We start from the raw sequence: 51673 nt of genomic DNA, 5'->3' as shown, positions 1-51673 counted from the left end.
GGGTCATGGTGTGGTTGTCTTACCAGAAAACAAATTTCTGGCATCACATTGTTCAAACAAACACGCTATTGGATTCTCAAACCACAAACACACACCCAACCATCACACGAACCATCATCCGCGTGATCAACCAGGGGCATCCACAGGTTGTCCGCTCTCACTATCTCAACCATTATTGTGATCCACCGCATCAAACTATTGTTTGTGCTGGTCACACCCGGTAGAAACACCCTTTGATCGTGGTGTTCCCGGTGAGGCGAACGAGATATAACTCTAGACCACCCCAGCGGGTGCGGGCAAGCCGTTGGCCCGGATTCGGGCTGTGACAACCGTCACCGCTGAAAACACGCGGGATCCAGGGGCCTCAGCGAGGGGGTCAGTCGTCTGCTGTCGCACTCGTCGTCGTGAAGTAGGCGTAGCCGAGGCCGCGGGACGACCAGTCGAGCGAACCACAGGTCGAGACGCGGGAATCCGGGATCGCAGGGCAACCGGGCAGCCCGCCGGCCCCACGCTACGGTGGCCCCATGAGCGATCCTGCTGAACCACTGGCCCACTCTCCCATTGCGGTCATCGCCGGCGCATCCGGGTTCGTCGGCCGCTCGCTCCTCGGTCCGCTCGAGGAATGGGGCTACCGGGTGCGCACGATCGGGCGCGGTGCGTCAGCGGACGCCTCCTGGGAGGACCCTGTTGGCATCGCCGCAGCGGTCGATGGGGCCGATCTCCTCATCAATCTCGCCGGCCGCAGCGTCGGATGTCGGTACAACGACCGCAACCGGCAGGAGATCTGGAACTCCCGCATCCTCACGACCCGAGCACTCCACGACGCAGTCACTGCCGCCTCGGCGCCGCCGCGACTGTGGATCAACGCGAGCACGGCGACGATCTACCGGCACGCCACCGACCGCCCGCAGACCGAATCGAACGGCGAGATCGGAGCGGGCTTCTCCGTCGACGTCGCGACCGGCTGGGAGGCTGAGTTCTTCCGCGGCGATCTGCCCCACACTCGGCGCGCGGCCGCGCGGATGGCGATCGTCCTCGGTGACGGCTCGGCGCTGACCATGCTCGCGAGGGCCGCGCGGTTCGGTGCGGGCGGACCTCAGCTCGAGGGCCGCTGGTTCGGGCATCGGCGCTATCGGGGAATCGGCCCGACCCCGTCGGGCCCGACGGTCTGGCGGGGACACGAGCCGACCCATGGTCATCAGCGCTTCAGCTGGATTCACATCGACGACCTCATCGCCGCAATCCGGTTCATCGATTCGCACCCGGAGCTCTCGGGCCCGATCAACCTCGCGAGCCCCGGCGTCTCGGACAACACGGCACTCATGGCAGCGCTGCGGCGGGCCGTGCGGATGCCGATCGGGATTCCCGCGCCGCGGTGGCTGCTCGAAACCGGGATGCTCGTCCTCCAGCAGGAGTCCGAACTCGTCCTCAAGAGCCGGTGGGTGCTGCCCGAGAAGCTCGAAGCCGCCGGCTTCGACTTCCGCTGGACCGACGTCGGTGCCGCGGTGAAGGGTCTGCTGCGCTGATGGCGGGGTGAGGCGATAGCGCCCGACTCACGGGCGAGCTCCCCATTCCGACGGTTCACTGAGGAGGATCTCCCCGAGGGTGCCGCGCAGCTCGGCGACGACCTCGGCGCCGATCCGGTCGTCGAGCCACGCATCGAACCGGTCGATGACCCGCCCGGCGATCTCGACACCTGTCCACCCCGCCTCGGTCAAGCGCACGAGCCGCGCCCGCCCGTCGTTCGGGTCGGGCACCACCTCGACATAGCCGAGCCGCTCGAGGTGGCGGACCTGCTCCCCCATCGCCTGCTTCGTCATCCGCGCCCGCTGCGCGAGCACCGAGGCCCGGGTCCCCTCGGGGTCGATGACGAGGAACAGCGGGGCGTGCGCGGATCGGATTCCCGTCAGGCCCGCCTCGGCGAGGGCGTCGTCCAACCCAGCGAGCAGATGCTGCGCGGTCGCGGCGAGCAGGGAGCCGAGCGGCAGCGGCCGATCCCGCAATGGATTAGTAAGGGTCTTGACCATCTCAGCGAGACCTCCTATCGTGATAACAGTCAAGCACCTTACCATCTCGGCTGGCATCGGAAGAGGACTGCACATGGAATCGATGGATCGCCCGCGCCTCATCGGCGGCTTGATCTGGACTGCGCTCGGGCTCGGAGCCCTCGTCTGGGGGCTGGTCCTCGGGACGTCACCGGGACCCGTCGTCATCGCACTCACGGCATTGACCGTCATCGCCGCCGTGACCGCGCTGACCGGGAATGGGTGGGCACGGTGGCTCACCGGCCGGCTCCTCGGTGTCGCACTCGGCCTCGAGCTCGTCCTCTCGGTCGCCGATCGCTTCGGAGCTCTCGGCGCGCCTGGTGAGCCGGGCGTCTCATGGGGAAGCTGGGGCGACTTCACGACGTACACCGGGATCCTTCTGCCGTGGGCACCGGACATCCTCGTCACCGCCGCGGCCGTCATGGCGACTCTCGCCGAGGTCGGCCTCGGCGTCATGCTCATCCTCGGCCCGCAGTGGCGCTGGGCCGGCAAACTCACCGCCGGAATGCTTCTGTGCTACCTGGTCGCGATGCTCGCCACCGTCGGCTTCGGTGAGGTCGCTCGCTACGGAGTCGTCATCCAGATCGGGGCCGCACTGCTCGTCTCGGCCCGCGGGGCGCGCCCGCGGTCAGCCGATCGCAGTCAGCCGGCGGCCGCCTCGGCGGGGTAGGGCGCGGCCACGCACTCGGGGCAGCGGGGCTGACGACCGGCCGCGGTGCACTCCGCACACCGCAGATACTGCCGGCGGCAGGCGAGGTCGGCGCAGTTGACGAACTCCGGAGTCGCCTCCCCACACGCGACGCAGCGGCCGATCGATTCGGCGCCGGCACCGAACTCGACGTGCATGCGCTTGTCGAAGACGTAGAGCGAACCGTCCCAGTACCCCGAGTTGCCGAACGTCTCGCCGTAGCGGACGATTCCGCCGTCGAGCTGGTAGACCTCGCTGAACCCGCGGTTCCTCATGAGCACGGACAGCACCTCGCAGCGGATGCCGCCGGTGCAGTAGGTGACGACGGGCTTGTCCTTGAGGTCGTCGTACTTGCCGGATTCGATCTCGGCGATGAAGTCCCGCGTCGTCTCCGTGTCGGGCACGATCGCGTCCCGGAACTTCCCGATCTGCGCCTCCATCGCATTGCGCCCATCGAAGAAGACGACCTCGTCGCCGCGCTCGTCCATGAGCTTGTGCAGAGCTCCGGGCTTGAGATGGGTTCCCCCGCCTTGGACGCCGTCGGCGGTGACGGTGATCTCGTCGTCGGTGCCGAACGTCACGAGTTCGGGGCGGACCTTGACGCTCAGCCGCGGGAAGTCATCGCCCTGCCCGTTCGACCATTTGATGTCGGCGCCCCGGAACGGCTCGTACGACTTCGTCGCCCGCACATAGGCCTTGACCTCCCCGATGTCACCGCCGAGCGTCGCGTTGATCCCGTGCTCCGAGATGATCACGCGCCCCTTGAGGCCGAGGCTCTCGGCGAGGGTGTGCTGCCACAGCCGGACGGCCTCGGGGTCGGGCAGCGGCGTGAAGACATAGAAGAGCACGATTTTGGGAGTGGCCATGATCCCCATTCTATTTCTCGGCCCGGTTCCCCTGCCACAGCGGTTGCCGGCGGACGTCAGCGCGACCGTCTTCGCCGAGGTGACGCACCGTGAGAGCGTCACCGGCGCGTGCGTCGACGCCCTCGCCGAGGCGGCCCCTCCCCCGGGCGGGCGCGCGGGAGCAACCCGGCCCGGATAAGATGGACCCTGAGCTCCGTGTCGTACGAAAGGGCCACTCAGAGGACATGTCTGAAAACCTCATCTCCGCGAATCCCGAGTCTGCTCGCGCGGACGATGCCCAGGAGGTCGATCAGACCTCGAAGAAGGTCAAGGAGACGGTCGAGTTCGCCACCACGAACCCCGACGTCGACCAGCCGTTCGCCGAACTCGGCCTCAAAGCCGACGAATACGCCCGGATCAGGGAGATCCTCGGCCGTCGCCCCACCTCGGCGGAACTGGCGATGTACTCCGTCATGTGGTCCGAGCACTGCTCGTACAAGTCCTCGAAGGTCCACCTGTCGAAGTTCGGTGACTACGTCACCGACGACATGAAGAAGCACCTGCTCGTGGGCATCGGCGAGAACGCCGGCGTCGTCGACATCGGCGACGGCTGGGCGGTGACCTTCAAGGTCGAGTCGCACAACCACCCGAGCTACGTCGAACCCCACCAGGGCGCGGCCACCGGCGTCGGCGGCATCGTCCGCGACATCATCTCGATGGGCGCCCGCCCCGTGGCCGTGATGGATCAGCTGCGCTTCGGTGCGATCGACCACCCCGACACCTCCCGCCTCGTCCACGGCGTCGTCGCCGGCATCAGCCAATACGGCAACTCCCTCGGCCTGCCCAACATCGGCGGCGAGACCGTCTTCGACTCCGTCTACCAGGGCAATCCCCTCGTCAACGCCCTGGCCGTCGGCGTTCTCCGGCATGAGGACATCCGCCTGGCCAACGCCTCCGGCAAGGGCAACAAGGTCGTCCTCTTCGGCGCCCGCACCGGCGGCGACGGCATCGGCGGAGCCTCGATCCTCGCCTCCGAATCGTTCGACGACACGAAGCCCTCGAAGCGGCCCGCCGTCCAGGTGGGCGACCCCTTCGCGGAGAAGGTGCTCATCGAATGCTGCCTCGAGCTCTTCCGCGCCGGCGTCGTCGAGGGCATCCAGGACCTCGGCGCCGCGGGCATCAGCTGCGCGACCTCCGAACTCGCCTCGAACGGCGACGGCGGCATGCACATCGCCCTCGACGACGTGCTGCTGCGCGATGACACCCTCACGCCCGAAGAGATCCTCATGTCCGAGTCGCAGGAGCGGATGATGGCCGTCGTCCGGCCCGACCGCCTCGACGACTTCATGGAGATCGTTGAGAAGTGGGACGTCGAGACCTCCGTCCTCGGCGAGGTCACCGACACCGGCCGCCTCATCATCGAATGGCACGGCGACGTCATCGTCGACGTGCCCCCGCGCTCGGTCGCCCACGACGGACCCGTCTACAACCGTCCGATGACCGAGCCCTCCTGGACCGCCGAGGTGGCCGCGAACTCCGTCGAGGCCGCCGGCCTGGTCGCGCCCACCACCGATGACGAGCTGCGGGCGACCGTGCTCGAGCTCGCAGCCGCCCCGAACCTCGCGTCGAAGGAGTGGATCACCACCCAGTACGACCGTTACGTCCAGGGCAACACCGCGCAGGCCTTCCCCGACGACGCCGGTGTCATCCGCGTCGACGAGGAGTCCGGCCTCGGAGTCGCGATCGCGACGGACGCCAACGGCCGCTACGGCTACCTCGACCCGGCCCGCGGCGCCCAGCTCGCGCTGGCCGAGGCCTACCGCAACGTCGCCACCGCAGGGGCCATCCCCCGCGCGGTCACCGACTGCCTCAACTTCGGCTCTCCCGAGGACCCGGAGATCATGTGGCAGTTCGCCGCCGCAGTCGAAGGCCTCGCCGAGGCGTGCCAGGACCTGGGCATCCCCGTGACCGGCGGCAACGTGTCCCTCTACAACCAGACCGGCGGCGTCGCCATCCACCCGACCCCGGTCGTCGGTGTGCTCGGCGTCTTCGACGACGTCGCCCGTCGCACCCCGAGCGGCTGGAGTGAGCCGGGTCAGACGATCTACCTGCTCGGCACCACGGCAGCCGAACTCGACGGTTCAGCATGGGCCGACGTCACGGCCGGCCACCTCGGCGGGGTTCCCCCGCAGTACAAGCCCGAGGCCGAACGCGAACTCGGTGAGATCCTCATCAACTCCTCGCGCGACGGCATGGTCGATGCCGCCCACGACCTCTCCGAGGGCGGCCTGTCCCAGGCCCTCGTCGAGGCGAGCCTGCGGTTCGACACCGGGGCGCGCATCTGGCTCGACGAACTCTGCGAACGCGACGGCATCGACGTCTTCACCGCCCTGTTCTCCGAATCCACGGCACGGGCGATCGTCGCCGTGCCGCGGTCGGAGGAGGTCCGGTTCAAGGACATGTGCACCGCACGCGGCTTCCCGTTCATCCGCATCGGCATGACCGACACTGGCGACGGCGAGCCGCAGCTCGAACTCGTCGATCACTTCTCGATCGGCCTGAACGAACTCCGCGACGCTCACGAGAAGACCCTGCCTGAGCATTTCGGCTGAGGTGAGATCGGCAGGGTTCGGCCTGCTGGGCTGAGCAGGGTGCGGCCTCTGCGTTGAGCAGCGGTCGGCCTCTGTACTGAGCAATGAAGGAGCCGCGTGGTCATCCACGCGGCTCCTTCGTGTCTGTCTGGGACCCATCCGGGCTCAGCGGCGCCTGTCGTTCAGTGCCGCGGGCGACGCGGCGGGTCGCCGGCTCCGTGCCGGCCGTCGTAGGGCTGGCCGCCGTATGGCTGGCCGTCGTAGGGCTGGCCGGCAGTCCACTGGCCGCCGAAACCCTGGGTGGAATCGGAGCGCTGGGTGGAATCGTGTCGGCCGTAACCGTACGGCTGATCCGCTGAGTTCGGGCCGGACGCCTGCGGGGAGCCGTGGGCTTCGTGCGCGCCCGTTGCCTGCCCGCTCGACTGCCCTGTCCCCGGGTGCTGCGCGAACGGGTTCCGGGCGTAGGGATGCTGTGCGTCCGGAGAGGGTGCTCCCGAATACTGCGCGTCCTCGCCGGGAGCATACGGATACTGGGCGCCTTGGTATTGGGCACCGTGGTGCTGGGCGCCCGGGTATGGGGCACCCGAATGCTGACCGCCGTAGTTCGGGGCTCCCGGGTGCTGACCGCCCGAGAACTGGTCACCCCAGCACTGCGCTCCCGGATACTGCGTTCCCGAATACTGACCGCCCGCCGCCGGTCCCGGCTGCAGCCGTCGACGCTCTCCGAGGGCCGGCTGCGCGACGACGGGCACCGACCCGCCGCGCAGGCGACCGCAGACGTGGAGCAGACCGAGCGCGGCGAAGAACAGGAGCAGCGAGAGCACCTGCGAGATAAGTCCCGCAACTGCGGGATCCGCTGCCTGGAGGGTGGTGACGTACTGGACGACGGCGACGACAACGGCGGAGACAGCAGCGAGGCCCGCGGCGACGAGATGGACCCACCACGACCGGTTGCGCACGATGTTCCAGGCGATGAGCAGAGCGGCGACCACGATCGTCGAGAAGACGGCGAAGACGATCGGGAACAGCGAGTACTCCGCGTTCATCCGGTAGACGAACTCCGTGAGCAGCCGTGTCATCACCGGCGGGACCGCCACACTGAGGATGCCGGCGACAAGATAGATGCCGCCGCCGACCATCCGTCGCAGCCAACTCGTGTTGCGCACGAGGAGGAACGCGAGGACGCCGACGAGGCAGGCGATGATGCCGGCGATGAGCACCACCGCAGAGTAGAGCGCGGCGAGATCCGGGAGCCCGTCGGCGATCGACGTCGAATAGATGAACGGCAGCAGGATGATCGCCGGCAGTCGATCGATGAGGATCGACACCCAGAGCGCGATGCGTGCGAACCATCCGGGGTCGACGGCAGCAGACGCCGCTGCCGAGTGTTGCCTGCTCTCGGACCACCGGCCACCGGGACCGGATCCTGGCTGGTGCTCCGGCACATGGCCGGGGACTCCGGCATTGCGCACATACGGCTGACCGGGGTTCTCCGGCGGCTTCGGGCCGGGCCACTGCTCACTCATGCGGCCACTCTATGCGCACATGGGGTTCCCGAGCGGCAGATCATCGGTGAACTCTAGGCCCCGGTGCCGAGCTCCTCGTCGAGGCAGTCGGTGAGGGTGGGCTGCGCGAACTGGTACCCGGTCTCCTCGAGCTTCGTCGGCATGACCTTCTGGTCGGCGAGTGCCAGCTCCCTGGCGCCGTCACGTCCGAGGACGAGTTCGGTGACGAATCCCGGCGTCGGGATCACCGCGGGGCGGTGCAGATGGGCGGCGAGCGCCTCGGCGAACTCCTTCTGCGTGACGAGGTGCGGGGCCACCGCGTTGACCGGGCCCCGCACATAGTCCGTCAGCGCCGCATGGACGTAGGACCGTGCGAGGTCATCGAGCGAGACCCACGCGAGCCCCTGATCACCGCTGCCCAGCCGCCCTCCGGCCCCGGCGAGGTAGAGCGGCGCCTGCACCTTGAGGAACCCGCCGAGGGTGGTCAGCGCGATGCCCGACCGGATCGAGACCCAGCGGATGCCCGCCTCCTCGACGCTCGCCGCCGCAGCCTCCCAGTCCCGGCACAGGTCGGCGAGGAACCCCTCACCGAAGGGCGCGGACTCATCGACCGGGCGCTGCGCCTCGGCGCCGTAGGCCCCGACGGCCGACGCACAGACGAAGACCTCCGGTCGCTTCGCCTCCGGCAGCGCCTTCATCGTCTCCGCGAGCAGCATCGTCGAATCGAGACGGGAGGAGCGGATCTCCTCTTTGGCCTTCTTCGTGAACCGGGTCGCGATCGACTTCCCGCCGAGGTGGACGACGGTATCGGCCCACGCGAGGTCGCGGGGGTTGATGATCCCGAGCTCGGGATCCCAGTGCACTTCGTACTCGAATTTCGGGGTCCGACGGACGAGGAGGCGGACGAAGTGGCCGGCGGTCGAGAACAGCGCCGCAACCTGCCGACCGACGAGCCCGCTGCCGCCGCCGATGAGGATGTGCTTGGGCGTGCTCGACCGCAGCAGCGGCGCGTTCATCCGCTCGAGGAACGCGAAGTCCATGAGGAGCCGGCGCTGCCGGGCCTCGAACGTCGCCTGCAGATAGTGGCTCATCGCGCGGTCGATCGTCTCGAATCCCTGCGGCGTCATCGAGAACTCGATGGTGTCGGAGATCTGCGATCCGCCGGCCTCCGAGGTGAACTCGTGGGTGTGCTTCCACTGGCTCAGCGGACCCTTCATGAGCTCGTCGACGAAGGAGAAGCGGGAGGGCCCCTCGGAGTGCACGGCGGTGAACGGGCGCCGCACGAGTCCGTAGCTGCCGGGCAGGCTCGCCTTGATCTGGGCGACCGACCCCGGCGCGAGCGGAGGATAGCCCTCCTCGACGATCTCCTGCGCCCAGTGCGGTGAGACGCGGGTCAGCGCTCCGGGTCGTGCGTGCCAGTCGTACGTGGTCTCGGCGGCGAGCGGGACTTCCGAGGTCCACTCGAACTTGGTCATGGCTTCCCTCCTGTTCTCTCCGATGATGCCACCCCAAGCTCAAAGTGTGATCCACAACGCGCGGAATGGTCAGTGAATGGGAAGCGGCCGGCCGCCTCCTGGCCCAGGCGACGCCGCCACCGGCCGCAGCCTCCCCTACTCGGCGGGGATCTTCCCGTAGCGGAACGCCGACCAGAAGTCCCCGCGCACGTACCCGGTCTCGATCTGCGGGTCGAAGTCCCAGTGCCGGACACGGCCGATCCGCAGCGCATCGGCGACGAGCTGCCGGTTCCGCTGGGACCCGAGCACGTGCTCTTCGACCTGGATGAGGTCATAGCGCGCGGCGATCTCCGCCCGCAGCTGCGCGCAGACCTCCGCGTAGGCGGGATCGGCGGCACGGCTGTCGAGTTCGTCGGGGTCGGCGTCGAGGTCGAAGAGCAGGTCGGGGTCGCCGGGGCACACGATGAGCTTGAGCGGTCCGCGGACGATCGTCACCTGCGGTCGGCGGGTGCCCTCGGCGAAGTACTCGATGACGATGTCGCGTTCCGCAGGCCTCGACTCCCCCGCCGTCTCGCGGCGCGCCGTCTCGAGGAGGGAGACCCCGCTCAGCCCCTCGTCGACGTCGTTCACCCGCACCCGCGGCACGGCCGCGACGTCGGCGGCGTCCGCGGACTGCGCGGCCCCTTCGCCTCCGGGGTCCCGTCCCGCCGGGTCGCCGGTGAGTGCCCCGGTGCGCGCGATCTCGAGCAGCGTCGGGGCGAGGTCGATGAGCGAGACCGGCGTCGTGTACCGTCCGGGGGCGACCACCTCGGCGGGCCCGGAGATGATGAGCGGGACGCGGGCGGACTGCTCGTACGGGGACATCTTGTACCACAGCCCTTTCTCCCCGAGCATGTCCCCGTGATCGCTGACGACGATGACCACGGTGTTCTCGGCCAGGCCGAGCTCCGCCAGCCGAGACGTGATCCGGCCGATGTGGTCGTCGACGTAGCTCACCGCGGCGAAGTAGGCGCGTCGGGCCCGCCTGACCTCCTCGAGCGTCGGCTCCCTCTCGTCGAATCCGCACATCGTCCGCAGCCGATGGGTGTGCGGATCGGAGGCCGCGTCGGGGACGGCGGGGTGGGCGGGGTCGGGGATGCCCGCCTCGGCGAAGCGGTCCCAGTGCTCCCGCGGCGGCTCGTACGGGTCGTGCGGGTGGATGAACGAGGTGACCATGAGGAACGGGCGGTCCTCACCCGCCGCCTGGTTCGCCCGCTTCCGGTCGCTCAGGTGGCGCAGGGTGCGGAAGAGCACCTCGTCGTCGAAGTCCTGCTGGACGTTCGCCGTGGCCGCACCGGCGGTGAACACGGGGTCGGCGGAGTGGTACCACTGGAGCCGGTCCGCCAGTGGTCGGGTCCAGTCGGGGACCATGTCGAGGTCGGCCGGGTAGACGTCGGTCGTCAGCCGCTCCTCGAAGCCGTGGTGCTGGTCGGGGCCGATGAAGTGCATCCGGCCGATGAGCGCGGTGTGGTAGCCGAGCTTGCGGAGCCGATGAGCGAACGTCGGCACCGAGGCGGCGAAGTCGTCGCCGTTGTCGAGGCAGTCGATCTCCGAGGGCAGGCGCCCGGTCATCATCGCCGCTCGGGACGGCGCGCAGAGCGGGCTCGCGCAGTAGGCGCGGTCGAAGACGGCGCCGGTGGCGGCGAGCGCATCGATGGTGGGAGTGCGTGCGGCATCGCTGCCGTACGCGCCGAGGGCGTCGGCCGCCATCTGGTCGGCCTGGATGACGACGATGTTGGGCGGTTGCATACTGGGTCACGTCCTTGTGTGTCAGGGCGCGACCGTCCGCGGGCGCGCCGGATCTAGGGTGGCGGTGGAGCCTGAGTGAAAGGGGTGTGTGATGAGCTCATGCTGCGGTCCGTCGCGAACATCGCCGGCCAATACCGGTGCGTCGCGGCAGACCCCACCCGAGGTGGGCGTTCGCGCAGAAGAAACCCCCGCCGAGGTGGCTGTGCCGGGCCGGAATGCGACCGAAGGCGCGGGTCTCGTCGACGGCACAGGGCTCATCGACGGCCCAGGGCTCATCGACGATGGGGCACTCATCGCGGGTCTCGCCGCCTCGGCGCCACAGGATCTGCGCCTCATCGGACTGCCCGGCGGCACGTTCCGCATGGGCAGCGAGGATGCGCTCGCCTACCCTGCCGACGGCGAAGGTCCCGTGCGCGCGGTCGCCGTCGACCCGTTCGCGATCGCAGCGACCACGGTCACCGTCGCCTCCTTCGCCGCGTTCGTCCTCGCCACCGGGCACCGCACCGAGGCGGAGGTCCACGGCGATTCGCTCGTCTTCGCCGGTCATCTGCCCGACGCGGTCCGCGCGCAGTCCCCGGCCGTAGCCGCGACCCCGTGGTGGCGTCAGGTCGCGGGCGCCACGTGGCTGCACCCGGCCGGCCCCGGTGCTCCAGGGCCGGGTGCCGCTGGAGCAGCCGCGGTGGGACGAGTGGAAGGTCATGGGCCCATCGTCGCACTCGCCGACCATCCCGTCACGCATGTGACGCGACGTGACGCCGAGGCCTACGCCGCCTGGGTCGGCGCCCGCCTGCCGACCGAGGCCGAATGGGAGTACGCCGCCCGCGGCGGACTCGACCAGCAGCCCTACCCGTGGGGTTCGGTGCGCGAACCCGACGGCGTCCCGCGGATGAAGACCTTCGTCGGCACCTTCCCCGACGGTCCCACCGAACCGGTCGGCACCGTCGCCGCCAATGCCTTCGCCCCCAACGGCTTCGGGTTGCACAACATGACCGGCAATGTCTGGGAGTGGACGAGCGGGGCCTTCGCCCCTCACGACGACCGTGCCGTCCTGCGCGGCGGCTCCCACCTGTGCCACGCCTCCTACTGCCGCCGGTACCGCACCTCGGCGCGCACCGCGGTCACCCCCGACACGTCGCTCGCGCACACGGGGTTCCGACTCGCCCTCACTCTCTGAGCTGCGCGGGCGGCGGGACCCGGCGACCGGCCGGCTCGGCGGAAGTCCTCCCGGTCGGCGGCTGCCGCTCGAGACAACTCCTATGCGTCGTGCATACAATTGTCTGCATGTCCTCACAGCACATGCCGGCCATCGAGGCCGCGATCGGCGAATGGCACACGGCGGTGAACTCGGGTGACCGCGCCCGTTGTGCGCGAGCCGTCGGAGATCCCGTCGTCGTCCTCGGCCCCAAAGGCGCAGGCCCGATCACTCCGGCGGAGTTCGCCGACTGGGTGGACCGCTCCGGCATCCGGATGGTCCCGCGATCATGGCACCCGATCAGCGAGCGCCTCATGGTCGTCGAGCAGGACGCGACGTGGCCGCAGAGCCCGACTCCGACGCGGGTGGCCACGGTCTTCCGCGTCAGCGGTGCCGCACGGGGCTCCGTCGTCACCGCGGCGCTCCGGCAGCCGAGTCTCCGGTCGGCCCTCGAGCTTGCGTTCATCTGCCGGGAGATGGCGGCCACCGACCACACCGACTCGCTCGCATGACCTCCGACCATCCCGGTCGGGCGCTGTTCGCGTTCGTCCGTCGCTTCGGCCAGCTGCCCGGCCGTGAGACCGTCTCGACGGCGCAGGGCCGACTCGCCCTCGTCGCCGAGGCGGTCGATGCGCTCACGTCCCGCGGCGCCGATGCCACGGTCAATGCGGTCGCCGCTCACCTCGGCATCGATCAGTCCGGGGCGTCGCGCCTGCTGAGAACGGCCACCGAGGCAGGAGTCGTGCGCACCGACGTCTCCTCCGCCGACGCGCGGCGCCGCACCTCGGTCCTCACGCCCGCTGGAGAGTCGATGCTCGCCGAGGCGCTCACCTGGCAGGATGAGGTCCTCGCTCGTCTCACTGCGCAGTGGTCCGAGGACCGCCGGGCCGACTTCCTCTCCGACTTGGGCGAGATCGTCGCTGCGGCGGACCGCCTCGGGCTCTGACTCCGCCGCCGGAGGAGAGCGCCGCGGTCAGGACACCCGCGTCGACGGCCGCGGCGTCGCCGCCACCTCAGTCACGCGGACGAGCCGCCGGCTCACCTCCGGTCTCCCCAGCACCGTCGGGGCGGGACTGGGCATGCACCTCGGTGGGGTCGGCCTCGGACTCAGCGGCCGCCTCGGCGGGGATGTCCGTCTCACTGTCCGAGGAGTCCGCGGTCTCCGGGGTCCACCCGTCGGCCCACTGGCCGGTCTCGTAGTCGTAGCCGACGGGTTCGCCGTTCTCGTCGGTGCGCTGGTACCAGTCGGTGTAGTCCTCGTGCTCGGAGTCGATATCGCCGTTGGCACCGTCCCCGGGTTCGGTCGGGACGACGTGGAGGGCGAAATTGTCGCCGTAGGTCTCCGCGCCGGCGACGACGGCGTTGTCGACCGCGTTCTGCGCATACTTCCGGCGCAGGGCGATCGGGTCGGTGCGCAGCTCCTTCACCCACGCGACGATGATGAGGATCATCACGAGGGCGAACGGCACGGCGGTGACGATGACGAGCTGCTGGAGACCCTCGAGGGCGCTCGCGTTGCCGAGGAGGAGCATGACGACGGCGATCCCGGACATGACGAGCCCCCAGAACACGACGACCCACTTCTTCGGCGTCTGGTCGCCGCGGCTCGTGAGCATGCCCATGACCACCGAGGCGGAGTCGGCGGAGGTGATGAAGAAGATCGCGAGGACGACGATCGCGACCGCCGGCAGCCAGCCGATGCCCGGGAGGTTGCCGATGAGGGTGAAGAACACCTCGGGGGCCTCCATCGTCTCGGTGAATCCGGCAGCGCCCTCCCGGTACATCCAGATCGAGGTCCCGCCCATGATCCCGTAGGCGACGAAGAGGAGGGCCGAGGGGATGAAGATCGTGCCGAGGATGAACTGGCGGATGCTGCGGCCGCGGGAGATCCGGGCGATGAACGTGCCGACGAACGGCGACCACGAGATCCACCATGCCCAGTAGTAGACGGTCCACACCGACTGGAACTCCTGCGTCTGGCCGCCCCACGACAGGGACCGGCCCATGAGGTCGAAGAACGAGCCGAGGTACTCCATGAGCGCCGAGGGCAGCAGGTTGAGGAGGAAGAGGGTGGGGCCGAGGAAGAGGACGAGGGCGACGATGCCGACCGTGAGCACGATGTTGATCGATGAGAGGTAGCGGATGCCGCGGGAGACGCCGGACACCGCGGAGATGATGAAGCCCACGGTGAGGACGCAGATGATGATGACGAGCGTCGTGTTCGTCATCGGACCGGCCCCGGACACGATCGTCACACCGGTGCCGATCTGCATCGCGGCGATGCCGAGGGCGGCGGCGGTCCCGAAGAGGGTGGCGACGATCGCGAAGATGTCGACGAGGCGACCGGCGAAGCCCTCGGTCTGGCGCTTGCCGAAGAGGCTGCGGAAGATCGAGGACAGCAGGAGCGAGCGGCCGCGGCGGTAGGCGGCGTAGGCGATCGCCCCGCCGACGAGGGCGTACATCGCCCACGCGTGGAAGCCCCAGTGGTAATAGGTCTGGGCCATCGAGCCGTGGAGGGCCTCAACGGTCTCCGGGTCGTTCGTCAGCGGCGGTGGGGTGATGAAGTAGGTCAGCGGCTCGGAGGGACCGAAGAAGAGGACGCCGATGCCGATGCCGGCGGCGAAGAGCATCGCGACCCACGCGAACGTGCTGAACTCCGCCTTCTCCCCGTCCTTGCCCAACGGGATCCGCCCGTACGGCGAGAACGCGATGATGAGGAGGGCGACGAGAACGACGATCGCGACGAGGTTGAAGAACCAGCCGACGTTGAGCGTCGACCAGTCGTAGGCGGCCGTCGCGACGGTGGAGACGCTGCCGGGATCGGCGATGCCCCAGATGACGAACGCGACGGTGAGACCGCCGGCGATCGCGAAGATCACCTTGTCGATCGAGTACCGGCGCCGCTGTTCGTCGATCGCGATGCCGGGCACGAGGATCGGGTGGATGTCGTGCGGGTACTGGGTCTCCGCCTCCTCGCCCACACCGTCGGTGGTGCCGGCCGCCCGTTTGGGTCGTGCGTAGTCGAGGGCGCCGAGGCGCTTGCCGGCATCCCGGCTCACCCGCTTGGCATCGCGGCCGACCCGTTTGGCGTCGGCTCTCATCCGTTCGCGGGAGGCGCGGCGGGCCGGAGTGCGCAGCGACAGGGAGTGCTCGGGGGCCGCGTCGGTGCGCGTCGTGTGCTCGGTGTCGGGCGCCGGCTGCGTGTCGGGCGTGGTGTGACGGTCGTCGGTCGAGTCGCGGGACAAGACGATGGGCCTTTCTCAATGGTCGGTCTCAGTGACAGTGGTCGGTCTCAGTGACGGGTTATCGGTCTCGGTGACGGTTGCCGGTGTGCTCTGTGCCGGTGTGCTCTGTGCCGGCGGGCCGTGTCTTCGCCGCAGGCTGCGCTCCGGTCGGAAGCGTGCGGCGCCCGTGTGGGCGTGCGGCGGCTCGGGCGGCAGCTCACCGTCGATCAAGTCGCCGGGTCAGCTCGGTTGAGGGTTCGGGAAAGCTGGTCGCCGGAGTCGTGGCCGGCGGAGAGGAATACGGCGCTCCGGCGCACTTCGTCTGTGTGAGGCGGTGTCGAGCGATCAGGGTTCTCCACCGCACGACACGATGCTCGACACGACGGCTGCCGGCTCCCGCCGATGCGCGGGCGGCCGCTGCGGGGAGGGGGTTTCCGGGGTCGTTCGACCACGGCGGTGTGATCTCGAGCTCCTGGAAATGCCCATGGTGTGGGAGATTAACAGCTTCTGCGGACCATCTCAACGGCACACCGTCATCGAGGGAAACGGCAAACACTCCTGCCGGAATGCAGCGCGCACACCTGCCGGAATGCGGCGCGCTCCGCTGACCGGCACGGTCAATGACAGCAACCGTGCTGGTCAGCGGAGCGTCAGCCGGGCGCTGCGGCGAACCTCAGGAGTGGAATGCGCCGGACCTTGGGTGCGGAATGCGACGAACCTCAGGTGAGCCCTGCGCCGGACCTCAGTTGAGCAGCGCGCGGTCGCCGAGAGAGGCGCCCTTGAGCTTCGAGAACTCCCCGAGCAGGGCCTCGACCGTCAGCGTCTTCTTCTTCTCGGCGTCGGCCTCGTAGATGATGCGGCCCTCGTGCATCATGATGAGCCGGTTGCCGAGCGAGATCGCCTGCTCCATGTTGTGGGTGACCATGAGCGTCGTCAGCCCGTCGGCGGCGACGATCTTCTCCGTCAGCTCGGTCACGAGCGCCGCCCGCTGCGGGTCGAGGGCAGCGGTGTGCTCGTCGAGGAGGAGGATCCGCGGCTGCGTGAACCCGGCCATGAGAAGGCTGAGCGCCTGCCGCTGCCCACCGGAGAGCAGCCCGACCTTCGTCTTCAGGCGATTCTCCAACCCGAGTTCGAGGGTCGCGAGTTCGGTCCGGAAGCGCTCGCGCCGCGCCGAGGTGGTCCCCCGTCCCAGCCCCCGCGCACGTCCGCGCTTGAGCGCGAGCGAGAGGTTCTGCTCGATCGTCAGGTCGGGCGCGGTCCCGGCCATCGGATCCTGGAACACGCGCCCGAGGTAGGCGGCCCGGCGGTATTCGGGCTTCTTCGCCACCTCGGCGCTGTCGATCGTGATCGACCCGGAGTCGATGGGCAGGCGGCCGGAGATCGTGTTGAGCAGGGTCGATTTGCCCGCCCCGTTCGACCCGATGACGGTGACGAAATCGGATTCGGCGAGAGTGAGCGAGAGGTTCTGCAGGGCTTTGCGCTCGTTGACGGTGCCGGGGAAGAAGGTCTTCGAGATCGAGTCGATCGTCAGCATGGCTCAGCCTTCCTTCACGGTCGAGGAGCGGGGACCGGACGTCCCCGCGGGGACGCCGCCCTGTGCGGCATGGACGGCGGCCGGATCGTCGGTCGTGCCCTCGGGCAGTTTCGCCGGAGCCCGGTTGCCGCGGGAGCGCAGGGACGGGATCCGCTTGAGGAAGCCCCACCGCGGCAGCAGGAGCGCGACGATGACGAGCAGCGCGGTCGTGAGCTTCATGTCATCGGTGTTGAGGCCCGCCCGCAGCGCGAGGAAGATGATGATGCGGTAGATGACCGATCCGAGGATCGCGCCGAGGCTGGCCATGACGATGTTCCGGTTGCCGAAGATCGCCTGACCGAGGATGACCGAGGCGAGGCCGACGAGGATGAGGCCGATGCCCATGCTGATGTCGGCGAACCCCTGGTACTGCGCGATGAGCGCGCCGCAGAGGGCGACGAGTCCGTTGGACAGGGCGAGCGTGAGCATCGTCGTGTTATCGGTGTTGACGCCGAGGCTGCGGATCATCTCGCGGTTGTTGCCGGTGGCCTGGATGGCGAGGCCGAGGTCGGTGGTGAGGAACCAGTCGACGAGGAACTTGAGCACGAGGACGAAGGCGATGAGGATCGCGATCGACACCCACGTCCCCAGCCACATGTTCGCCCGCAGCGGGGTGAACACGGTGTCCTCGCGCAGCAGGGAGAGGTTGGCCTGTCCCATGATCCGCAGGTTGATCGACCACAGGCCGATCATCGTGAGGATGCCGGCGAGCAGTCCGTCGATGCCGCCCTTCGTGTGGAGGAGGCCGGTGATGAAACCGGCGATGAGGCCGGCACCGACGGCGGCGAGCGTCGCGAGGAACGGGTTGACCCCGGCGATGATGAGGGAGGCCGCGGTGGCGCCTCCCGTGGTGAAGCTTCCGTCGACGGTGAGGTCGGGGAAGTTGAGGACCTTGAAGGTGAGGTAGACACCCAAGGCCATGGCTGCGTAGATGAGCCCGAGCTCCAGCGCTCCGTACATTGCTGTCCGATCAGATCGTCAGGGCATCGCCCTGGTTGCCGTGCCGCCCGGGACTCGTCCCGGGCGCTGAGCAGGCGGGTCACGCCGCCTCTAGATGATGGGAGGGAACACGACGCGGGTCTGCGGTGAGCACTCACCGCAGACCCGCCTCGGCGTCATTCGATGACTTTGTCGGCTTCGTCGATGAGGTTCTGCGGAATCTCGACGCCCTGCTTCTTCGCCGCTTCGGGGTTGACGACGAGTTCGAGGGTCTCGCTCGTCTCGACCGGCATGTCCGCCGGCTTCGCCCCGTCCTGGAGGATCTTCAGGGCCATCGCACCGGTCTGCTCGCCGAGCTTCGTGTAGTCGATGCCGCGGGTGATCGCCGCGCCCTGCTCGACCTGTCCGGCCTCGGAGCCGACGAGCAGCGCCTGGTTCTTCTCAGCGGCCTGGACCATCGTCGTCACCGCGGAGACGACGTTGTTGTCGGTGGGCACGTAGTAGGCGTCGACCTTGCCGAGGGAGTCGACGGCCTGGCCGAGCTCACTCGAGTTCGCGATCGTCGCCTCCTTGATCTCCAGCCCCATGCCCTGCGCGGCCTCCTTCGCGAGGTCGACCTGGACCTGCGAGTTGACCTCACCGGAGCTGTAGACGATGCCGACGGTCTTCGCGTCGGGCTTGACGTCCTTGACGAGCTGCAGCTGATCGGCGACCGGGTTGAGGTCGGAGGTGCCGGTGACGTTGCCGCCGGGTGCCTCGTTCGACTGGACGAGGCCGGCCTCGACCGCGTCGGTGACGGCGGTGAAGAGGACGGGCTTGTCGGTGATCGCCTGGGCTGCGGCCTGCGCTGCCGGGGTGGCGACGGCGAGGACGAGGTCGAGGTCGGAGCTCGCGAAGTTCTGCGCGATCGATGTGGCGTTGGCCTGTTCGCCGTTGGCGTTCTGCTCGTCCCAGTCGACCTCGACTCCGGCGTCCTCGAAGGACTTCTTGAATCCGGCGGTCGCCGCGTCGAGGGCCGGGTGCTGGACGAGCTGGGAGATGCCGATGCTGTACGAGTCCCCGCCGCCCTCACCTCCGCCGCTGTCGCCGCCGGAACACGCCGAGACCGCGGCCATCGAACCGATGGCGACGAGGGCCACGGCCAGTTTCTTGAGACGCATACTTCTCCCCTTTGAAAAATATCGGCCCGGGGCGTGGGGCTCCGGGGCGAACCGATGACCGCCCCCGTCGCTTGGGGGCGGTCGAGCATCAGTCCAACCGTTGACCGACCCCGGGTGCCCTCGGCGTCGAGGACGGGTCGGTGCTGGACGACTGTGATGCTATCAACTCTATTCGGCGCCTCTGACACCAGTAGTCGAAATCACACATCGGGAGACGTTTCGTCTGCAGATCGTTATCTGCACGGCCACGCGTCCGCTCAGGGGGCGATCTGCACGTCCGATCGTCCCAGGACGCGGAGCATCCACGCGAAGTCGAACGCCGTCTCCTTCCACGCGTCGTAGCGTCCCGAGGCACCGCCGTGACCGGCGGCCATCTCGGTGCGCAGCAGCGCATCGGCGCCGACCTCGCGCAGCCTGGCCACCCATTTCGCGGGTTCGACGTAGAGGACCCGGGTGTCGTTGAGCGAGGTCACGGCCAGGATCTGCGGGTGGGCCGCCTCGGCGACGTTCTCATAGGGGGTGTAGGAGCGCATGTACTCATAGACCTCCGGATCGTGGAGCGGATCGCCCCACTCCTCCCATTCGATGACGGTGAGCGGGAGTTCGGGCATGAGGATCGAGGTGAGCGCGTCGACGAACGGCACGTGGGCGCTGATCCCCGCGAAGAGCTCGGGCGCCATGTTCGTCACCGCCCCCATGAGGAGCCCACCGGCCGATCCCCCGGTGGCGACGAGCTGCTCCGGCGTCGTCCATCCCTCGGCGATGAGGTGGCCGGCGACGGCGATGAAGTCGGTGAACGTGTTCGTCTTCACCGTCGTCTTGCCCTCGTCGTACCAGTGGCGGCCCATCTCGCCGCCGCCGCGCACGTGGGCGATCGCGTAGACGACGCCGCGGTCGAGAAGGGAGAGCCGGGCGACGGAGAAGTACGGGTCGACGCTGATCTCGTACGAGCCGTAGCCGTAGAGGACGAGCGGTGCCGGGGCGCCGAGGCGGCCGTCGGGTCCGACATCGACGAGGTCGGTGCGGTAGACGAGGGACACGGGGATCTCGGTGCCGTCCGCAGCCCGCGCCCAGACGAGGGATTCGCCGTACCGGGCGAGGTCGACGCTGCCGAGCACGGGCTGGCGCTTGAGGACGGTGTCGGCTCCGGTGGCGATGTCGTGCTGGAAGACGACGGCGGGCGTCGACATCGACGTGAACGTCAGTCGGATCGCCGGCTGTTCGAACTCGGGGTTCGCCCCGAGGCCGAGCGTGCCGGTCTCCCGATCGAAGGGCAGCTCCTCGAGCGGGCCGAACGGGGTGCTCGGCGCCCCGGTGAGGGGGACGATGCCGACCCGGGCGAAACCGCCTCGGCGATAGCTGATGACGATATACCCGACGAAGGCGTCGACCTCCTCGATGCGCAGGCCGTCGACGTCGACGAGGACGCTGCGGCCGGTCGTCGTCGGGTCGAGGCTCGTGCCGGCGGGAGCGTCGACGGCGTCGGCGGTCTCCGTGGCGTCGCCGGTCGGGTTCGCGGCGGGCACGTCGATGATGTCGAAGTCCGCGCGGTCGCGGTTGTGGGTGATGAGGAAGCGGTCCTCGTGGTCGATGAGGGCGTGCTCGACGGAGTACTCGACGCCGTCGACGCGGGGCCACACCTCGGCCGGGGTCGCCTCGAGGTCGCTCGTCCGCAGCGCCCAGTAGCCGGTCGTCGTCTTCGAGCCGGTGACGATGAAGAGGTACCGGCCGGAGCGGGAGAAGCCGGCGCCGACGAAGAAGCGCTCGTCGGGTTCGTGGAAGATGCAGACGTCGTCGGCGCTGTCGGAGCCCACCGCGTGACGCCACACCTTCTCCGGGCGCCACGCGTCGTCGACGGTGGTGTAGAAGACGAAGCGGCCGGTCGGGTCGATCGAGGCCCCGGCGAAGGTGTTCTCGATGGCATCGGGCAGGTCCTCGCCCGTGACGAGGTCGCGGATGCGCAGAACGTAGCGCTCGTCGCCGGCGGTGTCGACGCCGTAGAGGAGGCGGCCGCCGTCGTCGGTGAGCGAGAACGTCCCGAGCGAGAAGAAGTCCGAGCCCTTCGCCGCCTCGTTCGAGTCGAAGACGACCTCCTCGTCGGGCAGCGGTTCGTCCCCGACCTCCGGCGGCGTCCAGTCCTGCGAGTCCGCGATCGGCACTCGGACGTGGATGCCGTAGTCGAGTCCGGCCCGAGTGCGTGTGAAGTACCAGTACCCGCCGCGGCGGGTCGGCACCGACATGTCGGTCTCCTTGATGCGGGTTCTGATCTCGGTGAAGATCGCCTCCCGCAGCCCGGCGACGTCGGCCGTTTGCGCCTCGGTCCATGCGTTCTCCGCTTCGAGGTGGGCGATGACCTCGGGAGACTCCTTGTCCCGCAGCCATTCGTAGTCGTCGACGAAGGTGTGCCCGTGGTGCGTGCGCTCGTGCGGGACCTTCTTCGCCACCGGCGCCGAGGCGGGGGCCGCGGCCGGGTCGACCGCGTCGGTCGGTGCGGGGGTCGGAGCGGGGACTGCAGGTGCGGCGTCGGGGGCGGTCGCCTCGGCGGGGGTCGGATCGGGCTGCGGGGAATCGGAAGACGTCATGTGCCCACCCTAGCCACCCGCGCAAGGGTGCCCGGGCTCGCGGGGTCGTCGACTCCAGGGCTGCGGAGCCTCTGTTCGCACGCCCCCATTGTGAGCAGAATGCGCAGAAGGCGCAGAACGCGACAAACGGGTTTATTGCACTCAACCGCAGACCGTGACGCGCGCCACACTAGACTGAGGTCCATGTACGTCTTCGCAGGTGAAGGCGTTCTTCGACGATGAAGAAGGGACATCTGCTCAATGATGATGCAGTCTTCCGGCAGCGCAGGCCCGCCCGGCGGCCCTGACTCCGGCACCGCCCCCGATTCCGGGGACCCACACAGATCCGGCGGCGTCTCCCGTCGCCTGTTCGGCAAGGTCGCCTACGGCGTCATCGCCGTCGCGGCGATCGGCACGGCGACCGGCTATTCGATCCGCTCCGCCTCGGCGACCGGGGATCTCTCCTCGAATCTCACCCTCATCGCCCCCGCGGGTGCGGGCGGCGGCTGGGACGGGTTCGCGCGCGAGACCCAGCAGGCGATGCGCGTGACCCGCATCGCCAACAACGCCCAGGTCGTCAACATCCCGGGCGCCGGCGGCACGATCGGGCTCGGCAAGTTCTCGACGATGGACGGTCAGGCCGACACGCTTCTTGCCACCGGCACCGCGATGGTCGGCGGGATCGCCCTCAACGACTCCCCCGTCGGCTTCGACGACACCACCCTGCTCGCCCGCGTCGCCGAGGACTACGACGTTCTCATCGCCGCCGCCGACTCGCCCTACAACACCCTCGGCGACGTCATGTCGGCGTGGCAGGAGGACCCCGAGGGCTTCGTGTGGACGGGCGGTTCGGCCGGTTCGGTCGACCACCTGACGATCGCGCAGCTCGCCCTCCTCGGCGACATCCCGCCGTCGTCGATCACCTACATCCCGAAGTCCGGCGGCGGCGAGGCCATCCAGACCCTGCTCTCGGGCACGACGGACTTCGCCTCGACGGGCTTCAACGAGGTCTCCGACCAGATCGAGGCCGGACGCGTCAAAGCCCTCGGCGTCGCCGCCCCCGAACGCATCGCCGGCTTCGAGAACATCCCGACGATGAGCGAACAGGGCTTCGAGGTCACGCTGACGAACTGGCGCGGCTGGCTCGGCGCCCCCGGCATCACCGAGGACGAGACCGCGCAGCTTGTCGACATCCTCGAGGCCACCCGCAACAGCGCGGAGTGGCAGGGCGCCCTCGAACGCAACAAGTGGACGGATGTGTGGCTGACCGGTCAGGAGTTCGCGGACTTCATCGCCGAGGACACGCAGCGCATCGAGGACCTCCTGAAGGAGCTGGGACTGTGACCACGACGGCGAACCGCACACGGACCCGCACGGGCCACCTCGGCGAGGGCACCTGGTGGCACGGCCGCTCAGGTCTCCTCGTCCCGCTCATCCTCGGCGCCTTCTCGACGTACCTGCTCATCGGGATCCTCACGATGGACGTCGCCGAGGACGTCGACCCGCCCGGGCCGCAGTTCTTCCCGATGATCATCATGATCGCCGGCTACGTCATCACGGTGCTCCTGGCGATCGCGATCATCCGCAACCCCGAACCCGTCGACGACGATGCGATCGTCCCCGCCGAGGCGGTCGAGGACAAGGCGTTCTCGACTCCGGTGACCTCGGCGGTCGCCGCCTCCCGGCTGGCCCCGCATGAGGAGGACGAACCGACCTCGGACCTCGAGGCCATCGCCGAGGCGCGCGCGGAGGACACGACCCACCGCACGCATTCGGACTTCGTCTCCCTGGCCTGGGCGATCGGCGGGTTCGCCGCCTTCGCCGCGATCCTCGAGTTCGCCGGCTGGATCATCGCCGCCGCACTCCTCTTCTGGTGCGTGGCCCGCGCGATGGGGTCGCGCCGACCGCTGTTCGACCTCACGCTCGCGCTGACGGTCTCCTCGCTCGTCTACATCGCATTCGACGTCCTGCTCGGGCTCAACCTGCCCTCGGGACTCCTCGGAGGTGGAATCTGATATGGATGCAGTCCTGTCACTCTTCGAAGGGTTCACCCACGCATTCACGCCGATGAACCTCCTCTGGGTCATCGTCGGCTGCTTCCTCGGCACCGCCGTCGGCGTGCTACCGGGCCTCGGGTCGTCGATGGCCGTGGCCCTGCTGCTGCCGATGACCTTCGCCCTCGACCCGACCGGCGCGTTCATCATGTTCGCCGGCGTCTACTTCGGCGGTCTCTTCGGCGACTCGACGATGGCGATCCTCATGAACACGCCGGGCCAGTCCTCGGCGATCGCCTCGACGTTCGAGGGCCACAAGATGGCGCGCTCCGGTCGTGCCCCGCAGGCCCTGGCGACAGCGGCGATCGGAGCGTTCATCGGCGGCATCATCTCGTGCATCCTCGTCGTCTTCATCGCCCCGCTGCTCGCCGACCTCTCGACGAGCTTCGGGCCCGCGGAGTTCTTCGCGCTCGCGCTCTTCGCGTTCGTCGCCACGTCCTCGGTCGTCGCCGACTCCGTGCTCAAGGGCCTCATGGCGCTCGTGCTCGGCATCGGGATCTCCGTCATCGGCATCGACTCGGTCTCGGGCACCGAGCGCTTCACCTTCGGGGAGCCGGAGCTCTTCGACGGCGTCTCGCTCGTCACCGTCACCGTCGCGATGCTCGCCCTCGGCGAGGTCTTCTTCATCGCCTCCCGGATCCGACGCGCACCGAAGGACAACACGATCAACGCCTCTGGTCGGCCGTTCCTCTCCGGCCGTGAGTTCCGCGAGGCCGCCCCGGCGTGGCTGCGCGGCACGGCGATCGGTCTGCCCTTCGGCGTCATCCCCGTCGGCGGCGCCGACGTCCCGACGTTCATGGCGTACGGACTCGAGCGCAAACTCGACTCGCGCCGCAAGGACCCGCAGTTCGGCAAGGGCGCGATCCGCGGTCTCGCCGCGCCTGAGGCCGCCGGCAGCGCGACGACGGGCATCGCGATGGGCGCGCTGCTCGCGCTCGGACTGCCGATCTCGGCGACCGCGGCGATCATGCTCGCGGCCTTCCGCCAGTACGGTCTGCAGCCGGGGCCGCTGCTCTTCGATCGGGCACCGGAGCTGGTGTGGGGACTGCTCGCGAGCTTCTTCATCGCGATGATCGTCCTCCTCCTCATCAACCTGCCCTTCGCGCCGCTGTGGGCGAAGCTGCTGAAGATCCCCGAGCCGTACCTCTACGGCGGCATCGCGGTCTTCTGCGGGCTCGGCATCTATGCGACCTCGGCGTCGACGTTCGAGCTGTTCGTGCTGCTCGGCATCGCGATCATCAGCTTCGTGCTCAAGCGCTACGGGGTGCCGCTGGCGCCGCTGCTCATCGGCATGGTGCTCGGCCCCCTGGCCGAGACGAGTCTGCGCGATGCACTGCTGTCCTCGGGCAACGACGCCTCGGTCCTCATCTCGTCGCCGATCAGCATCGTCCTCTACATCATCCTCATCGCCGCCCTCATCTACACGGGCACCGGTCGTGTGCTCGCGCGGCGCAAGCAGCGGCAGGTGCTGGAAGGGCGGACGACCCGTGAGAAGAGTGAGGTCCTCTGACGCGGAGATGATCCGCCGGCGGTCGGATCCGCCGGTGCGGTCCGGTCGTAACCGGATTCGCCGGTGCGGTCCGGTGCCAGCCGGATCCGCCGGTGTGGTCCGGTGCCAGCCGGATTCGCTGCGAACGCACGAAGCGCCGATCGACTATCGGCCTTGCCGACCGCTTCCCGGTCGTCGTTCCGGTGCGGCGTCCCGGCTGGGGGCACAGCTCACCCTGGCCGGCTCACCGGCGGGGACACTGTTCACCGACGGGGACACCGCCGCCTCGGCGAACGACTGCTGCGCTCACGGTTCGGCGGACCACCTCGGCGGATGGCTCAGTGCGCGGACACGGGCTCCCGGTCGCTCGGCTCGGAGGCGGACGCCTGCCCGGCTCCCTTGAGCCCGAACGCGGTGAGCACGGCGGCGGCGAACACGACGATCGCCGCCCCACCGGCAGCCCACTGCACGCCGAGGTCGAAGGCATGGACGACCGTGGTCGCGAGCTCGTCGCCCACACGTCCGCCGATCGCGCCGGCGTGCTCGAGCGCGGAACCGAGCGTCTCGAACTCCGGCGCGGCCGCCGCGTTCCCCAGCGCACCGCGCAGCTGCGAGGCGAAGACCATCGTCGTCAGCCCACCGAGGACGGCCGTGCCCATGACGGAGCCGAACTCGTAGGCGGTCTCGGAGATCGCCGAGGCGGCTCCGGCCTTGTTCGCCGGCACCGCGGTGAGGATGAGGTCGTTGGTGATCACCTCGGCGGTGCCGATGCCCGCGCCGAGGACGATGAAGGAGATGATCATGCCGGGCACGCTCGGCTCCGGGGTGAACGCGACGAACGCGAGCCCGACCGCGTTGAGGGCGAGCGCGGCGGGGACGACGACGCGGGGCCGGATGCGGGCGACGAGGGGGACGGCGAGGTAGCCGGCTGCGATCGACATGACGAGTCCGGGGACGAGGGCAAGTGCGGCGGTCACCGGGGAGAGACCGAGGATGAGCTGGAGGACCTGCGTGCCGAAGTAGAGGAAGCCGGCGAGTCCCATGAGGCTGAGCAGGTTCGCCACCACCGCCGAGGTGAACACGGCATTGGCGAAGAGCCTGACGTCGAGCATCGGGTTCGCCGACCGCAGCTGCCGGAGGACGAAGAGGGTGCCGGAGACCACTGCGACGACGACGGCCGCCGCGAACATCCAGTCGAGTCCGTCGGACATCCCATGCTTGATCGCGAAGACGAGCGGGGTGAGCGTGAGCATCGAGAGCACGATCGAGATCGGGTCGATGCGGCCCGGGTGGGGGTCGCGCGATTCCGGCAGGAGCAGCAGCGCGGCGGGGATGAAGATCGCGATGAGCGGCAGGTTGATGAGGAAGATCGAGCTCCAGTGGAAGTGCTCGAGGAGGAGACCGCCGACGACGGGGCCGAGGGCGGCGCCGCCGCCGAAGAGCGCGGCCCAGGTCGCGATCGCGATGCGGCGGTCGCGGGGGTCGAGGAAGATGTTCCGGATGAGGGAGAGCGTCGAGGGCATGAGTGTGGCCCCGAAGACGCCGAGGAGGGCGCGGGCGAGGATGAGCATCTCGGGCGTCGTCGAGAACGCCGCGACCAGGGACGCGGCTCCGAAGCCGGTCGCGCCGATGAGGAGGAGCAGCCGGCGGCCGAAGCGATCGCCGATACTGCCCATCGCGACGAGGAGACCCGCGAGCATGAGCGCGTAGATGTCGACGATCCACAGCAGTTGCGTGCCTGTGGGGTGGAGGCCCGTGCTGATCGCCGGGAGGGCGAAGCCGAGGACCGTGTTGTCGATGGAGATGAGGAGGACAGGGATCATCAGCACAGCCAGGCCGAGCCATTCACGCCGGCCGGCGCGCACGTGGAGTGTCTGTGGTGAGGTCATGCCTTTACTGTACCGTCCAGACGGTACAGTAATCAAGGCGTCACCGGGGTTCGACAGCGGTGATGTTCGTCGCAGGCGCATCGTCCCGTCCGCTAGGCTCGTGCGCATGGCACGCAATTCCTCCGACACCCGAGAGAGGCTCCTCGACGCCTTCGACTCCCTGCTCGATGCGCACGGCACGGCGGGCGCGACGCTCGACGCCGTCGCCGCCGAGGCAGGAGTGTCCAAGGGGGGCCTGCTCTATCACTTCGGGTCGAAGGCCAAGCTCGTCGAGGGCAGTCTTGAGCGGCTGCGGGCCAATGTCGATGCCGACATCGAGACGATGCGCTCCTCGCAGCGCGGTCCCCACATCTACTACCTCGAGACCTCCGCCGAGGTCGGGACTCCCCTCGACCGCAGCCTCATGGCCGCCAGTCGCCTCGCGCAGGAGTACGAGGAGGCCCGAAGCGCCCTCAAGGACACCCGTGAGCAGTGGTTCGCGGTGCTCAACGACCACCTCGGCGATCCGCACCTGGCGATGACGATCCAGCTCATCGGCGACGGGATGTACCTCAACCAGAACTTCGGCCTCTCCGAGGAGGAGGCGCTCCTCCACGTGAAGAACGTCCTCGCCCGCCTCGGCCTCTAGCCGCGGCGCGCCCGCCGCGCGGCTCGCCTCTCACGCGACTTCAGGACGTTCCAGACAGATTTCTGCCGCGATTTTCTGTCCAGAGCGACCTGGAGTCGCTCCCGCGTACGGCACCCTGGCCGGTGCGCGCCCGAATACGATCGCTGCCACCCGACTCGTGCGCACGGCCTGGGGAAGAACCGCTCGCGCCGATCCCCCGGAAGCCAGCACTCCAACCGTGAGTTCAGGACGTTCTGGACAGATTTCCGACTCGATTTTCTGCCCAGAATGACCTGAAGTCGCGCCCACTCAGCGCTGAGCGTGCGCCGTTCGCATCCGCGGAAGGCTCGTGACTCACGCGCACGTCCCCGTGGAGGAGCCTCCGACTCGTCCGCACTGAGCCTGTGGATCCCTGCCCGGTGTCCACAGCCTTCTACGCCGCGCTTCCTCTGGCGCGTCAGTGCGTCCATCATCAACGTCATGTTCACCAGCCATACGTGGGAGTTCCGTGACTTTCCGCTGCTTTTCAAAGCAAGTGCCGCCGCCTCGATGGGGATCAGCCGCCACAACTTGTTCTACTCCGGTCGCTATCCTGTCGTCGTCGCGGGAGTGCGGATGGACCAGAAGATGACCGTCTCCTACCCGGCTCCGATATGGGCGGATGATGACTGGACCGAGACAGCCCAGAATATCCGCGCACTTCGGCTCAAGTTTCCTCACATCGCCGCCGCAGGGGTCTCGGCGGCCATCCTCTACGGGTGGCCACTGCCCGCGGGCACCCCGCACTCGCCGCTGCACATTGCCAGCGACAACGCGAACCTCCGCGTCCGCATGCCGGCGGTCGTACTCCACCGGTCCAGGCCGTTTGCCGTTCGCAACTTCTTCGGTCTGCCGGTCCTCGGCCCGGCAGAGGCGTTCATCCTTCTCGGGCGAACACTTACGCTCCACGACCTCGTCCGCGTGGGCGACGCCGCGGTCGGCAACTGGCACGGGCCTCCGCTCCTGGGCTTGGAGGAGCTCAGCAGCGCCGTCGACTCGATCCGGGGGATCCGTGCACTTCCCCACCTGCGTGCCGCGCTCGACCTCATCCGGCCGACCGTGGACTCACCGCGCGAGACCGATCTGCGTCTGTGGACCCGCGCTGTCGGCCTGCCCGAGCCCACGGTGCACCCGCAGATCTTCTGTCGAGCGCTCAACCGCGTCGTCGAACCCGACCTCGGATACGAGCAGGAGAGACTCGCGCTCGAGTACGAGGGAGACCACCATCGCACCTCGAAGTCGCAGTGGAGCCGGGACATCGAGCGCGACGAGGCCATGCGCGCCGAGGGCTGGGTGACGTTCCGAGTCACCTCCCGCACCGACTACGCCCTTCTCGAAGGCAAGATCCGCCGGCACCTCGGGCTGCAGCCGCGCCCCCGAGCCTGAGGGATCGGTCCCACGACGAACCGCCACCCACCTCCAGTCCCCGCCACGACGACACCTCCGGTCGCAGAGTGTCGATTCTGACTCTCACCATCGACACTCTGCGTCCGGAAGTCGCAGGCGGAGCGCGCCCCACCCTCACGCGAGGTGGTGGACCTCCTGCAGCCGGTAGACCGGGGTCTCGATCCCTTCGAACCGGGCCTTGAGCTGGAGCGCCAGGTAGAGCGAGTAGTGCCGGGACTGGTGGAGGTTCCCGCCCTGGAACCAGAGGTTCTCCTGCTGAGTGGGCTTCCACATGTTCCGCTGCTCGCCCTCCCACGGCCCCGGATCCTTCGTCGTGTCCGATCCGAGCCCCCAGCACTTGCCCACCTTGTCAGCGGTCTCCTGGTCGACGAGGTCGGCGACCCACCCGTTCATCGAGCCGTAGCCGGTCGCATACACGACGAGGTCGGCGGGCAGTTCGGTCCCGTCGGTGAGGACGACGGCATCCTCGGTGAGGTGATCGACCTGCCCCTTGGCGAGCTTCACCTTGCCATCGGCGACGAGTTCGGCCGCTCCGACGTCGATGTAGTACCCGGATCCGCGGCGCAGGTACTTGAGGAAGAGCCCGGACTCATCGTCACCGAAGTCGAGGTCGAAGCCGGCGTCCTCCATCCGCCGGTAGAAGTCCGCGTCCCGCTCCCGCATCTGCGCGTAGAGCGGGATCTGGAACTCGTGCATGATCCGGTAGGGCAGCGAGGCGAAGATGAGATCGGCCTTCTCCGTCGTCACCCCGTTCGCGACCGCCGTCTCCGAGTAGAGGTCCCCGAGTCCGATCTCCATGAGCGAATCGCTCTTGACGATGTGCGTGCTCGACCGCTGCACCATCGTCACCTCGGCCCCGTTCTCATAGAGCGCCCCGCAGATGTCGAAGGCGGAGTTGTTGCTGCCGATGACGACGACCTTCTTGTCCGCGTAGGCATCGGGTCCGGGGTGCTGAGACGAGTGCTGCTGTTCACCGCGGAAGACGTCGCTGCCGGGGAAGCTCGGGATGTTCGGCTTGCCTGACATCCCCGTCGCCATGACGAGGTGAGTGGGATTGAGCGTGATGGTCCGCCCGTCCCGCTCGACCGTGACCGTCCACTGCCCAGTGCTCTCGTCGAAGCTCGCCGAGGTGGCTGTGGTCGAGGACCAGTACGGGATCTCCATGACGCGGGTGTAGAACTCCAACCAGTCCGCGATCTTGTCCTTCGGGGCGAAGACCGGCCAGTTGTCGGGGAACTTGAGGTAGGGCAGATGGTCGTACCAGACCGGGTCGTGGAGGCACAGCGACTTGTACCGCGACCGCCATTGGTCACCCGGCCGCTCCCAGCGGTCGATGACGAGGGCCGGCACGCCGAGCTGCCGGAGTCGCGCACCGAGCGCGATTCCGCCCTGCCCGCCGCCGACGATGAGCGTGTACGGCTGCGCTGTCTCACCCCACGCGGCGTCCTCCTCGGCGCGCTTCTCCGACCAGCTCTTCCGCTCCGGATCGACCCCGTGTTCGGCGCCCTTGACCCGGCGGGTGCCCCGCGGCTCCTCGTGACCGGTGATCTCCTGCAGCGAGGTGAGCAGGGTCCAGGCTCGGGGCCCGTCCTCGTCGATGAGCCTGACCAGGCCCTTGCCACGACCCACCGAGGTGGTGAACGTGAACCACGCCGTGGTCACCCCGTCGACGGTATCGGCGGGTTCAGCGAGCGCGAAGGCGCTCGGATCGACCCGGTCGAGGGTCTCCGTGAGCAGATCGCGGACCCCGTCGCGGTTCTCCGCCGTCGCAAGGTTCCACGTGAAGGACACGAGGTCCCTCCAGAAGCTCGTCGCCGCGAAGAGGTCGACGGCCGCCTCGATGTCGCGATCGCGCAGGGTCGCGGCGAACGCGCTCAGCCACCCGGTGGCGATGTCGTCTGCGGTGAGTTCCTCACGCTGCACTGTCGTTGTCATGTCGTTCACTCCTCGTCGTTGAGCCGTGTGCGCTCACGCTATGTCCGGGCGCGTCCGGGCCGAAAGGGTTGCACGATGTTGCATCGGCCGAGGCCCTATACTCGTGGCATGTCCCAGCCGGACCTGGTCCATCTCGCCCGGGATCTGACCCGCATTCACGATGCCGTGATCACCGGCGGTCCGCCGCCGGCGCCGCCGCGTGCGCTCGTCGCCCGCTCGTGGGAGCGGATGCTGCGGCTGGGGCTCGATCCGGCCGGCGGGAATCGTCGGGTGCTTGCCGCCGAGGCGGACGTCGAGTCCCGCAGACACCGGTCGAAGCTGCGGCTCATCGTCGACGAGCTCCGCTCCGCGATCCTCCACACCTCGTCCTCCGAGGGCTTCATCCTCGTCGTCACCGATGCCGACGGGGTGATCCTCTGGCGCGACGGTGCGGCCCGCGCCCGGCGTCAGGCGGACGGTCTCGGCTTCGTCGAGGGCGCCCACTGGTCGGAGTCCGTCGTCGGCACGAATGCGATCGGCACAGCATTGGCCGAGGAAGCGCCCGTCCAGCTCTTCTCCGCCGAGCACTTCGAGACATCCCAGCATCCCTGGTACTGCAGCGCCGTTCCCCTCCACGATCCGGCTGACGGGAGGCTGCTCGGCGTCGTCGACATCAGCGGACCCGCGCTCACTCTCCATCCGACCGTGCAGTCGCTGGTCACCACGGCTGTCCGGCTCGCCGAGGCACGGCTGCTGCTCAGCCAGCAGGCGCAGTTGGCGACGCTGCGCAGCCGGTATTCGACGCTGCTGGGCGGAAGCGGCGAACCGGCGCTCGTCGTCGACGACGAGGGATGGGTGGCCTACCGCCAGGGAGTGACGACCCGCGACCGCATCGAAGTCCCCGACCCCGATCGCACGGTCCACATCCCCGGCGCCGGACTCTGCATGCCCGAACGCGTCTCCGGGGGATGGCTGCTGCGCCCGGCCGGGACCGGGCAGACGACGATCGCGCTGCGGCTGCACGCGGAGCCTGCCGTGCTCGAGGTCCGCTCCTCGGAGACCCCGCACATCGTTCCCCTCACCCCGCGCCACGCCCAGATCCTCGAACACCTCACCGCGGCGGGGGCGCAGGGAATCAGCGCCTCCGATCTCAGCATCCGCCTGTACGGGGACGCCGACCACCTGGTGACGATCCGCGCCGAGGTCTCGCGCCTGCGTCGATCCATCGGCGCCCTCATCGCCACCCGCCCCTACCGGTGGGCCGACGGAGTGACCGTGCGGGTCGACGACGCGCCGGCGCGTCGCTGAGGTCGAACGCCCCCGCCTTCAGCGGCTGCCCTCAGCGGTCGTGACCGCGATAGGTGCCGAAGTTCCAGAGCACACCCTCGGGGTCGGTGACGCTGAAGTCCCTCGAGCCGTAGTCGAGATCATGGAGTCCGGCGACTTCGACGGCGCCGGCATCGAGGGCCCGCTGGTGGAGCGCGTCGACGTCGTCGGTGGCGATGTAGACCGACCCGTAGGCGACTCCCCCCTTCGCCATCGGGCCGTCGTCGTCACGGGCGGAGCCGAGCATGATGCCTCCGCCGCCGGGCCAGACGAGTTCGGCGTGCTCAATGACCGTCGGGTCCTCGGGGTTCGTGTACTCGACGGCGACCTCGAAGCCGAAGGCCTCGGTGAGGAACGCGATCGCCGCCTTGGCGTCTCGGTACCGGAACGCCGGCCAGATGTTCGCCTCGCGGGGTGTCCTCGCCGAGGCGGTTGCCGCACTCGTGTCGCCGGTCGTATCGGGGGTCGTCGTCATCAGTGATCCTCTCGCAGGTGAGTGCGCCGCCGTGGACCGGCGGCCGACGACCAGTCTCGCCGACTCGAGCGACCCGCGTCTTGGACGATTGGGAACAGTTCGATCGGCCGACCGGGCTCGGCACAACCGCGATTCTCGGCCCGGAGAATCATATTTGCACGATCGTGCAGGAATAGTTAACGTGTCTGTTGATCCGCGCATCCCCACGCGGTTCAGGCGGAGCAGCGGTGCCTGCTCTGCCGCATCGACTCCCCACGAGAGGTCAGCCCAATGGAAACTGTCGCAGTCATCGGCTATGGAGACATGGGCCAGGAAATGGTCCCTCATCTGCTGGCCGCCGGTCACGAAGTGCGCGTTCATGAGCGCAACGCAGCGAAGAGAGAAGCGGCCGCCGCCGCAGGTGCCACCGTGGCAGAATCGGCAGCCGACGCCGTGCGCGGCGCGACGGTCGTCCTCGGGCTGGTCATGTCCGACGATCTGCCGGAAGCGTTCATCGGTGACTCGGGAGCTCTCGCCGGCACCGAGGCGGGCGCTCTTGTGCTCATCGGTTCGACGACGACCCCGCAGATGATCGCGGATCTGTCCGCAGCCGCTCCCGACGGGGTGCGCGTCATCGACACGCCCATCGTCGGAGGCGTCCGGTACGCCCGTGAGAAGGCGGTGACCTTCCTCGTCGGCAGCGACGACGAGACGGACAATGCGCGCATCAGCGACCTCCTCTCGGTTCTCGGCAGAATCCGCTTCGTCGGTGAATTCGGATCCGGCGTCGCCTACAAGCTCATCACGAACGTCGCGATCATGGCCGCTGAGGCCGGCATCCGTGAGGCCCTCGATCTCGCCGACATCCTCGGCAAGGACTACGAGGTGGCGCTCGACCTCATGTCCCATGGACCGATGGCCGCGGTCGTCGAACGCGCGCTCGACGCCAGCAACCCCCGCCCGCTGCGTCGCTCCGCCGAAGACGATGACACACTGCTCTCGGCCGTCAGTCAGCCGGAGACCGAACTGCCGATCTCCTCGGCGGGAGCGAAGCGACTCTGGGAGGCTGTCGTGGTCAACCCGGACTACGAGCCGGACTTCATCGACCTCACACGCACGACCACGTCTCGCCCGACAGAGCGATGACCCCTCTGCCGGGCACTGGCCCGGCAATCCCCACATCCATCACAGAGAAAGCATTCCACCGTGTCCACTGAACCCAAACTCATGCCCGAACCCGTCCGCAACCCGGCAGACGACCACCTTCTGACTCCCGAGAACTGCGCGATCGTCTTCATCGATTTCCAGGAAGGGCAGTATGCGACCGTCGGGTCGACCTCCCGCGCTGAGATCGACCTCGGTGCGATCACCCTGGCGAAGCTCGCCCACTCCTACGCAGTCCCGACGATCCTCTCGACCGTCGCCGTCGATATGGGCGTCAACCGACCGACGGTGCCCGAACTGACGAATGAGCTTCCCGGTGTCGGAGAGATCGACCGAACCGGAGTCAACGCCTGGGAGGACGCCGAGTTCCGGAAGGCGATCGAGCTGACCGGACGGAAGAAGATCGTCATGGCGGGTCTGTGGACCGAGGTCTGCCTGTCGTTCCCGACACTCGACATGCTCGATGAGGGGTACGAGATCTACCCGGTCATCGACGCCGTCGGCGGAGTCTCCACCGTGACCCACGAGACGGCGATCCAGCGTATGGTCCAGGCCGGAGCGCAGCCGATCACCTCGTTGGCGTTCGGGTGCGAACTCATGCGCAACTGGGCACGGGACGATGCCGACCTCTACCGCGTAATCATCAATGACTACTTCCGACGCAAGCGCGCAATCGGCGCCGCGTCCGGAGACCTGTTCCGCTGACCTTCAGCTCAGTCAGCCGCAGCGAGTGAGGTGACCGTTTCGCGTCCTGTCATTCGCTGTTGCGTGCGGGATCGACGACCGACCGCAGTGCCCGCTGCACGCGGTCGGCGTCGGCGGGCATCGAGCCGAGCAGAATCGCTGTGCAGACTCCGTCGGCGACAGCGACGAACGCTTCGATTCGGTCCGGATCGTCGGTGAGCAGACGACCGATGTCGGCGACGTCGTCCCGCCAGCGCCTGGCCGTGGGCACCAAGGCGGGGCGACGCGACGCGAGAGTCGACAGCTCTCGTTCCGCGATTCCCAGTGTCCGGGTCCGCGTCGCGCAATCGACGAGGACCTCAGCCAATCCCCTCAGCGGGTCGCCTCCGCCGTCGGCCACTGCGCGGATCATCGCGGAGAAGGCGTCGGCCACCGTGGTCAGGGCAGCGACCAGCAGGTCGTCCAAAGTCGCGAAATAGTAGTGGGGCAGGCTGCTGGCCACCCGGGCTTCCCTGGCGACTCGGCGGTGGGTCACGCCGGCAGCGCCGTCCCGTTCGATGAGCGCCAAGGTGGCGTCGATGATCTCCTGACGGCTCCGGTCACCGCGTCGGCGCCGCCCGTCGATCGACGGGTCCGCATCCTCTCTCATCCACCCTCCCCTCGGCAGCCTGCTGGGTTGTTCGCACGCGGACGCAGTCAACCGCAGCACCTGCCATGGTCTCACGTCCCCGGTGTCGGCGGCGCCTGTGCCAGCGGCGAGTCCGTCGTCACGTGCGTGCGACGGGGTCGGCGCTCAGCCATGCGGTGGGCGAGGTGCCGGTGAATGCCGTGAACTCCCGGATGAGGTGGGACTGGTCGGCGTACCCGCAGACGGCGGCCACCTCGGCGAGGGTGTGCGGCGGCGCGGTACCGCCGTGCTGGTGCGCGGCCCCCTCACCACCGGGGGACGACTCCCCTGCCGCGCCGCTCAGCACCGCCGCGACGAGTCGCCGCGCCCGGTCGAAGCGGACGACGCGGGACGCATCCTTCGGGCCGATGCCCACCTCCGAGCGCAGCTGTGCGCTGAGGTGCCGCCGGCTCCAGCCGACCTCCTCGGCGAGCTGCGCGACCGGCACCTGTCCTGCGCTGCCGACGATCTCCGACCACGCTCGGACCACCTGATCCCGCGGGTTCGCGCCCACGTGTGCGGGTCGCCCCCGCAGTGCCCGGAGGAGGACGTCGTCGATCGCCGCGAACCGCTCCCGCCAGGTCGCCGCCGCGTTGACGCGGTCGTGGAGTTCTGCTGCGAGCGGGCGGGCGATGTCGCGCAGGTCGACGCTGTGGTCGATGAGGTCGGCGGCGGTGAGGCCGAAGAGCGCGCGCGGCGCGAACGGCGAGAGATTGATCTGGATCCCCGCCATCGCCCCGAGATGACGGACGAGCGTCGGGCGCAGATGCAGCCCGGCGAGCAGCACATCGAACCGTGCGTCGGCCTGCGACACGGGGTCGCGCTGGCACAGGGGATCGTCGATGGCGACGATGAACGTCAGCGCGCCCGACGGCAGCCCGAGGTGAGTCCCCGGCGGCAGGCCGGAGAAGTCGTACCCGACATAGTCGCCGAGGCAGCCGCGCAGGGCCGGATGCGCAGCCCGGGTGGGGGCGTCGGCCATGGCTTCAGTCTATGACCGATTCCGTGCCGGGTCACGAGGTCACGAGCGACTCGGCCGACGGCCCGCCCCGGCATCAGCGGCGCCGCAGCTGGTCAGTCACGGCACCGAGGTCGACGGTGACCTCGACGCCGGGCGGCGCACTGTGGGCGGCATAGACGATCGTCGCCTCCGGCAGGCGCGTCCGGACGAACGCGAGCACCGTCGCGAAGGTGTGCGCATCGAGGCCGAGGTCGGGTTCGTCGATGAGGAGGACGTCGGGTGCCGAGAGCACGGCACGGGCGATGACGAGGCGCCGGGTCTCACCGCGGGAGAGCGCCCGCCCGCCGATCCCCGTGCGGGTCTCAGCACCGATGTCCGCACTGAGTGCGAGGTCTTCGAGGACCGTGCGGATGTCCTCGGCGCTCAGCGGTGCCCGTTCCGGCTCGCCGAGGCGGAGGTTGCCGGCGACGGTGCCGGTGAAGAGGAACTCGTCGTCGGTGACGACCGCGACCGTGCGCGATGCCCCAGGCCGCACCGCCTCGGGTGCGGCAGTGCTCCGCACCGCTGCGGCGATCTGCGCGAGGAGGGTCGACTTCCCGATCCCGGAGGGGCCGATGATCGCCGCCGTCGCTCCCGCGGGGACATCCGTTCGGGTGCCCGCCTCGATGACGATCGACCCCGTGTCGGTGACGGCGACGCCGGCGCTGGCCGCACCGGCGGCTGCCGCGTGAGCACCGGCCGCGTGGGCGCCGGCCGCCTCGGTGGCCGGTGGCGACGGTGCGGGCGCCGGGAGCCCTCGGTCGCCTCGGCGTGCCCGGATGCTCCGCAGTCTCTGCAGGTGGGGCACGATCTCACCGAGCGCGAAGGTGCGCTCGAGCACCCCGAAGGAGAGGAGGACGACCATGACGAAGAGCGGAATCGGCAGGAGAGCGGACTCGACAGCACCCGCGGCGACGGCGCAGACGAGGAGGACCGCCCCGAACGCGAGGCCGGCGGCGAGCGCGGCGACGATCTGACGTCGTGCCTGCTTCTCCTCGAGACGGCGGTCGGCGGCGGTGAGGGTCTCGAGCTGCGTGAGCACGCGGGCCCGCAGCAGCGGAGTTCCGCCGAGGGACTCGAGTTCGGGGGCGGCGTCCATGCTCGCGAGCACCTCGGCGCGGAGGCGACCGTGCCCGTCGTCCGTGGGAACCGGGACGAGCGCGAGGACGAGCATGATCGCAGCCCCGACCAGCAGCGGCGCGGTGACGAGGGGAAACGTTGCGGCGGCGACGATGATCGCGGTGATGACGGCGGAGATCGTCACGACGAACGGCGCAGTCACCCGCAGCACCCGCTCGCCCTCGACGGCGGCGTCCGTGAGCAGACGGTCGACCGCGCGATCGTCGGCCGGGGCCGAGCCGGTGGCGGCGAGGTCGTCGAAGACCGCGAGTCGGGCCCGGGTCGTCTCGGCGAGCGCTGCCCGATGGAGGAGGACGTTCTGCCCGTACCCCGCCCCGATCCGGCCGAGGGCGAGCATCCTCACGATGCCGCTCGGGGTCGGGTAGGAGAAGGTCGCGAGGAGTCCGAGGCCGGCCAGCGCGCACGAGGCGAGGTACCAGCCCGAGACGGCGAGCAGCGCGAGCGAGCACAGTTCCGCGATGACCGCGACGACGAGCGGGAGGAGGTGGAGGCGGCGTCGCGAGCTCATGTGTCACCCCCGGAGCGGTCGGCGGCGGCGCCGCTGGTGAGCGAGCCGGCACGCAGCTCGTGGGTGTGGTCGGCGACGGCGATGACGGCCGGTGAGTGCGTCGCGATGACGACGGTGCGACCGGTGCTCGCCGCGCGCAGGGTGTCCAGGATCGCGGCTTCGGTGGCCTGATCGAGGTGGGCCGTGGGTTCGTCGAGGATCCAGAGGCTCCGGTCGGCGGCGGCGAGGCGGGCGATCGCGACGCGGCGCCGCTCCCCCGCCGACAGCTGTCGACCCAGGGTGCCCAGCGCGGTGTCGATGCCGTCGGGCAGGCTCGCGAGCACCTCGTCGAGGCCCGCGGTGTGGGCGGCGGCGCGGACGTCGGCGGCGGTGATCGACTCATCGCCGAGGCTGATGTTCTCCGCGAGCGTCGTGCCGAGGATGACGGTGTCCGAACCGAGCCACCCGTGCGCGATCGACTCGCCGGATGCGCCGGGCCCGCTGGCCGCACCGGGTCCGCCGGGTCCGGCGAGTCCGCCGCTGCGGCGGATCGTACCCGTCGTCGGCACCCGACGACCGGCGATGACCTGGAGCAGCGTCGTCTTCCCCGACCCCGACGGCCCGCTGATCGCCGTCCACTCCCCCGCAGGGAGGGTCATGGTGATGTCGGTGAGGATGGGGGACGTTCCGACTCCGACGCCGAGGTGGTCGATCTCGAGGTGCGGACCGCGCGGGTGGTCTGCTGGCGCGGGTGAGGTGAGGGGGTTCGTGCCGGTCGCAGCGGTGCCCTCTGCAACCGTCTCGGTACCCCCACCGGTCGAGCCCGGTTCGCGACCCGCCTCGCGCTCCGGTTCTCCGCCCGCCGTACGGCCCGCGCCCTGTTCCGCGGTGGGGCCCCGGCCACGATCTGCCGTTCGCCCCGGGCCTCGACCAGCCTCCCGCTCTGGCCCCGCGCTGGCCGTGAGGATGGCGCGGGTGGCGACGAGGGCATCGTCGCGGTCGTGGAAGCCGCGAGCCGCGCGCTGTGCGGGAGCGAAGTAGGCGGGGCAGAGGAGGAGCACGAAGAGCGCCCCGCCGAGCCCGAGTGCCGGTGCCCCCGGCAGGGTGAGGAACCCGAGGAGCACGAGCCCCGTGTACGTTGCCGACACGGCGATCGCGAACGTCACCGCGACGTCCATCACCGCGCCGGAGAGGAACGCAAAGGTGAGCACTCGCAGCGTCGACTTCTCGAGCCTGGTCGACGCCCGGCCGAGCACGTCGCGCCGCCGCTCGAGCGCCCGCAGACTCACCAGCGTCGGCAGTCCCCGCGCGCTCTCGGTGACGACCGCCGAGAGCCGACGTGACGCGGCGAGCTGCCGCTCTCCCGCCGTGAGCGTGGCCTGACCCGCCAGTCGCAGGTTGAGGGGCAGCAGGGCGGTGCACAGAGCGAGGAGCACCGCGACCGGCCAGTGGACGACGGCCACCGCGGCGAGGATGAGCAGGGTCGAGGGAGCCGCCGCGATCCGCAGCGGCCGCGATCCGGCGAGGTAACTCGCGACCACCGGCGCATCATCGATGAGGGCGTCGGCGGCATCGCTCGCGCTCGTCGCCCCGGACACCGCGAGGAGGTCGGGGACGAGCCGTGCGCGGATCGCCGCGCTCACCCGGTCCCGGCCAGCCGCGGCGAAGCGGGCAGCGAGAACCCGGAGGACGAGCCGCACCGGCGCCGCGATCGCAGCGCCGACGAAGAACCACAGCGCCGCACCTGGCCCGCTTCCGAAAACTTCCGTCCCCGCGGCACCCGAACCCGCTGCCATCCACGCGGCGATGCCGGCCCCGAGCAGCGCCCATCCGGTGATGAGCGCACACGTTGCGGCCACCTCGGCGAGGGCCGATACGCGGAAGAGCACACGTCCGGGACCGGCTTGGGCATCGATCCAGGCGACGGCGGTGTCGGTGCCGACCGCGGACGCGGCCTGCCCCGGACCGGGATCCTCGGCCGCCGAGGTCGGCCCCGTCGACGCGGAAGCACCGGACAGCGTGCTGCCCGAGATCAGGTCGCCCGAACCTGAGGAGTCGGCACTCGCCGAGGCGGCGGCCGTGTCAGCCGACATCGGCGTGCGGGTCGTCCTCGTCCTCGCGGGCGCGGCGGCGTTCGTCGCGGATGAAGACGACCGCGGCGAAGACGACGATCGCGAGGATCGCCGCGCGGTTGATCCACTGCGATCCGATCGACGGATAGCCCGAGTACATGTTCATGCTGATCGTGTAGAGGATGATGCCGAGCAGGACGAGCCCGATGCGCCGGAGGACGACGCGGGCACGACCGCCCGGCGCACGGCTGCCGGGCCGACCGTCGCGGGGGCCGCCGTCCGCCGCGCTGTCGTGCGGCTGGCTGTCGTGCGGGACGCGGCCCGGGACGTCGTTGCGCTTCTCGCTCATGACTGGGCCGCCTTTCGATCCGCTGCCGGTCCCCCGTCGGAGTCCGGTCCCAAATCAGAATCCGATCCTCCGTCGGGGCTGAGACCTCCGTCGGGGCTGGGTCTTCCGTTGCTCCCCGCTCCTCCGTCGAGCGGCCCGGAGAACACGCGGTGGGCGAAGATCGTGTAGAAGGAGATGAGGAAGATGTTGATCCCCACCCCGATGAGCAGGACGATCATCGTGATGTCGGGGGCGCCCGCCTCGGCGACGGTGAGGTCGGGGGCGAGGATGACGGGATAGCGTCCGACGACGACCGCGAGCAGGCACGCGACGACGAGCAGCGCCGTCCACCGGTACGCGCTGTGCGGCGGAGCATCGGGGGCGAGCGTGCGCCACGCGATCACCGCACTGACGAGGGCGACCAGGAGCAGGACGCCGACGAGGATTCCCTGAGCGCCGCTCCAGGTCAGCGGCACATCGGTCGTGCCGAGGAACCCGACGATGAGCGCGAGGACGACGACGGCGCCGATGAGCAGCGTCCGTCCCGCGGCCACGGCGAGCGGGGAGTCGACCTTGCGGCGGAGGAACGCGGCCCCGAGCGCCATGTAGACGACGACGGTGCCGATGACGATGAGCAGGGTCATCCCCACCGAGGCGGCGTCCCAGATTCCCGGCTCACCGACGAAGTTCCCGTCCGCGTCGACCGTGATCTGCCTGGTCAGACCCGCCAAAGCGAATCCCTGGGCGATCGCGGCCCCGAGCGACCCGAGGCTGAAGGCCCGCACCCACGCCTCACGGGTGTCGTGGCGGTGGGAGATGAGCTCGGTGGCGAAGCCGCGGACGATGAGGCACAGCAGCATGACGATGACGGGGATGTAGACGTGCGGCAGCGCCGCCCCGTAGACCGCGGGGAAGCCCGCCCACAGTGAGACGCCGAGGAGGATGAGCCACGACTCGTTGATGTCCCACGTCTGCGCAACGACCTCGACGCCTTCGCGGCGCCGGCGGCGATCCCGTTCGCCGAGGAGGAGGATCCCCACCCCGAGGTCGTACCCGTCGAGGATGATGTACATGACGAGGCAGAGGACGGGGACGATGAGCCAGATCTCCTGCATCATGATGGCCTCCCCTCCTCGCCGAGGCGGTCCCCGGGAGCAGTGCTCCCCGGGCCAGCCCCCGTGCCGCGCTCGTCTCCCGGCGGACTCGCACCCGCGTCGCCGCCCTTGCCGGCGGGGGCCCGCCCGGCATCGACGCTTGCGAATTCGAGGTCGTCGTCGAGGTCGTCGTGGGTCTCGGCCCCGGGCAGGTCGTGCTCGGGACCGCGTTTGACGGCCCAGACGATGTAGCCGATGTAGGCGGCGAGCATGATCGCGTAGACGACGATGAAGCCGATGACGGAGAACACGAGGTGGGCCGGCGCCAGATCGGACACGGCATCCTCGGTGCGCAGGTGACCGTAGACGACCCACGGCTGGCGGCCGGTCTCCGCGGTCACCCAGCCGCCGAGGATCGCGAGGATCCCCACGGGAGCCGCCCACAGGCACACGCGGTGGAAGCGCGGGGAGTCGTAGAGGCGGCCGCGCAGACGCAGCACGACACTCGACATCGCGATGGCGAAGAGGATGATCGAGCCGTAGAACATGATCCGGAAGCCCCAGAAGACCATCCACACCGGCGGTTGCTCGGCCGGGTCGGGTTCGACGTCGGAGACGCCCGGGGTCTGCAGCTGCCCGGAGAGATCCTGCCCGATGAACGACCCGAGCAGCGGCACCTCGACGGACGCGGCGTTCTCCTGGTTCGGCTGATCGGTGACGATGAAGAGGTAGTAGCCGGAGCTGTTCGTCTGCCAGTGCCCTTCGATCGCGGCGAACTTCGGCAGCTGGTGTTCGACGACGACTTCGAGGGCGACGTCGTCGCCGACGGAGATCTGGATGGGCAGGAGGACTGCGAGGACGCCGAGGGAGATCGAGAACGAGCGCTTCGCGAACGCGAGCGACCGGCCCTTGATGAGGTACCACGCGGCGATGCCGGCGATGACGACCGAGGCGGAGATGAGGACCGCTAGGAACATGTGCGTGAAGCGCAGCGGGAAGGACGGGTTGAAGATGATCTCCCACCAGTTCGTCGGCACGAACGTCCCGTCGGGGGCGCGTTCGAACCCGGCCGGTGTCTGCATCCACGAGTTCGCGACGAGGATCCACGTCGTCGAGAGCAGGGTGCCGATGGCGACGAGGAGGCAGGCGATGAACATCGTCCGCTCCTTGACCCGGCCGTCGCCGTAGAGAAGGACGCCGATGAACCCGGCTTCGACGAAGAACGCGGTGACGACCTCCATCGCGATGATCGGGCCGATGATCGGTCCGGTCTCGCGGGCGAAGACTCCCCAGTTGAGTCCGAACTCGAAGGTGAGGACGGCACCGGCGACGACGCCGAGGGCGAAGCCGACACCGAAGATGCGCCGCCAGAACCGGAACATCTGGAGGAAGACGGGTTTCTTCGTCTTCCAGTACATGCCGTAGACGACGGTGAGGAACACCGACAGTCCCACGGTCATCGCGGGGAACATGATGTGGAACATCGCGGTGAGCGCGAACTGCAGCCGTGAGAGGTCCTCGAGGGTCATGACGACCACTCCTCCGGGGAACGGACGGATCGGGGATGGACAGTGACCACCGGCGCCGAGGCGGTGCCCGGTCCGGTCGTGAGCGCAGGGTCCGTCGGGGGCGCCGAGGCGGTGCCCGGGCGAGCAGGGAACGACACCGCGGGAGCGGGGTGCGGGGTCATGCCCAACCCTGCTTCGTCGCGACGACGTCGAGGTCGCCGAGGGCGACCCCGACGGGCTGGTCGAGGACGAAGCCGATGACGTCGGCGACGTCGTCGGAGGTGAGCAGACCCTCGCCGAGCCAGTCGTACTCGTGGGCGAGGCCCTCGAGGCGTTCGGCGAACGTCGACCGGATGTAGCCGGGGGCGATGTTCGAGACCCGCACGCCCTGCTCGCGCAGTTCGATGCGCAGCTGCGCGGCGAAGGTCTTCAGCGCCGCCGAAGCCGCGCCGTAGACGGCCGCGTCGTGGAAGTAGCTCTGGTCGGCGATCGACCCGATGGTGATGACGTCGGCCCGCTCCCCCGCCCCGGCGGTGGCGATGAGGGACGGCAGGACCTCATGGATGAGGTGGAGGGCGCCGATGACGTTCGTCGTGAGCACCTCGTTCCACTGCGAGAACGGCAGCTCCGCGAAGGGCCCGACGTAGTTGATGCCCGCGCTCGCGATCACCGAGGTGCACTGCGGCCAGCGGTCGCGGATCTCGACGCCGAGCTCGGCCATCGCGGCGAGATCACCGACATCCCGCTGGAAGAACGTGAGATTCGGCTGGTCGACCACCTCGGCGGGGAGCTCATCCCGGTCGATGATGACGACGGACTCACCGCCGGCGAGCAACCGCTGCGCGGTGACGAGGCCGACGCCGCTGGCCCCGCCGGAAATGACGTGGGGCCCGCTCATTGCCGGCCTCCCGCGGTCGCGCGCGGCGCCTGGCCGATCTGGACGGCGCAGTCGGAGGTCAGCGTGTGATCGGGGCGGGCGCTGACGTCGGGTTCGGCGGCACTGGTGGCGTCGATGTCGGCGATGATCGCGTTCGGCTCCATGTCCCCGTCGTAGAGGAGGCCGTTGACGAAGAGGACGGGACCGGAGTGGAGGCCCATGTTCTCCGCGTCGAGGAAGTCCTCGTCGACGCGGGAGACGTGGACGTCGCGGCGCAGGTCGTCCTCGACGCGGTTGAGGTTGGCGCCGACGTTGACGCTGGCGCGCAGGAGTTCGCGGTTGTCCAAGCTGCGGTCCTCACTGATCTCGTTGAGTTCGTGGCGCATCGGCCAGAACAGCTTCTTCTGCTGGGAGGCCACGGCTTCGAGCGCTTCGCCCGTCTGCTCGGGGGCGCCGTCGGCGGTCGGGCGGATGTGGCGGAAGACGAACGCGAGATCGCCTTCGTAGTGGTCGATGACCTGGTCGAGGATCTCCTCGGTGTTGGCATCGTCGAGTCCGCCGAACGACCCGTAGACGGTGAGCGAGTTCCTCGCATCCGCCGGCCCGAAGATGTGGTCGCGGGACGGGTCGATCGGCCGGTTGAGCTGCACTCGCGCCGGGGCGTGCTTGCGGTCGTAGCGGGCGGTGAGCTGGAGGCTGACGACGCCGAGGAGGGCCGCGAGCGCGGACCCGGTGAGGATGCCGATGCGGGCATCGGACTGGGCGACCGGGTCGGTGATCGCGAGGTCGACGATGAAGAGGGAGATCGTGAAGCCGATGCCGGTGAGCAGAGCGCCCGACGCGATGTGGCGGGCGCGCAGGGCCTCGGAGAGCTCGCCGATGTGCAGGCGCCGCCCGAGCATCGTCGCCCCGAAGATGCCGACGAACTTGCCGACGACGAGACCGGCGATGACGCCCCAGGTCAGGGCCGAGCCGAAGGCGTGGGACAGGGACTCACTCGTGATGAGGACGCCGGCGTTGACGAGGGCGAAGACGGGGACGATGACGAGGCTGACGACGCGGCGCAGGGAGAGCTGGAACCGGTCGTTGATCGACACCGAGCGGAGGATGCCCTCGGCCGCGGACATGCCGCGTTCGGCGTTCGGGCTGCGGCGGAAGCTCGCCGTGAGATCCTCCGCCTCGTCGACGAGCTGATGCTTCGGCGGGAACACCGGCAGGAGCAGGCCGAGGATGACACCGGCGATCGTCGCGTGGACTCCGGACTGGAGGACGGCGAACCAGAGGAAGACGCCGAGGATGGCGTAGACGAGGCCGCGCCACGCCTGCATCCGCTGGACGAACCAGGTGACGGCGGCGAGGGCCGCGGCGATTCCGAGCCAGAGGAGGTTGATGTCCTCGGTGTAGAAGAAGGCGATGACGGCGAGTGCCCCGATGTCGTCGACGACGGCGAGGGCGAGGATGAAGACGCGCAGCTGCGCGGGGATGCGGGAGCCGAACGCGGCGAGGATGCCGACGACGAACGCGGTGTCGGTGGAGATGACGACACCCCAGGCCCCCACCTCGGGGGTGCCCCGGGTGATGGCGACGAAGATGAGCGCGGGCACGACGAGTCCGGCGACGGCGCCGACGATCGGCAGTGCCGCGCGCTTCCACGAGCGCAGTTCGCCGAGGACGACGTCCTTCTTCACCTCGAGGGTGACGAGGAAGAAGAACAGCATCATCACCGCGTCGTTGATCCAGTGCTGGAGGGACATCTCGAGTTCGGCGGAGCCGGCGACGAGCCCGAACTCGGTGTGGATGACGGCGTTGTAGCTGTCCGGGGACAGGTTGGCCCACAGGAGGGCGAGGGCGGTGGCGGCGAGCAGGACGACGGCGCCGGCGCTCTCCGTGCGGAAGAACGCGGCGAGCCCCGCGGTCAGGCGATTGGCCATATCAGCTCCTCACCGGTCGGACCGTCGCGGCGGCGAGGTTGGCACGCGCCGGCATCTGCGTCATGAAGCAGACGAGCCTCGCGACACGGTCGGGGTCGATGGATTCGAATTCGTCGGCGCGCTCCTGGAACCGCCGGTAGTGCTCGGTGTCGCTCATATCGGCTCCGAGTTCGGAGGTGACGTAGAACGGGGCGATGTGGTGGACGCGGACTCCGCGGTCGCCGTATTCGGCGCGCAGGTGCTTGGCGAGCTGTTCGACCGAAGCGGCCATCGCCGAGAACACCGCGTACGACTTCGTCCGCTGCTGGGCGGGGGCGGAACCGACGAAGATGAGGTCGGCCGGGCGGCTCGTCTCACCGATCTTCAGCAGGCCCTCGGCGAAGGTCTGCGCGGTGTAGAGGGCGCCTTCGACGTTCGTCGAGATCATCGCCTTCCACTCCGAGGGCACGGACTGTTCGAAGTTCGCCGCCCGCATCACCCCGGCGCTGACCATGACGAGGTCGGGGTCGGTGCCGAAGCGGTCACGGATCGCGTCCCTCGCCTCGACGAGGTCGAAGGGCTCGGTGACGTCGGCGCGGACGACGAGCGTCTGGTCGGGGCGGTCGATCTGCTGTGCGAGGCGCTCGAGGCGGCGGCGGTTGCGGGCGAGCATGGCCACCCGGATGCCCTGCTCGGCGAGGGTGCGGCTGACAGCGGCGCCGATCGCTCCGGTCGCGCCGGTGACGAGGGCCACCCGCGCCCCAGACGCGGTCTGCTGCGGGGATTCGGCCTGCGCGTCGGGCGCCGGCTGCGCGTCCTCGGTCATGAGGTGGTGTCTCCTCGTGCTCGTCCCCGGAGCCGCTGCGTGAGCTCCGGAGTGTTCAGTTGTGGGTGGTGCGGTGGTGCCGTGGTGCGGTGGTGCCGTGGTGCTGCGGCACCGTCCGTGACCGGGTGGTCGGTCCGGCGCCGAGGTGGTGCCTCAGCTGCTGAAGACGTCCCCGGTCGCGTCGCCGATCGCCCGTTTGCGGGCGAAGTAGTCGTTGATGATCGTGCGGTAGAGGTCGGAGTCCGGGCGCGCCCAGTTGCGCATGAGCTCGGCGCCGAAGGCCAGGGAGGTGATCGGGTGGGCTCCGGCGGAGACCATGCGGTTGATCGCCTGGTCGTGGGTGACTGTCGAGACACCGCCGACGGCGTCGATGACGGGGTAGACGTCGTAGCCCTCCTCGAGGAGGTCGAGGGTGGGGAACGCGAGGCAGACCTCGGTCCACAGCCCGGCGATGACGATCTTCCGGCGGCCCGTCGCTTCGATCGCGGCGCGGAAGTCCGCGTCCTCCCACGAGTTGACGCCCGTGCGGTCGATCTCCTCGACTCCGGGCAGCTCGTCGGTGATCTCAGTGATCGTGCCGGTGTTGACGCCGAGGTCGACGCCGACGGTCGAGAGCACGGTGGGGATCTCGTAGGCCCGGGCGAGCTTCGCGAGGGTGACGACGCCGAGGAGGATCTCGTCCTTCGTCGTCGAGCTCACGGTCGCGAACTGGCCGGGCTGGTAGTCGATGAGCGCGATGGCGCAGTTGCTCGGGGTGAGCAGGTGATCGATGTCCGGATCGCGAACCGGTTCCGGTTGGGTCTTGGCCATTGCGTCCTCCTAGGGGGATGAGGTCGGCGGCGTTCGCGCGGGAGGCAAACGTATCACCTTCAACAACTTTGGCCTCAAGTATGCCTGATGGGAGCCGGGATGGCACTTGTTGTTAAAAACCGAATGATTCCCGGTGGCATAGGGCGGCGGGAGGGGCCCCGTGGCTCAGCTCAATCAACAGTTGGCGTGAAAATGTCGCCACCGAAGACGACTTTTTCACGCCAACTGTTGAACGAAAAGCTGCGCAGTCGCCGAGGCAGTGACAATCACGCCAACTGTTGAACGAGCAGACCACGTTGTATGAGCAGACCACGCTGAGCGGACAGACCAAGGCGCACGCAGCGGCCGGCGCGCGTGCAGGTCGCCGCCGTGCGCATCAGCGTCGGTCGATCAGGTCACTGCCCTGCGCATCAGCATCGGTCGAGCAGGTCGACGTCAGCTGAGCTGGTCCCTGCCCTGCGCATCGGTGTCAGCGAGAGAGCCCCCATCAGTCAGGCAGGCCACCGCGCCCCGCGCGGCACAGGACCGTCAGCCAGGCAGGCCACCGCGCCGCGGAGGACCGTCAGTCAAGCAGGTCGTGGCGGACGATCGACTGTTCGCGGTCGGGGCCGACGCCGATGACGGAGATCCGCGATCCGGACATCTCCTCGAGCGCGAGGACGTACTTCTGCGCGTTGATCGGCAGGTCCTCGAAGGTCCGGGCCGTCGAGATGTCCTCGGTCCAGCCGTCGAAGTACTCGTAGATCGGGGTGGCGTGGTGGAAATCGGTCTGCGTCATCGGCATCTCGTCGAAGCGCTCACCGTCGACGTCGTAGGCCACGGCGACGGGGATCTGCTCGATGCCGGTGAGGACATCGAGCTTCGTCAGCACGTAGTCGGTGAAGCCGTTGACGCGCGCGGAGTAACGCGCGATGACCGCGTCGTACCACCCGCAGCGGCGGGGGCGTCCGGTGTTGACGCCGAACTCTCCGCCGGCCTTCTGCAGGTACTCCCCCATCTCGTCGAAGAGCTCGGTGGGGAACGGTCCGGCGCCCACCCGCGTCGTGTAGGCCTTGACGATGCCGACGACGCGGTTGATGCGGGTCGGCCCTATGCCCGAGCCCACGCACGATCCGCCCGCAGTCGGGTTCGACGAGGTGACGAACGGATACGTGCCGTGGTCGACGTCGAGCATCGTCGCCTGCCCGCCCTCCATGACGATGACCTCGTCGCGGTCGAGGGCGTCGTTGAGCATGAGCTCGGTCTCGGCGACGTAGGGACGCAGGCGCTCGACGAACGGCAGGAAGTAGTCGACGACCTCGTCGACGCTCACGGCGCGACGGTTGTAGACCTTGACGAGGAGCTCGTTCTTCTGGTGCAGCGACCCCTCGATCTTCTGCCGCAGGATCGACTCGTCGAAGATGTCCTGGATGCGGATGCCCAGCCGCCCGATCTTGTCCATGTACGCCGGTCCGATGCCGCGTCCGGTCGTCCCGATCGCGCGCTTGCCGAGGAACCGCTCGGTGACCTTGTCAAGAGTCTGGTGGTAGGGCGCGACGACGTGCGCGTTCGCCGAGATCCGCAGCTTCGAGGTGTCGGCTCCGCGGGATTCGAGAGCGTCGATCTCCTCGAAGAGGGCCTCGAGGTTGACGACGACGCCGTTGCCGATGACCGGGGTGACGTTCGGCGAGAGGATTCCCGCCGGCAGCAGCTTGAGCTCGTACTTCTCACCACCGACGACAACCGTGTGACCTGCGTTGTTCCCACCGTTGGGCTTGACGACGTAGTCGACGCTGGTGCCGAGGATGTCGGTGGTCTTGCCCTTACCTTCGTCGCCCCACTGAGCGCCGACGACAACGATTGCTGGCATGAGTTGATTTCACCTCAAGTGAAAGGAGGGGTGTCATTACCAGCACAGTCTACGGGGTGGGACGGACATGACAGTCATGAGCGGCTTCATTCGCGCCGAGGTGAGCGCCCCAAAGCATCGTCAGCGGCCTGCTGCCGGCGACGACTCCTCGCCGAGGCGGCCGATCCATTGGATGAGCAGCTGAGTCTCCGTCTCGCCGAGGATCTCCGGGTGCGCGGCCGCCTGTTCGATGACCGTGTGCCCGAGGCGACGCTCATCGGCCCCCGAGCCGACGGCAGCGGGTCCCGTCCCGGTGATCGCGGCGAGCACACCTTCGCGCACATGTGCCGAGAGATCCGGATCCGCCTGCCCGAGGATGATCTGGCGCAGCGTCACCCCGATGTTCGTCGCGATGATGTGGGCTGCCGCCTCCTCATAGCCGACGACGAGCCGACCGTCGTTTTCCGCCTGCTTCGTCAGGGTGCGAAGCATCTCGGCCGGTCGCGACTGCGCATCCGGCGAGTATCCGGGTCGGACCTTGCCGTACATGAGGGTGTAGAAGCCGGGATTCTCCAGCCCGAAGGCGACATGGGCGTCCCAACCCCGGCGGAGCTGCTGGATGGGATCGCCGCCGGTCTCGCTGTCGGACTTCGCCGAGAGGTACATGTCGAAGCCGCGCTCGACAACGGCGTCGATGAGCCCCTGCTTGCTGCCGAAGAAGTGGTAGAGCGTCGGCATCTTCACCCCGGCGGCATCGCAGACGGCACGCAGTGAGAAGTCCTCGCCCGGCGCCGCCGCGATGAGGTCCGCAGCCGCATTGAGCAGCCGCGTCCGTGTATCGGCGAAACCATCCTCTGTCATCCCGCTATATTATCGTGTAGTGTCGATATAGCGGGATGTACCGGCGGTACATTCGGCCTCCGCGGAGCTCGCGACTGACGGCACCTGCGGAGATCACGACGCCACGACCACCAAGGAGCAGATATGACCACTCGCACCCTCGAAGGCAAGAACGTCCTCATCGCCGGCGGCGGCAAGAACCTCGGCGGACTCGTCGCAAGGCAGGTCGCCGAGGCGGGGGCGAACGTCGCCATCCACTACAACTCCGAATCCTCGCGGGCGGAGGCCGAGGAGACGCTCGCGGCCGTCGAAGCCGCTGGCGCGACGGCCGTGCTCCTCACCGGCGACCTCACCCAGCCGAAGAACGTCGAGGCGCTCTTCGTCGACGCCGCCGCGGCGCTCGGCCCTATCGACGTCGCCTTCAACACCGTCGGCAAGGTCCTGCGCAAGCCCATCGTCGAGACGACGGAGGAGGAGTTCGACGAGATGTTCGACGTCAACGCGAAGGCCGCCTACTTCTTCATCAAGGAGGCCGGCAAGCGCCTCGCCGACAACGGAAAGATCGTCACGATGGCGACCTCGCTGCTCGCGGCCTTCACCGACGGATACTCGACGTACGCCGGCGGCAAAGCTCCGGTCGAGCACTTCACTCGCGCGGCCGCCAAGGAGTTCGCCGACCGCGGCATCTCCGTCGTCACCCTCGCCCCGGGACCCATGGACACACCGTTCCTCTACGGACAGGAGACGCCCGAACGCGTCGAGTTCCTCAAGTCGCAGGCGATGGGCGACCAGCTCACGAAGATCGAGGACATCGCCCCGATCGTGCGGTTCCTCACCACCGACGGCTGGTGGATCACCGGCCAGACGATCTTCCCCAACGGCGGCTTCAGCACTCGCTGAACCGCCGGCAGCGCAGAGCATCCGAGCCCCTTCCCCGCCAGCACTGCCAGCCCTAGGCTGAAAGCACCCACGACAAGGAGCAGCTATGACAGAACAGGCCATCCCCCACCCCGTCGCCGGCTTCATCGAGATCGTCAACGCCCACGACGCGCAGGGCTTCCTCGACTCCTTCACCGACGACGCGTTCGTCGACGACTGGGGCCGCACCTTCACCGGCCGCGACGAGATCAAGGGCTGGAGCGACCGCGAGTTCATCGGCTCGCAGGGCACCCTGACACCCGAGGAGGTCGACGTCGACGGCAACGCCGTCACGGTCATCGGCGACTGGCGATCGAATCACGCCAACGGCCGCTCGTCGTTCACGTTCACGACCAGCGGCGACAAGCTCACCTCGATGACGATCCGCGAGGGCTGATGCCCTGACGGATCAGCCGACGCCGTCCCTCGCCGAGGCGGTCCGACGGATGTTTGGGCCGCCTCGGTGCGCGTGTGCCACAATGACAGTGGCGCACGCGTCCGCGCGTCACGGCGGTGGGGCTCGCCGTCCCCAACCTCGGTGAACTCAGACCAGGTGAACTCAGACCACGGGAGCACCGACAACAGTCCCTACCTCGACCGGCGCGAGCATGCCCGAAAGGTAGGACCACGATGAGCACAGACCCCGACTCCCCCGCCCCGAGCGCCCTGCGAAGCGCTCGTCCCCTCCACCAGCGTTCGGGCCTCCTCGGTCTCGCCCTCCTCGGCGGCACTGCCGGCACGGCCGCGCGGGAGGCGCTCGGCCTCGCGGTGCCGAG

At 69.0% G+C, this 51673-nt stretch carries 44 protein-coding genes (1 of these 44 running past the window's edge); 18 read left to right on the top strand and 26 right to left on the bottom strand.

The genetic code is table 11. The features are described from left to right. Positions 1-224 (top strand): hypothetical protein (locus FFS20_RS18070; protein WP_212743288.1); only part of this gene is annotated, 224 nt, incomplete at its 5' end. A 300-nt stretch (positions 225-524) separates the two neighbouring features. Further along, positions 525-1526 carry a DUF1731 domain-containing protein gene (locus tag FFS20_RS05055; RefSeq protein ID WP_137824826.1) on the top strand — a complete coding sequence of 334 codons (1002 nt, stop codon included), beginning with the start codon at positions 525-527 and terminating at the stop codon, positions 1524-1526. Positions 1527-1553: 27 nt separating this feature from the next. Here the strand turns inward: FFS20_RS05055 and FFS20_RS17870 are convergent, their stop codons facing one another. After that, positions 1554-2027, bottom strand: coding sequence for a MarR family transcriptional regulator (locus FFS20_RS17870; protein WP_171006992.1), 474 nt, complete (start codon positions 2025-2027; stop codon positions 1554-1556). A gap of 73 nt (positions 2028-2100) precedes the next feature. Between FFS20_RS17870 and FFS20_RS17865 the strand changes: the two genes are divergently transcribed. Then, positions 2101-2715 carry a hypothetical protein gene (locus tag FFS20_RS17865; RefSeq protein WP_171006991.1) on the top strand — a complete coding sequence of 205 codons (615 nt, stop codon included), beginning with the start codon at positions 2101-2103 and terminating at the stop codon, positions 2713-2715. Here FFS20_RS17865 and FFS20_RS05040 read toward each other — a convergent pair. Continuing rightward, positions 2688-3599, bottom strand: coding sequence for a rhodanese-related sulfurtransferase (locus FFS20_RS05040; RefSeq protein ID WP_137824823.1), 912 nt, complete (start codon positions 3597-3599; stop codon positions 2688-2690). The genes FFS20_RS17865 and FFS20_RS05040 overlap by 28 nt on opposite strands. Positions 3600-3823: 224 nt before the next feature. Between FFS20_RS05040 and purL the strand changes: the two genes are divergently transcribed. Beyond that, positions 3824-6190, top strand: coding sequence for a phosphoribosylformylglycinamidine synthase subunit PurL (gene purL / locus FFS20_RS05035; protein WP_137824822.1), 2367 nt, complete (start codon positions 3824-3826; stop codon positions 6188-6190). Between the two features lie 161 nt (positions 6191-6351). Here the strand turns inward: purL and FFS20_RS05030 are convergent, their stop codons facing one another. The 3 genes from FFS20_RS05030 to betC all read right to left on the bottom strand — a co-directional run bounded on the left by FFS20_RS05030 (position 6352) and on the right by betC (position 10916). Further along, positions 6352-7695 carry a DUF4064 domain-containing protein gene (locus FFS20_RS05030; RefSeq protein WP_137824821.1) on the bottom strand — a complete coding sequence of 448 codons (1344 nt, stop codon included), beginning with the start codon at positions 7693-7695 and terminating at the stop codon, positions 6352-6354. Positions 7696-7748: 53 nt separating this feature from the next. After that, complete coding sequence (locus FFS20_RS05025; RefSeq protein WP_137824820.1) at positions 7749-9149, bottom strand: TIGR01777 family oxidoreductase; 1401 nt, start codon at positions 9147-9149, stop codon at positions 7749-7751. 135 nt (positions 9150-9284) lie between these two features. After that, complete coding sequence (gene betC, locus FFS20_RS05020; RefSeq protein WP_137824819.1) at positions 9285-10916, bottom strand: choline-sulfatase; 1632 nt, start codon at positions 10914-10916, stop codon at positions 9285-9287. 163 nt (positions 10917-11079) lie between these two features. Here betC and FFS20_RS05015 point away from each other — a divergent pair, with 163 nt between their 5' ends. From FFS20_RS05015 to FFS20_RS05005, 3 genes are all read left to right on the top strand, one after another. Then, positions 11080-12090, top strand: coding sequence for a formylglycine-generating enzyme family protein (locus tag FFS20_RS05015; RefSeq protein WP_249356675.1), 1011 nt, complete (start codon positions 11080-11082; stop codon positions 12088-12090). A gap of 107 nt (positions 12091-12197) precedes the next feature. After that, positions 12198-12620: a hypothetical protein gene (locus FFS20_RS05010; RefSeq protein WP_212743287.1), complete on the top strand. Its 423-nt coding sequence runs from the start codon at positions 12198-12200 to the stop codon at positions 12618-12620. Continuing rightward, positions 12617-13054, top strand: coding sequence for a MarR family winged helix-turn-helix transcriptional regulator (locus tag FFS20_RS05005; protein WP_137824817.1), 438 nt, complete (start codon positions 12617-12619; stop codon positions 13052-13054). Before FFS20_RS05010 ends, FFS20_RS05005 begins: the two co-directional genes overlap by 4 nt. A gap of 67 nt (positions 13055-13121) precedes the next feature. On the opposite strand, the gene FFS20_RS05000 is transcribed toward FFS20_RS05005, so the two are convergent. The 5 genes from FFS20_RS05000 to FFS20_RS04980 form a co-directional block, all read right to left on the bottom strand. Then, a complete protein-coding gene (locus FFS20_RS05000; protein WP_137824836.1) occupies positions 13122-15209 on the bottom strand; it encodes a BCCT family transporter in 2088 nt (695 codons plus the stop codon). 865 nt (positions 15210-16074) lie between these two features. Continuing rightward, positions 16075-16866: an ABC transporter ATP-binding protein gene (locus FFS20_RS04995; protein ID WP_137824816.1), complete on the bottom strand. Its 792-nt coding sequence runs from the start codon at positions 16864-16866 to the stop codon at positions 16075-16077. Positions 16867-16869: 3 nt separating this feature from the next. Beyond that, positions 16870-17865 carry an ABC transporter permease gene (locus FFS20_RS04990; protein WP_137824815.1) on the bottom strand — a complete coding sequence of 332 codons (996 nt, stop codon included), beginning with the start codon at positions 17863-17865 and terminating at the stop codon, positions 16870-16872. Positions 17866-18020: 155 nt separating this feature from the next. Then, on the bottom strand, positions 18021-19004 hold the full coding sequence (locus FFS20_RS04985; RefSeq protein ID WP_137824814.1) for an ABC transporter substrate-binding protein: 984 nt from the start codon (positions 19002-19004) through the stop codon (positions 18021-18023). Positions 19005-19261: 257 nt separating this feature from the next. Then, positions 19262-21586, bottom strand: a complete 2325-nt coding sequence (locus FFS20_RS04980; RefSeq protein WP_137824813.1) for a S9 family peptidase — start codon at positions 21584-21586, stop codon at positions 19262-19264. Between the two features lie 240 nt (positions 21587-21826). Between FFS20_RS04980 and FFS20_RS04975 the strand changes: the two genes are divergently transcribed. The 3 genes from FFS20_RS04975 to FFS20_RS04965 are packed head-to-tail and all read left to right on the top strand — an operon-like array spanning position 21827 to position 25129. Then, entirely contained in the window at positions 21827-22909 is a 1083-nt protein-coding gene (locus tag FFS20_RS04975; RefSeq protein WP_249356674.1) for a tripartite tricarboxylate transporter substrate-binding protein, read from the top strand. Beyond that, positions 22906-23580 carry a tripartite tricarboxylate transporter TctB family protein gene (locus tag FFS20_RS04970; RefSeq protein WP_137824812.1) on the top strand — a complete coding sequence of 225 codons (675 nt, stop codon included), beginning with the start codon at positions 22906-22908 and terminating at the stop codon, positions 23578-23580. Before FFS20_RS04975 ends, FFS20_RS04970 begins: the two co-directional genes overlap by 4 nt. Position 23581: 1 nt before the next feature. Further along, complete coding sequence (locus FFS20_RS04965) at positions 23582-25129, top strand: tripartite tricarboxylate transporter permease (RefSeq protein WP_137824811.1); 1548 nt, start codon at positions 23582-23584, stop codon at positions 25127-25129. A 317-nt stretch (positions 25130-25446) separates the two neighbouring features. On the opposite strand, the gene FFS20_RS04960 is transcribed toward FFS20_RS04965, so the two are convergent. Beyond that, entirely contained in the window at positions 25447-26997 is a 1551-nt protein-coding gene (locus tag FFS20_RS04960; protein ID WP_171006990.1) for an MFS transporter, read from the bottom strand. Positions 26998-27103: 106 nt separating this feature from the next. Here FFS20_RS04960 and FFS20_RS04955 point away from each other — a divergent pair, with 106 nt between their 5' ends. Continuing rightward, the gene (locus FFS20_RS04955) at positions 27104-27625 is read left to right on the top strand and encodes a TetR/AcrR family transcriptional regulator (protein WP_137824810.1); all 522 of its coding nucleotides are present in this window, start codon (positions 27104-27106) and stop codon (positions 27623-27625) included. A 459-nt stretch (positions 27626-28084) separates the two neighbouring features. Next, positions 28085-29029 (top strand): hypothetical protein, encoded by a 945-nt coding sequence (locus FFS20_RS18220; RefSeq protein WP_249356673.1) that lies wholly within the window; start codon positions 28085-28087, stop codon positions 29027-29029. 135 nt (positions 29030-29164) lie between these two features. On the opposite strand, the gene FFS20_RS04945 is transcribed toward FFS20_RS18220, so the two are convergent. Then, positions 29165-30985, bottom strand: a complete 1821-nt coding sequence (locus tag FFS20_RS04945) for an NAD(P)/FAD-dependent oxidoreductase (protein WP_137824809.1) — start codon at positions 30983-30985, stop codon at positions 29165-29167. Positions 30986-31093: 108 nt separating this feature from the next. On the opposite strand from FFS20_RS04945, the gene FFS20_RS04940 reads away from it, so the two are divergent. Next, positions 31094-32272 carry a helix-turn-helix domain-containing protein gene (locus FFS20_RS04940; RefSeq protein WP_249356672.1) on the top strand — a complete coding sequence of 393 codons (1179 nt, stop codon included), beginning with the start codon at positions 31094-31096 and terminating at the stop codon, positions 32270-32272. Between the two features lie 31 nt (positions 32273-32303). Here the strand turns inward: FFS20_RS04940 and FFS20_RS04935 are convergent, their stop codons facing one another. After that, positions 32304-32765 (bottom strand): VOC family protein, encoded by a 462-nt coding sequence (locus tag FFS20_RS04935; protein ID WP_137824808.1) that lies wholly within the window; start codon positions 32763-32765, stop codon positions 32304-32306. A 270-nt stretch (positions 32766-33035) separates the two neighbouring features. Between FFS20_RS04935 and FFS20_RS04930 the strand changes: the two genes are divergently transcribed. Further along, positions 33036-33890 (top strand): NAD(P)-binding domain-containing protein, encoded by an 855-nt coding sequence (locus tag FFS20_RS04930; RefSeq protein WP_137824807.1) that lies wholly within the window; start codon positions 33036-33038, stop codon positions 33888-33890. A gap of 60 nt (positions 33891-33950) precedes the next feature. Then, the gene (locus FFS20_RS04925) at positions 33951-34613 is read left to right on the top strand and encodes a hydrolase (protein WP_249356671.1); all 663 of its coding nucleotides are present in this window, start codon (positions 33951-33953) and stop codon (positions 34611-34613) included. Between the two features lie 49 nt (positions 34614-34662). Here FFS20_RS04925 and FFS20_RS04920 read toward each other — a convergent pair whose 3' ends face one another. The 13 genes from FFS20_RS04920 to FFS20_RS04855 form a co-directional block, all read right to left on the bottom strand. Beyond that, the gene (locus tag FFS20_RS04920; protein WP_137824806.1) at positions 34663-35241 is read right to left on the bottom strand and encodes a TetR family transcriptional regulator; all 579 of its coding nucleotides are present in this window, start codon (positions 35239-35241) and stop codon (positions 34663-34665) included. A gap of 118 nt (positions 35242-35359) precedes the next feature. Beyond that, on the bottom strand, positions 35360-36241 hold the full coding sequence (locus FFS20_RS04915; RefSeq protein ID WP_137824805.1) for a helix-turn-helix domain-containing protein: 882 nt from the start codon (positions 36239-36241) through the stop codon (positions 35360-35362). A gap of 73 nt (positions 36242-36314) precedes the next feature. Continuing rightward, positions 36315-37907, bottom strand: coding sequence for an ATP-binding cassette domain-containing protein (locus FFS20_RS04910; protein WP_137824804.1), 1593 nt, complete (start codon positions 37905-37907; stop codon positions 36315-36317). Further along, positions 37904-39979, bottom strand: coding sequence for an ATP-binding cassette domain-containing protein (locus tag FFS20_RS04905; protein WP_171006988.1), 2076 nt, complete (start codon positions 39977-39979; stop codon positions 37904-37906). The genes FFS20_RS04910 and FFS20_RS04905 overlap by 4 nt, the downstream gene beginning before the upstream one ends. Beyond that, positions 39969-40307 carry a hypothetical protein gene (locus tag FFS20_RS04895; RefSeq protein ID WP_137824802.1) on the bottom strand — a complete coding sequence of 113 codons (339 nt, stop codon included), beginning with the start codon at positions 40305-40307 and terminating at the stop codon, positions 39969-39971. The genes FFS20_RS04905 and FFS20_RS04895 overlap by 11 nt, the downstream gene beginning before the upstream one ends. Continuing rightward, entirely contained in the window at positions 40304-41404 is a 1101-nt protein-coding gene (locus tag FFS20_RS04890) for a cytochrome d ubiquinol oxidase subunit II (RefSeq protein ID WP_137824801.1), read from the bottom strand. Before FFS20_RS04890 ends, FFS20_RS04895 begins: the two co-directional genes overlap by 4 nt. Continuing rightward, entirely contained in the window at positions 41401-42909 is a 1509-nt protein-coding gene (locus FFS20_RS04885) for a cytochrome ubiquinol oxidase subunit I (protein WP_137824800.1), read from the bottom strand. The genes FFS20_RS04890 and FFS20_RS04885 overlap by 4 nt, the downstream gene beginning before the upstream one ends. A gap of 157 nt (positions 42910-43066) precedes the next feature. Further along, positions 43067-43786: an SDR family NAD(P)-dependent oxidoreductase gene (locus FFS20_RS04880; protein WP_137824799.1), complete on the bottom strand. Its 720-nt coding sequence runs from the start codon at positions 43784-43786 to the stop codon at positions 43067-43069. Continuing rightward, positions 43783-45696, bottom strand: a complete 1914-nt coding sequence (nhaA, locus tag FFS20_RS04875; protein ID WP_137824798.1) for a Na+/H+ antiporter NhaA — start codon at positions 45694-45696, stop codon at positions 43783-43785. Before nhaA ends, FFS20_RS04880 begins: the two co-directional genes overlap by 4 nt. Before the next feature lies 1 nt (position 45697). After that, complete coding sequence (locus FFS20_RS04870; RefSeq protein ID WP_137824797.1) at positions 45698-46501, bottom strand: SDR family NAD(P)-dependent oxidoreductase; 804 nt, start codon at positions 46499-46501, stop codon at positions 45698-45700. Between the two features lie 153 nt (positions 46502-46654). Continuing rightward, positions 46655-47311 carry a hydrolase gene (locus FFS20_RS04865; RefSeq protein WP_137824796.1) on the bottom strand — a complete coding sequence of 219 codons (657 nt, stop codon included), beginning with the start codon at positions 47309-47311 and terminating at the stop codon, positions 46655-46657. A gap of 562 nt (positions 47312-47873) precedes the next feature. Continuing rightward, entirely contained in the window at positions 47874-49160 is a 1287-nt protein-coding gene (locus FFS20_RS04860; protein ID WP_137824795.1) for an adenylosuccinate synthase, read from the bottom strand. A gap of 120 nt (positions 49161-49280) precedes the next feature. Then, positions 49281-50000 carry a TetR/AcrR family transcriptional regulator gene (locus FFS20_RS04855; RefSeq protein ID WP_137824794.1) on the bottom strand — a complete coding sequence of 240 codons (720 nt, stop codon included), beginning with the start codon at positions 49998-50000 and terminating at the stop codon, positions 49281-49283. 123 nt (positions 50001-50123) lie between these two features. Between FFS20_RS04855 and FFS20_RS04850 the strand changes: the two genes are divergently transcribed. From FFS20_RS04850 to FFS20_RS04840, 3 genes are all read left to right on the top strand, one after another. Further along, positions 50124-50879: an SDR family oxidoreductase gene (locus tag FFS20_RS04850; RefSeq protein WP_137824793.1), complete on the top strand. Its 756-nt coding sequence runs from the start codon at positions 50124-50126 to the stop codon at positions 50877-50879. Positions 50880-50964: 85 nt separating this feature from the next. Continuing rightward, positions 50965-51294, top strand: a complete 330-nt coding sequence (locus FFS20_RS04845) for a nuclear transport factor 2 family protein (protein WP_137824792.1) — start codon at positions 50965-50967, stop codon at positions 51292-51294. A gap of 233 nt (positions 51295-51527) precedes the next feature. Further along, a protein-coding gene (locus FFS20_RS04840; RefSeq protein WP_137824791.1) for a CrcB family protein crosses the window boundary here: on the top strand, positions 51528-51673 show its 5' portion. It continues 379 nt past the right edge of the window; the window shows 146 of its 525 coding nt (coding positions 1-146); it begins with the start codon at positions 51528-51530; its stop codon lies beyond the right edge, outside the window.

Origin of the sequence: Brevibacterium sp. 2SA, from assembly GCF_005502845.1 — a bacterium.
Taxonomy (GTDB): Bacteria; Actinomycetota; Actinomycetes; order Actinomycetales; family Brevibacteriaceae; genus Brevibacterium.
The sequence above is the reverse complement of the archived record's forward strand: the minus strand, read 5'-3'. Positions and strand labels throughout refer to the sequence as shown.

Coding starts and splice junctions, on each gene's coding strand:
- FFS20_RS05055 (WP_137824826.1), top strand. CDS start 525: ATGAGCGATCCTGCTGAACCACTGGCCCACTCTCCCATTGCGGTCATC.
- FFS20_RS17870 (WP_171006992.1), bottom strand. CDS start 2,027: ATGGTCAAGACCCTTACTAATCCATTGCGGGATCGGCCGCTGCCGCTC.
- FFS20_RS17865 (WP_171006991.1), top strand. CDS start 2,101: ATGGAATCGATGGATCGCCCGCGCCTCATCGGCGGCTTGATCTGGACT.
- FFS20_RS05040 (WP_137824823.1), bottom strand. CDS start 3,599: ATGGCCACTCCCAAAATCGTGCTCTTCTATGTCTTCACGCCGCTGCCC.
- purL (WP_137824822.1), top strand. CDS start 3,824: ATGTCTGAAAACCTCATCTCCGCGAATCCCGAGTCTGCTCGCGCGGAC.
- FFS20_RS05030 (WP_137824821.1), bottom strand. CDS start 7,695: ATGAGTGAGCAGTGGCCCGGCCCGAAGCCGCCGGAGAACCCCGGTCAG.
- FFS20_RS05025 (WP_137824820.1), bottom strand. CDS start 9,149: ATGACCAAGTTCGAGTGGACCTCGGAAGTCCCGCTCGCCGCCGAGACC.
- betC (WP_137824819.1), bottom strand. CDS start 10,916: ATGCAACCGCCCAACATCGTCGTCATCCAGGCCGACCAGATGGCGGCC.
- FFS20_RS05010 (WP_212743287.1), top strand. CDS start 12,198: ATGTCCTCACAGCACATGCCGGCCATCGAGGCCGCGATCGGCGAATGG.
- FFS20_RS05005 (WP_137824817.1), top strand. CDS start 12,617: ATGACCTCCGACCATCCCGGTCGGGCGCTGTTCGCGTTCGTCCGTCGC.
- FFS20_RS05000 (WP_137824836.1), bottom strand. CDS start 15,209: ATGAGAGCCGACGCCAAACGGGTCGGCCGCGATGCCAAGCGGGTGAGC.
- FFS20_RS04995 (WP_137824816.1), bottom strand. CDS start 16,866: ATGCTGACGATCGACTCGATCTCGAAGACCTTCTTCCCCGGCACCGTC.
- FFS20_RS04990 (WP_137824815.1), bottom strand. CDS start 17,865: ATGTACGGAGCGCTGGAGCTCGGGCTCATCTACGCAGCCATGGCCTTG.
- FFS20_RS04985 (WP_137824814.1), bottom strand. CDS start 19,004: ATGCGTCTCAAGAAACTGGCCGTGGCCCTCGTCGCCATCGGTTCGATG.
- FFS20_RS04980 (WP_137824813.1), bottom strand. CDS start 21,586: ATGACGTCTTCCGATTCCCCGCAGCCCGATCCGACCCCCGCCGAGGCG.
- FFS20_RS04975 (WP_249356674.1), top strand. CDS start 21,827: ATGATGATGCAGTCTTCCGGCAGCGCAGGCCCGCCCGGCGGCCCTGAC.
- FFS20_RS04965 (WP_137824811.1), top strand. CDS start 23,582: ATGGATGCAGTCCTGTCACTCTTCGAAGGGTTCACCCACGCATTCACG.
- FFS20_RS04960 (WP_171006990.1), bottom strand. CDS start 26,997: ATGACCTCACCACAGACACTCCACGTGCGCGCCGGCCGGCGTGAATGG.
- FFS20_RS04955 (WP_137824810.1), top strand. CDS start 27,104: ATGGCACGCAATTCCTCCGACACCCGAGAGAGGCTCCTCGACGCCTTC.
- FFS20_RS18220 (WP_249356673.1), top strand. CDS start 28,085: ATGTTCACCAGCCATACGTGGGAGTTCCGTGACTTTCCGCTGCTTTTC.
- FFS20_RS04945 (WP_137824809.1), bottom strand. CDS start 30,985: ATGACAACGACAGTGCAGCGTGAGGAACTCACCGCAGACGACATCGCC.
- FFS20_RS04940 (WP_249356672.1), top strand. CDS start 31,094: ATGTCCCAGCCGGACCTGGTCCATCTCGCCCGGGATCTGACCCGCATT.
- FFS20_RS04935 (WP_137824808.1), bottom strand. CDS start 32,765: ATGACGACGACCCCCGATACGACCGGCGACACGAGTGCGGCAACCGCC.
- FFS20_RS04930 (WP_137824807.1), top strand. CDS start 33,036: ATGGAAACTGTCGCAGTCATCGGCTATGGAGACATGGGCCAGGAAATG.
- FFS20_RS04920 (WP_137824806.1), bottom strand. CDS start 35,241: ATGAGAGAGGATGCGGACCCGTCGATCGACGGGCGGCGCCGACGCGGT.
- FFS20_RS04915 (WP_137824805.1), bottom strand. CDS start 36,241: ATGGCCGACGCCCCCACCCGGGCTGCGCATCCGGCCCTGCGCGGCTGC.
- FFS20_RS04910 (WP_137824804.1), bottom strand. CDS start 37,907: ATGAGCTCGCGACGCCGCCTCCACCTCCTCCCGCTCGTCGTCGCGGTC.
- FFS20_RS04905 (WP_171006988.1), bottom strand. CDS start 39,979: ATGTCGGCTGACACGGCCGCCGCCTCGGCGAGTGCCGACTCCTCAGGT.
- FFS20_RS04895 (WP_137824802.1), bottom strand. CDS start 40,307: ATGAGCGAGAAGCGCAACGACGTCCCGGGCCGCGTCCCGCACGACAGC.
- FFS20_RS04890 (WP_137824801.1), bottom strand. CDS start 41,404: ATGATGCAGGAGATCTGGCTCATCGTCCCCGTCCTCTGCCTCGTCATG.
- FFS20_RS04885 (WP_137824800.1), bottom strand. CDS start 42,909: ATGACCCTCGAGGACCTCTCACGGCTGCAGTTCGCGCTCACCGCGATG.
- FFS20_RS04880 (WP_137824799.1), bottom strand. CDS start 43,786: ATGAGCGGGCCCCACGTCATTTCCGGCGGGGCCAGCGGCGTCGGCCTC.
- nhaA (WP_137824798.1), bottom strand. CDS start 45,696: ATGGCCAATCGCCTGACCGCGGGGCTCGCCGCGTTCTTCCGCACGGAG.
- FFS20_RS04870 (WP_137824797.1), bottom strand. CDS start 46,501: ATGACCGAGGACGCGCAGCCGGCGCCCGACGCGCAGGCCGAATCCCCG.
- FFS20_RS04865 (WP_137824796.1), bottom strand. CDS start 47,311: ATGGCCAAGACCCAACCGGAACCGGTTCGCGATCCGGACATCGATCAC.
- FFS20_RS04860 (WP_137824795.1), bottom strand. CDS start 49,160: ATGCCAGCAATCGTTGTCGTCGGCGCTCAGTGGGGCGACGAAGGTAAG.
- FFS20_RS04855 (WP_137824794.1), bottom strand. CDS start 50,000: ATGACAGAGGATGGTTTCGCCGATACACGGACGCGGCTGCTCAATGCG.
- FFS20_RS04850 (WP_137824793.1), top strand. CDS start 50,124: ATGACCACTCGCACCCTCGAAGGCAAGAACGTCCTCATCGCCGGCGGC.
- FFS20_RS04845 (WP_137824792.1), top strand. CDS start 50,965: ATGACAGAACAGGCCATCCCCCACCCCGTCGCCGGCTTCATCGAGATC.